We start from the raw sequence: 57,671 nt of genomic DNA, 5'->3' as shown, positions 1-57,671 counted from the left end.
TTTCTTTCCTTCTTCTGAATCAGGGCTGGCTGTTGAATGGACAAGAGAAAAGGATTTCAGCTTCTCCTCATAGGATTCAGCAAATGCAAGTGTTACATAGCCGCCCAATGAGTGTCCGAAAAGAGATACTTTCCCCAGCCCCAGCTCATCTATAGCCCCTTTGATTACTTCAGCCATCTTCTCAATTGACGGATCACCGGCTGGCAAACTTGACCCCCCATGTCCTGGAAGGTCCACCGCAATGACGCGAAAGTCCTCCGCCAAAATTGGAATCACCCTTGCCCAGTAATCTTTGCTGCCGCAAAAACCATGCAGCAATACCAGCGGCTCACCTGTGCCTTCATCATAATAAGAGATGGCAGTTCCATTTACATTTTTTATTTTTGCGTCCATTTAAAAATACCTCCTTTATTTCGCGAGTAAATCCTGATATTCCCTCTTTCGGTCAAAAACAGCTTTTGCATATGAGCAGGCAGGAACAATCTTATAGCCTTTGCTGCGCGCATCCTGAACAACACTTTCCAGCAGTTTTCCTGCAACTCCCTGTCCGCGCAGGGAGTCACTTACATATGTATGGTCTATGGTTATGACGGAATCGCCGCTTGGAATATAGGTAATCTCAGCAATCATGTTCCCTTTATCATCATTGATAAAAAAACGATTTTCTTCTTTTTCTATATCTCTATTCATAACATATCCTCCTTCAAATAAGATTAACTCTAATATGTCCTTCTTCATAATGTTATCATACTGTCTTCAAAGTTATCAGAATACCCTATCCTACATCTTCCCTGCTAAATGAAACCTTTAAACTTTAATTTTTCCTGCGGTCACTAAAATTGTTTTTACATAGGCCGCTTTATGGGTATGGCCAGAATCAAGAATTGGATAAACACTTTATAATCAAAGGAAATCCCCTTCTGCAATCCAGCAGAAAGGGATTTTTTTCTTTTATCCATTAATCTTATTTTGACTTGTATTATAAGATACTGCAAACCCTTCTGTGGTATTACTCTATATGAGCCATTAATAAAATATCAGCTATTTCTTTGTATCCTTTTCTTCTGGCAAGCTCAACCGGCTTCACACCATATTGGTCTGTAAGGCTTGTATCGGCCCCGTGTTCAAGCAATAGCCTTATGATGGCCTGCTGGGTTTCTCCTCCATCATTCAAAACAATGGCTTCAATCAAAGGTGTCCATCCGCAATAATTGGTATGGTTCACGTTTATATCTGTAAATGTTAAAAGCTCCCGAACTACCTCTATATGTCCCTTTTCGCAGGCTGGAGTAATACCCACTCCGCCAAATCTCGTTAAGAGATTAATATCAGCCCCAGCGCTAATCATCATTTTTACTAACTTCAAATCTCCCTGAATGCATCCATATAAAAATGGGTTTAAGCTGGTTTGATCCTGAAGATTAATGTCAGCCCCTGACTCCGCCAGATAATGAACCAAATCATAATGCTTATTTATCGAAGCAATCAAAATGGCCGTTCGTTTTTTCTTATCCTGCAGATTAATATTAATGCCGCTCTCTATACAGGCTTTCAAACATTCAAGGTCACCATTTTCTGCTGCTTCGAATAACACAAGGCTATCATCAATTTTTAACATATTACCCTCCATAAAATATGGTATTTATATCAGGAAACGCTTTTATGTCAGCTGTCCTGCGACAACTTTTCCTCTAAAAATTACCGCTTCTCTTTCAGGTGTTCTCGCAACTGCTTCTGCAGAACACGAAGCATTGACAAGTACCATGTTTGCTTCTTCTCCCTCAAGCGGCCAACTCATCTCTCCACCCTTGTTTAATGGGACAGGACCCCCAGTGGCCCATTTTAATGATTGTGCCAGGGAAATTTCATCGCTCTTACGATAAAGCTCACCATATCTCGTTACTTTTTCCAGCAGATCTCCATTCCCGAAAGGCCCCCATGAATCATAGAAACCATCGCATCCCAGATATACCTTTACACCTTTCCTGTCCAAGAGTTCAATTGGCGGAAGAGATTTTGTTATAGGAATAGTGGACATGATCGCCATTCCAAGCTCATTCAATCTTTCCGCCATTTCTTCTGCTTGCGGCACTGGTACTTCCCCTAAACAAAATGCATGGCTTACAGCAGCACGATTGTGCCACTTTGCTTCTTCTATCATTTCAGCAAATTTATCGATAGTATATAATCCAGCATGTCCGCCATCATGTAAATGGATATCTATATCTGCATCAAATTCTGTACTCAGATTCATGACTTCATAAAGTGACTTTTCAATGTTGCGGTCAATTCCAGCAGGATCAAGACCGCCTACAATGCTGGCACCAGATCTCATCGCTTCTTTCATGAGAGGAATTACATGTTCCCTTAACAGGCCGTGTTGAGGGAAAGCTGCAATTTCGTATGTCAGTTTGTCGGAATAGTCTTCTAAAGCTTCTCTTACGCCCTCCAGGTTCTTCAAGCCTATATAGGGATCAATATTTACATGGGTACGAATATGAGTTGATCCCTTAGAAAGGAGAAGCTCAATCATTTTGCTTGCCCGCTGTTTGGCTGTAGGCGCTAATTCCTCAAGCTCCATAGCTTCATACCTTAAACGTTCCTCTAAATTTTTGACCGGCCTGCAAGCCTTCCAATCAAGAGAAAGATAGGTCTTATCAAGATGGTTGTGCATCTCTTTAAAAGATGGCAGTGCCAAAAACCCTCTTCCATCCACTGTAATTTCGTTTTTCGAAATTTCATATCCGCTGCCCTGTTTTTCTATCACTTTTCCATCTTCAATTTTTAAATGAAATAGTTCAGTTTTTGTAGTATAAACTCCCTTTTCATCCTGGAGATATCCAGTTTCAAGCTTAATGTTTGTTAACCAATGGGACGCAGGCATTACTTAATCCTCCTTTTTACTCTTAAACTATGAATTTATTATGTTTAGTTCAGTTCGTTTGCTTTCAACCTTATTGCCTTTGAAAAATAATGACTCAACCGGTGCTCTTCTTGCAATTGCCTCTGCTGAACATGCCGCATCAACAAGCATCATCGTTGCATCGTCGCCGACTTTTGGCCAAACCCGTTCACCAGCTTTATTCAGGGGAGTAATACCGCCAGTTGCAAATTTCAAGACTGATGATAAAGAATATTCATCAATCATTCGGAACCTTTCCGCAAGGGTCCCCAGTTTCTGTATGGTGTTTCCTGTTCCGAACGGGGACCAATGATCGGTGATGCTGTCATGCCCTACTGAAACGGGAATACCGTAACGATCCAGGGCAGGAACTGGAATAGTTGTACGATTAATTGGAATGGTAGTGGTCACGTCAATTTCCTGCTCTTTTAATATTGCCGCCATTTCAGCCAATGCTTCTCCGGACAGGTCGGCTAAAGCAATTCCATGGCTAATTGTTGCTCTTCCTGCCATGCCTGCTTCTTTTGTATAATCTGCCATTCTCTCAAAGGTAAAAGCTCCCAATGAGTTAGGATCATGAAGATGGATATCGACTCCCTTATTATGCTCTGCTGCAATTTCAAAAATAGTATGCAGGGACTTTTCAATGTTTCTGTCCACGGTAGCTGGATCCACACCGCCAACTAAGGTGGCACCATTTTTCATAGCATCCCGAATTAACTGAACAGAACCGCTTCTCAGCAGTCCATGCTGCGGAAACGCAACAATGTCATATGTAAGGACATCTTCATATTTTTTTAGTGCATTGACAGTAGCTTCCAAGTTTTTCAGGCCAATTACAGGGTCAACATTACAATGTGTGCGAATGTGGGTATGGCCATTTTTCAAATACAGCTCTATCATTTTTTCAGCACGTTCTTGTGCGGTTGGGAGAAGCTTTGGCAAAAGCTCCTTTTCCTCTTCTAATCTAGTGAAAATGCCATTTGTGATTGGTGTACAGGCTTTCCATGGCCCCCCGTAATAGGTTTTGTCAATATGAATATGCATATCTCTTAAAGAAGGAAGTACAAGCTTCTGTTTTGCATCAAGTTGGTTTTCATTAGAATCCGGAGCAACCTGTGAAATTTCTGCAATTTTTCCATCTTCGATTTTCAAGTGGCAAATTTCTGTGCTTGTCCCTGTAATTTGTTCATTTTCGCAGATGAATCCTTTTTCTAGCCGAACATTTGTAATCCATAGAGCTGTCATTCTGATTCCCCCTTAATATTGAAAATGAAGGAAAAGCACTTTTTTCTTCAAAAGTACTTTTCCGTTTCACTTTTTAATTTTTTTATTTACTTAATGACTGCATCATCAATCATTAAATAATTGGCAGCATTCAGCCAAAAGCCGCTTACGTTTTTACTGTGCGCAGCCATATGTTCATAGTTCCGGATTGGAATATAGACCGCATCCTCTAATTCCATTTGCATCACTTTTTCATAAAGATCCTTCCGCTTTGCTTCGTCAGTCTCTCTTCGTGCTTCTTCAATGATTTTGTCTACCTCTGGGTTGCTGTAATAGAAATGGTTTCCAGGAGGTCCCTGTGAAGCAGTATGGAAAAGATTATACTGATTATAATCACCATCTCCAGTGGCATTTCCCCATCCTCCGATAAATAAATCATGCTCAGATTTATCAATTGTATCGATATATGCTCCATATTCCATTACTTGAATATCTACCTCAACGCCAATTCCCTTTAATTGCGATTGAATAACTTCAGCCATATTGATGCGTTCTTTTCTATCACTTGTCAGTAATTTAAGCTTAAGTCCGTTTTCATATCCTGCTTCTTTTAACAATTTCTTCGCTTCATTTAAATCATAATCATAAGGCTTAACTTTTTCACTGTGGCCAAACACCTTTGGACTCATCGCTGCATTGGCAAGTGTGCCCACATTGTTATAAACCCCTTTAATGATCGCTTCTCTCTCAACGGCATGGCTGATTGCTTTGCGGACTTTAACATCATCCAATGGTTTTTTCTTCGTGTTAAATCCAATATATTCAACTGCAAGCCCCTCAGCCCGGAGAAGTCCCATCGAATCAGAAGCCTCTATACGCTCAATTTCTGTAACAGGCACCTGATCATTAATATGCGCTTCCCCAGTTTCAATCATAGCCAGCCGAGTTGCGTCTTCTGGTACAACCTTAAAAACAACCTCATCAATACTTGGCTGTTTTCCCCAATAGTTTTCATTTTTCTTCAAGGAAATTTCCTGTCCAGTTTTCCAATCTTTAAAAACAAACGGGCCTGTACCAACAGGTTTCTCTGCAAGCGTCTCCTGGTTTTCGGCCAGCGCCTTTGGACTCATGATGCTTCCCTCGCTGCTTGCAAGAATAGAAAGCAGTGGAGCATATGGATAATCAAGCAATAATTGTACTGTGTATTCATCAATTACTTTTACTTCATTAATCATCGCGAATTTCTCGCGCTGAGGCGATCCAGTGTTTGGATCCAGCAACCGGTCAAAGGTGGCCTTTACAGCTTCAGCGTTAAACGGTGTACCGTCATGAAAGGTTACGCCTTCTTTTAATTTAAACTCCCAGGTCGTATCATCAATGACATTCCATTCTGTTGCCAGCAGCGGCTGAATATTCATATCTTTATCTGGTTCCACTAACGTTTCATATACTTTTTGATAAATAATATTTGCTGAAGGAATGTCTGTTATAAAGTGAGGATCTAATTTTGTTGCATCTGATAAACGGACAACTGTCAAGGTGCCCCCATCCTTTTTACCTTCGGATTCATTGCCGGCTTCCTGCTCTGTTTTTGTTTGTGTAGAACATGCTGTAGACAGCAGCATCATTAAGCTTAGGAAAATCATTAGCATTCCCTTTCGAAAGTGCATTCTATCTTTCTCCATTTTTCTCTCCCCTTTTTCGGTAAATAATTCCAGTAATTATTCAATGTTCACCGTCCCTCCGTAAATGCTTATCTGCATTATAGAAGATGATGCATTTAGATATTTACAGAATATTTACCTTATTTTTAAATATTTTGACAACTGTTTTAAAAAATATTTACTTTACAGGTAATTTTGATAATTTTAACTAAACGTTTGCAATCCACTCTTTCTTTTGAAAGGAGGAAAACTGATTTTCATTTTAGTGCTAGTAAAAAAATCTTTTAGGGGGGAAATAAGATGACAGTTCAAGTAAAAACGGAGCAGCCAGATATAGCTGTAAAGACATTGATTGGCGGCACAAAAGAATCTAGAATAAAAGATTTTATTTCTACATTGATCCAAAATAAAGCTGCACTGGCTGGAGCCATTATTATTATTGTTTATCTATTAATGGCGGCATTTGCACCGCTGCTGGCTCCATATAGCCCATACGAAATTGATTTGGAAAATAAGCTGACTCCTCCATCTGCAGACCATTGGATGGGAACGGATGATAAAGGAAGAGATATCTTAAGCAGGATTCTTTATGGTTCCAGGCTATCAATGGGGGTTGGATTTGCTGCTGTGTTATTCGGAGCATTTTTCGGAATTATTTTCGGTCTTGTAGCTGGGTTTTATGGCAAATGGGTTGACACCATTATCATGAGGATGATGGATGTTATGCTTGCATTCCCAGGGATTCTCCTTGCGCTAGCCATTATTGCGGCATTGGGGCCAAGCCTGATTAATGTGACTATAGCAGTAGGAGCTTTTTCTGTACCCTTATTTGCCAGAATCGTCCGCGGATCTACTTTAGAAGTAAAGCGCCTTGAGTATATTGATGCAATCCGATCGCTTGGCGCCTCTGATTTTGTCATTATTTTCAAGCACATTTTCCCGAATATCCTTTCACCCATTATTGTTCAAGGGACTCTGCGATTAGCTACTGCCATTCTGTCAGCAGCTGGATTATCGTTCCTCGGCCTGGGTGCACAGCCGCCTTCACCTGAATGGGGAACCATGCTCAGCAGCGGGAGGGATTTCTTATTCTCCGCACCTTATATCGCCTTATTTCCGGGTCTCGCCATCTCTATTCTAGTTCTTGGGTTTAATATTTTTGGTGATGGCTTACGTGATGCGTTTGACCCCAGGATGAAAAAATAAAAGCTTTGAGGAGGTTACATCTATGCTGATGTTTATATTACGCCGGATTTTACAAACCATCCCGGTTATTATTGGAGTTACTTTTGTTGTCTTCTTCATTATGCAGCTCGTTCCAGGGGATCCTGCAGTACTTCTTGCTGGTGAAGGCGCTTCAAAAGAAACAATTGAAGCTATTCGTGAACAGCTTGGATTAAACCAGCCTTTATATATCCAATACTTCGAATACTTAACAAATGTGTTTAAGGGGGATTTAGGTGTCTCCTTAAAAAATAGCCAGCCTGTTCTTGATGAAATATTGGTAAGACTGCCAATTACTATTGAACTCGCCTTCTTTAGCATCATTATCACAATCGTGCTGGGAATGGCAGCAGGTATTATATCAGCTGTTAAGCCTTATTCATTGACCGATGTCAGCGTCATGCTTGTTGCGCTCTTAGGCATATCACTTCCAAGCTTCTGGTTTGGCCTCATGCTTATGTATTTCTTCTCTGTTAAGCTTCAAATTTTGCCTGTTGCAGGATGGGACAGTCTGCTCCATGTCATCTTGCCGGCTATAACCCTTGGAGCAGGAGGAGCAGCAATTGTCGCAAGGATGACCAGGTCGAGCATGCTTGAAGTTATTCGGCAGGATTATATTCGTACAGCACGTGCAAAAGGGCTTCGCGAGCGAATCATTATTTATAAACATGCACTAAGAAATGCACTGATACCAGTGATTACGGTTGTGGGCCTGCAGTTTGGCGCACTCCTTGGAGGTACCGTATTGGTGGAATCGATCTTTGCTATTAATGGCCTCGGAAGAATGATTGTCGATGCAATTAGAATGCGAGATCTGCCAATGGTCCAGGGAGGAGTATTGTTTGCCTCACTTATTTTCGTAGTTGTGAATTTATTCGTAGATGTCTTTTATCGGTTCTTCAATAAACGCATTGAACTAAATTAAGTTAAGGGTGGTAACAGGATATGAAAGAAAGAAACAAGCCAATACTTGAAGTAAAAGGGTTAAAAACCCATTTCACAACAAAGCGGGGAGTCAGCAAAGCGGTTGATGGCATCGATTTTACACTGCATAAAGGGGAAACGCTGGGAATAGTAGGGGAATCCGGGTGCGGGAAAAGTATGACTTCCCTCTCCATTCTCCGCCTTATTCCTTCTCCTCCGGGAAAAATTGCCGGTGGTTCCGTTCTTTTTAAAGGAAGAGATTTAGTTACAATGCCAGAGGATGAAATGAGAAAAATTCGCGGGAATGAAATATCTATGATTTTTCAGGAGCCTATGACTTCCTTAAATCCTGTAATCCCGGTTGGGGAACAAATTGCAGAAGCTTTGAGGCTGCACCAAAAGATGGGGAAAAAAGCTGCATGGGATAAGTCAGTTGAAATGCTGAAGATGGTTGGAATCCCCTCTCCTGAAAAACGGGCGAAACAAGAGCCATTCCAATTGAGCGGAGGGATGCGCCAGCGTGTCATGATTGCTATGGCTCTTGCATGTACACCTGAGGTATTAATAGCAGATGAGCCAACGACTGCATTGGATGTTACGATTCAAGCACAAATACTGGAGCTGATAAAAGAGCTGCAAACAAAGATAGGAATGGGTGTTATCATGATTACCCACGATTTGGGAGTTGTGGCAGAAACTTGTGATAAGGTAGCCGTAATGTATGCCGGCAATATAGTTGAGCATGCATCTACAGAGCAAATATTTGCTGATCCAAAGCATCCTTATACCCAAGGTTTATTGAACTCATTGCCTAAAATCCATGAAGATCAGGAAGAATTAATTACGATAGATGGCAGTGTCCCCAGCCCTTACAATATGCCTGCCGGATGCCGGTTCGCCTCTAGATGCCCTTATGCGGAGGATATATGTGCTGCACACCAGCCTGATCTTGTTTCCTATTCTGAAGATATTAAAGTAAGATGCTGGAAATACACCGACAAGTGGACTGGCAAAAGAGATAAAGAAGGGGTTGTCTAATATGAACACGACCGCAGAAAAAAATATCATCCTGCAAGTAGATCGATTAAAACAATATTTCCCGGTTAAAAAAGACTCTATATTCAAGCCAAAGGCATATGTAAAGGCTGTAGACGATATTTCATTTGAGCTTTTTGAAGGTGAAACATTAAGTATAGTCGGGGAGTCCGGATGCGGGAAATCAACAACCGGACGTGCAATTTTAAGGCTTGATGAACCTACTGACGGAAAGGTTCTTTATATGGGGAAAAATATTCTAACGTTAAATAAAAAGGATATGAGAAAACTTAGAGGTGATTTACAGGTTATATTTCAAGATCCTTTTGCTTCTCTTAATCCCCGTCAAATGGTGAAGCAAATTTTAAATGAAGCCATGGCCATTCAGAATGTGGTTGAAAAATCAAAGCGAAAGGAAAGAATGCTGGAACTGCTTGGATATGTCGGACTTCCTCCAGAATCACTTGACAGATATCCGCATGAATTTAGCGGCGGCCAGCGCCAGCGTATTGGAATCGCCAGAGCATTGGCCGTTAATCCGAAATTAATCATTTGTGATGAAGCTGTATCTGCCCTGGATGTATCTATCCAGGCACAAATTCTCAATTTATTAAAGAAGCTGCAAAAGCAGTTTAAATTGACCTTTCTTTTTATCTCTCATGACCTAAGTGTCGTCAGGCATATTTCAGACCGGGTAATGGTGATGTATCTGGGAAAAGTGGTCGAGATTGCAGAGAAAAAAGAAATGTTCGACTCTCCTCTTCACCCATATACAAAAGCGCTGCTCTCGTCTATTCCAGTTCCGGATCCAACTTTAAAAAGGGACCGTGTCATATTAAAAGGAGATGTACCATCACCTATTGATCCTCCTGGAGGCTGCAGATTCCATACACGCTGTCCTTTTGCTATAGAAAAATGCAAACAGGAGGAACCTCCCCTTAGGGAGCTGGTTAATAATCACTTTGTAAGCTGTCATATCGCTGAAACTCTTCCAGTTTAATACAAATACCTCTATTTTGTATAAAATGTTATATTAAAAAAGGGATAGGTTATGATACCTCCCTTTTTTAATACTTAAGGAGAAACGAACCGCATGCTGCCTATTGAATCATTCTCCATATACATTATGTTTTGTGTTCTGGTTCCGCTGGCAGGAGCCTTTACCCTGCTATTTTTATTTGTTTTTGAAAAAAGAATTGATTTACTTGAGAAGCAAAAAAGAGAAATAGCGTTAGAAAGTGAATTGCAGACAGCTTTATACAATCAGTTAAACCAGGAAATCCAGCCGCATTTCTTTTTTAATACCCTAAACTCCATCCTGGCTCTAGCCAGGCTGGACCGCAAAGAAGAATTGATACGGTCCATTGAAACCCTTTCAAAACTGCTGAAATTTAAATATCGGACTTTAAATAACTTTATCTCTATTGAAGATGAACTTACTTATGTTAATTACTATCTGGAGATACAAAAAACAAGATTTAGAGATCGGCTTCATTATGAAATTCAATTGGACAGCCACGTGAATAAAGCCATTATCATTCCCTTTTTAATACAAACTATTGTTGAAAATGCTTTTAAGCATGCCTTTGAACGACATATTGGCGAGGCTTTATTAAAAATACAAATAATAAAGATCGAATCAGCGATTCATGTTTCAGTGTGGAACAATTCTTTAGAGCGCTATGAAACAAGCCCCCTGGATGGCGGGGTGGGGCTTGAGAATATAAAAAGAAGACTTGAACTATTATTTCCCAATGATGAAACTTCTGTTCAATTAACAGACCAGGCGGATGGAACAACTGTTTTGGCTATATTCCCCCACGTTATTATGTCAGAAAAATTGGAAGGAGATTGGATGCAATGAATATTTTGCTTGTAGATGATGAACTTATAGAATTGGAACAGCTGGAATATCTCATCAAAAAGAAATTTCCCAATTGGATTCTTTATAAGGCTCAGGATGCCTCTCAAGCTCTTCAAATTATTAAGAAGCATGACATCTTTCTTGCTTTCCTCGATATTCAGCTCCCAGGCAAATCAGGCTTAGATTTGGCTATGGAGCTTTCCGCAGCTGGCGATATTGACTTAATCATGGTTACAGCCTATCAAAACTTTGATTATATTCAAAAATCACTCAGGCTTGGGGTAGTTGATTATATAACAAAGCCCGTCATTGAAGAGGAATTAATGAGCGTTTTGCGAAGGTATGAACGAATTGGCAGTTACTCTGAGCAAATTGTTAAAGCTTTGCACATCATTCAAAAGGAATACAATGAAAAACTTACTTTAAATTATTTAGCATCTAAAATTCATATCAATTCAGCTTATTTGAGCAGAAAATTTCATGAGGAAGTCGGAATGGGGTTTTCCGAATATTTAAATGACTTTCGATTAAAACAGGCACAGAAAATGCTGATTGAAAGCCCTGAATTAAGCATTAGCAGTATTTCAGAAAAGTGCGGCTTTAACAGCCAGCACTACTTTAGCCAAATCTTTCGGAAAATGACTGGCCAATCACCAAGGGATTACCGCCTGAAGGAGACTTCACAATGAAGAAAACCGATTTTCAATACTATATTGGAGGGGCATTCCAGCTGGGAATCGGTTTTGGTGTTGTGAGTCTTTTGTCCAGATGGGTAACAGGCAATACCATTCTTTCATCGCCTGAAACATTAATAAAGTATGGGCTAACCGGAGGAATCGGCTATTCCCTTATGGGGGCTCTCTCACTCATTTTATTTGGAATATTAGCAAAAAAGATTCGAGATCGGTTTCATGACCATCAAACGATAGGTGATGTATTGCGCGAAAGATTGACCCCACGCGGCTACTGGTTCATGATCTCTATTCTTCTCGTGATTAGTATCCATTCTATATTTGTTCAAGCTATGGGGGCAGGAATTCTAATGCACATGATTTTTCCCCTGCCTGTTTTTTCTGGTATGGTTTTCTTCTTATTGTTTTGTTTTTTTATTGGGGGAGCAGGAGGCATGCAAAGAATCCATCAGCTTGCAGGCATTAATGTCGTGCTCATATTCAGCGCTGTCATCATCATCCCTGTTTACTTTTATATCCAGGAAGGTGTATATCCTGTTTATGAAGGCATTAAATTATATCATCCATACATCCTTTACGTTAAAAACACGGAAGCTATTTTGTTTATATTCACAGCTATTTTAATTGGCTTTGGACAAGTGATTATTGATCGTGCCTCATGGCAAAGAGTTTTTATTATAAAAAAAGAAAAGCTGAGAATTACGTTTACATTAGCGGGCTTAATATGGGCAACTATTCCTCTTGCATTATCATCATTGATCATGATTATTATTTTTGGAAGAAGCTATGATTCCATATATTCTTTGTTATTTGAGTTAATTGGAAAAATCAATTCAACTTTGCTTATTGTTTTATTTGTCCTGTTTTGCTTCAGTGCCATTTCATCAGCAATTAGTGCAGAATTACATGCTGTTGTCACATTAATCATTAAAAATATCGTCGGGATGCTTCGCCCACTCACCAATAAAGAGAAATGGGGATTCACCTATCTGTTTTCCGGAGCCATGTGTTTATTATTACTTGTTATCGTTAGTATCCTGCCTCCATCCCCTATCGAACTGCTGTTTTTTTTCGGTAATACTTATGCTTCCATGATCGCTCCAATGCTGTATATTATACTTGGCAGTAAAACCTTGCCTGCCCTTATTCCCCTTGCATCTATTATTGGGACTGCCGGGGGGTTTGCAGCTTTGCCTATTATGGAAAATCTTCTTGCGATTTGGATCAGCTTTACCCTGTCCTGCTTAATTTGCTTAGGTTATTTCATTTACAATATATTAAGAACGAAGCTGAGTGCCAAAGTTTAGCCGGGGTGCTTATTTTGATGAATAAATTGTGTTCAATAAAGCATATCGCCCTCTTCCATAAAATCCGGCTGAGAGCGATATGCTTTTTATAAAACTAAAGCCCGCAAGTTAATATCTTGTTATATCCATTGGCAAAGAACCTGCTGCAAATCCAACAAATAAAAACCTGCCCTGCCCGGTATTGCGCATTCCATGAATCTGATTAGGCTTAGCAAGGATCACCATGCCTTTACTTATTTGAATTTCATTCTCCAAGTCAGGAAAGTAGATTCCTGTTCCCTCCATACAAACCCACATATCATCTACATTTGAGTGAGAATGCAAGTATACCTCCTGTCCTGGTTCCAGACACCAAACAGCTCCTACTGTTTTATCAGTTTCATAAAAATAGTTCTTTTGCGGTTTCTCAGGATCAAACTTTGCTATTTTATCGATTTCAAAGACTCTTTCTTCCATAATCTTCTGTATGTTTGGCACCGCTATCTCTCCTCTCCTGTAATTTTTTATAGTTCTGCGTCCCGATTGCAATCTTTTGAGTAGACATATGTTAAATTTTCTCGCCCTACAGCATACGCAGCCTGGTGAACATAAGGGCCCATGAAAATATAATCGCCTTTTTTGACTGGGATCCACTTATTATCAAGATTATACATCCCTTCCCCGGAAAGGATATATGCTCCGTGTTCCTGAACATGTGTTTCAATAAACGGGTGGCTCGCAGCAGGATCGAATGAAAGGATATGGAAATTCATATCAAAATCTAAATCCGCAGGCAATAGATCTTTAATGTTTACATTATGCATATCATCGTAGTTCCTGAATTCTATACTATTTGCATGTCCTGATATAACCCAGGGCTTCCGCCCTTCAAGAGGGCGATATTTCTGCTTGTATAAAAAGAGCTTAGAATCCCCATCATTCATATTTTCCAAATACATTTTCACTCCCGGCGGACAATAAAGGTATCCGCTTTCCTCTAAGATAAATTCTTTTTCATCTGCAGAAGCTTTTATTTTCCCCTCTAGTATGTAAACAAATGTCTGCACATCCTCCTGTCCGCCAAAGCCTTCTTTATTTCCTCCTTCTTTTTTCATTGTCACATAATAGTCGACAAAGCTTGCCCCAAGCTTAGGAGAACCTAAAATCGAAATAAGGCAATGATGAAATCCAGGAATAACATTGTTCACTAATCCCTCAGGTGCAAGTAAAGCATATTTTCCATGTTCTATTACAGATCTGCTTGATAATAAATCTTTTGGATAGCCCATTTATAACTCTCCTTTTCATTGATCTTATTTATAAGCCAGTTCATATAAAGTGCTGATCAGCGCTTTAACTCCCTCAGCTAAATCAGCAGGCGCAGTATATTCACCAGGGTTATGGCTAATGCCCTTTTCGCTCGGCACAAATAGCATAGCCGCCGGAATGGACGGTGCAAAAATTTGTGCATCATGGCCTGCACCACTATGCATTACTTTATAGCTCAAATTTTTTTCCTTGCATTTCTTTTCAATCAATTCCGTAATTTCAGGATCCATTGGGACCGGATCCGTATCAAGCCATTTTTTAATGACCGTTTCAACCCCATGCTCTCGTGATATATCATTTATGTTTTCTATAAATCTTTCAGTAAAATGGAACATCGTATTTTTATCAATATGGCGCAGGTCTAAAGTAAACGCAGCTTTTCCCGGCACCACATTTGCAATGTTGGGTGAAATATCAATCCTCCCAACGGTTGCTACCAGCGGGTCACCATATTGCTCTGCCATATTAAGTGTTTCATGTATCATTTGGCTGGCAGCATATACAGCATCCTTGCGATATCCCATGGGTGTTGTTCCAGCATGATTGGCTTGACCTTTTACTTCAATTGTAAAACGTCTTTGCCCAACGATGCATTTCACAATACCAACAGACTTTTTCTCCGTTTCAAGGACATTTCCCTGTTCGACGTGGATTTCCACGAATACCTTCAAATCCTGCCGCGGAGATTTGGTTTCATCCTTAAAGGTGAATCCCGCCTCACTGATGGCGTCAGAAAAAATTACTCCATTTGAATCTGCAAGATTTTCAACATCCTTTTTATAAGCGCCTCCTGCAATATTCTTTGAACCCCAAAAGCAATAAGGAAATCTGCTTCCTTCTTCTTCTGCCAGTGAAACAATCTCGAGATTGCGTTTTGGAGTCCCATATTGATCTTTTAAATAAATTAAAGCCAGTATCCCAGCTACAATGCCAAATTGCCCGTCAAACAGCCCGCCATTTTTCACGGTATCTACATGGGACCCAGTTAAAACGGTCTCTGTCTGATTAACTCCCTTTACTATTCCACTCAGATTTCCCACTTCATCAAACTTTACTTCCAAACCTTCAGCTTCCATCCAACTCTTCAAAGCTTGCTGAGTATCCGTCCATTGCTTAGAGTATAAAAGACGGGTAATTCCTCCTTCCGGATCTTTTGCAAATGAACCCAGCCATTCAAGCCTGTTCACAATATGTTTTGCTAAATTTTCATATTCAAGTTTCCCCTGCAAATTGATTAAGTCTGTCATCCCGATTTCCCCTATCTATAATCTTTCTGCGGACTTTTTGATTTCAGATCATATTCATAGTTGACCTGCCATTTTTTAACTTAAGGGCTTTTCCGAGAGGTTTCCCAACAATCCCCTGATCCAAATCATATACAATCTTGCCGCGGACAAGGGTTTTGGTTATCCGGCAATTAATCATCCTTCCAATGTATGGGCTATGCTTATGCCGATAATATAGGCCTTCCTCCTCAACAACATAGGAACGATTAGCATCAATTAAGATGATATCAGCATCCATTGATACTGCTATTTCTCCTTTATTGGGAATGTTAAAACGTTCAGCGGGATTAGAAGAAATCATCCTTGCAAAATGAGTGATTGGCAGCTTTCTTTTCAAAACCGCTTCATCAAACATTAAATCAACGCTATTTTGACACCCTGTGATTCCTCCCCACACTTCGAAAAAATTATTTGAAGAACTATACTTCATTTCAGGGGGACATGGTGAGTGATCAGATGTTAACATATCAATCTTGCCTTCTATTAACTTTTCCCAAAGCTTTTCTTGATCCTCTATACTTCGCAGCGGAGGAGAGCATTTGGCAGCCGGGCCAATTTTTTCGAGCTGTTCAGATGATATCGTAAAATAATGAGGACAGGATTCAAGGGAAACATCCTGACCCGAGCTTCTGGCCTTCATAATTTCTTCTACTGCTTCTGCGGTGCTAATGTGTACAAAATGAATAGGGCACTTCGTTTCTTTTCCAAAATAAAGAGCGCGTTTCACTGCTTCAACCTCTGTTAAAACAGGCCGTGAAAAGACATAATCTGCGGCAGCTGTCCTGCCCTGTGCTTTTAACTCTTCCCCTAACCGATCGGTAATTTGGGCATTTTCCGCATGAATCGATAAAATTTGGCCCAGTTCAGCAATTTTTTTCATCCCCGCAAAAAGGGTATAATCATCCACATTAGAAAAATCATCGGGATTATCTGTTCCACAAGTGGACATAAAGCATTTATAGGCGATAACTCCATCATCTGAAAGCTCTTCAAGTCTTTCAAGATTGCCTGGAACAAGTCCGCCATAAAATGCATAATCAATATAATTTTTCCCCTTGGCTGCTTCTGCTTTTAATTGCAGTGTATTCCTGTCAATCGTAGCCGGAAGGGCATTCAAGGGCATATCCGCATAGCATGTAGTTCCTCCTGCTGCCAGTGCTTTAGTTCCAGTTATAAACCCTTCCCACTCTGTTCGGCCAGGCTCACAAATATGCACATGAGTATCGATCATTCCAGGCATGACATATTGATCAGAGGCATCGATAATCTGCTCAGCTTCATGATCAATGGTTTCCGCAATCGCTGCAATTTTTCCATTTATAATGGCAATATCATTCTTAACTACCTCGTTTTTAAGAACCACTTTGCCGCCTTTTATTAACAAATCATATATCATCGCATTTCCCCCGTTACTTTTAATCTTATTCTGTATTTCGAGGAACCTCATTAACTGATTTATTAAATTGTATAAAAAAATCCAACTATTTTTTTCGGATTCCTTTACTAATTTTTTAGCTTTCTTTACTTCTTCAATTTTTTTGAATTTAAATGAAGACAATAACCAGAGACTGATCTAATCACTCTCTTTTCATCCCTTCTTTATCGCAAACTAAATTCCCCTTGTAGAACACTGCATGGCGTTCCGCTCTTCTAGCCATTGCCTCTGCTGAACAGCTTGCATCGACAAGGACCATGCTGGCTTCATCACCAGGTGCTGGCCAGATCCGGTTTCCCTTCTGATCAAGCGGCGTTTTCCCCCCTGTAATATATCTAAATGCTTGAGAGAGAGACTTTTCATCCGTCCATCTATACCGTTCAATTAAACGGCCTGCTCTTTCCAGGATATCTCCATTACCTATTGGCCACCATGAATCAAAAATATTATCGTTTCCAACAGCCACCTCTACTCCACACTCACTTAACAGATCAACAGGCGGGATTGCCCGGCCAGTCGGGAGGCTAGTAACGATCGAAATACGTGCGTCTTTTAAAATCTCTGCCATTTCAGAGGCTTCTGCCCTTGAAACATCACCCATGCCAAATGCATGGCTAATCGCAACTCTTCCTTCCCAGCCAGCTTCCTTAGTCAGAAAGGCCAGCCTTTTCATAGTAAAAGTACCAAGGTGACCAGGATCATGTAAATGCAAATCAATATCTGCATTGCCTTCTACAGCTAAATCCATCAATTGAACTAGCGAAGCTTCAATATTGTTGTCAACGGTAGCTGGGTCGACCGCTCCTACAATTCCAGCACCATTTCTAATAGCTTCTCTAATAAGCTGAGGTGTCCCTGAGCGCAGCAAGCCATGCTGGGCAAAGGCAACAATCTCAGAGCTGGCATAGCTCGAAAATTCCTCCAAAGTCTGCTGAACTTCATCTAAATTCCGTAATTGGACTTCAGGGTATATATCCACATGGGTTCTAATATGAGTTGATCCATAGGATATTAGCTGCTTAAGCAATGCTTTTGATCGCTGATAGGTACTTGCAGACATAGATAACAATGCATTCTTTTCAATTTCACACCGTTCTATGACACCCGATGCAGGGATGCAGGCCCTCCACTCATCCCCCATATACGTTTTATCAAGATGGACATGCTTTTCAACAAAGGATGGCAATAACAGCAGTCCCTTTGCATCTTTTATAGGCAGTTTATCAGAGGAAGCCTCTAAGTCCTTCGTAATCTTAGCAATGCAGCCGTCCTCTATTAATAAATGAAATCGATCCGTTATAGTACCTGACACTCTATTATTCTCATTTTTGTATCCGCATTCTAATCGCACATTCTTTAACCAATAGCTATTATTCATTTTCATTCACCTTTCCGGCCCCGGACAAGATAAAAGGGTACCCAGAACGGATATCCCTCTTATCTTAGAGCTTATTTAATTGAAATGTCATTGATCTCCAAGTATCCAGATGGACTTATAGAGAAGCCTTTTACATCTTTTGAAATAGCCGCCATATTCTCAATTACACGAACCGGAATATATACGGATTCTTCCATTTCGATTTCCTGGGCTTTTGCATAGAACTCCATCCGCTTATCCGAATCTTTTTCAGCCCGTGCAGCTTCTATTAAGCTGTCCACTTCTTTATTACTGTAGAAGAAGGTATTTCCTGCAGGGCCGTGTGAACTGCTATGGAAAAGGTTATATTGATTATAATCAGCATCTCCCGTCGCATTTCTCCAGCTTAAAATAAACATCTCGGAATCACCGCGGTTTACTTGTTCGACAAATGTCCCATATTCATATACCTGAATGTCCAGTTTGATTCCTATCCCTTTCAGCTGAGATTGAAGAACCTCCGCCATATTAATCCATTCTTTCTTATCCATTGTTTTCAACGTTGTTTCAAAGCCATTTGGGTAGCCTGCTTCTGTGAGAAGCCTTTTTGCCTCATTGAGGTTGTATTCGTATGCTTCGAGGCTTTCATGATATCCAAATACCTTTGGCCCCAGCAGTGAATTGGACTTATTCCCAACATTCTCAAATACCCCCTCCAGAATTGAATCCATTTCAACAGCATGTCCAATAGCTTTGCGGACTCGGGCATCATTGAATGGCTCCTTTTCAACGTTAAACCCAATATATTCTGTGCCAAATCCTTCACTGCGGTAAATTTCTGCATTTTTGGAGTTTTCCACCGTTTCCATCATTGTGACCGAGAGCGGTTCGGCTATATGGGCTTCACCTGTTTCAAGCATGGATATCCTTGTTGTTTCTTCAGGGACGATCTTAAATATTACTTTATCCAGCTTAGATTGAGTCCCCCAATAGGTTTCATTTTTGTTAAAAACAATTTCTTTGCCCGGTGTCCAGGACTCAAATACAAATGGACCTGTCCCAACAGGTTCTTGAATCACTTTCTTTCCATATTTCTCGATAGTTTTTGGTGAGATAATGCCGCCTTCATGATTGGCCAATATGGATAGCAGGGGTGAAAACGGTTCTGATAACTTAAATTGGACAGTAAATTCATCGACTGCCTTTACTTCTTCTACCATTTTGAATACAACAGCTCTTGGAGAGGCAACATCCGGATCTAATAACCGGTCAAATGTTGCTTTCACTGCATCGGCATTAAATGCTGTCCCGTCATGGAATGTTACATCCTCTCTAAGCTTGAACTCCCAAGTTGTTTCATCTAACTGTTCCCACTTTTCAGCCAGCACCGGCTTGATTTCGGTATTTTTATCCCGGCCAACAAGCCCCTCATAAATTTTATTATGTGTAACGCTGGCGGCATTGATTGTCGACATAAAATGATGATCTAAATTTTCTGCGTCAGATAAACGGGCTATAACTAAAGTTCCTCCGTTTTCGGATGCTATTCCCTTGGAGTCCTGACTGCTGTTAACCTGTTTTTTAGTCGAACACCCTGAAATAAGGATTGCGATCAGCAGAGCTGAGATGATTAACCCCATTCTTTTTTTCACTTTCAAATTCAATCCCCCTTTTTTAAGCCCTTAAGCCTTTATCTAATTATATAAAATATTCTGATTAATCTTTTTCTACTTTCTTTACATGTTTTTAAACTTTTTCTACTACTTATACAAAATAACAAACATTATTGCTGATCAATAGAATCAACAAGTCTGAAAGAAGGCGGCAGCAATTCATTCTCAGTAAGCTCCTGATAATCTCTTTTTAAATAACCCTTTTTCATTTTCATGAAATATTCTTGCGCTTTTCCTTTTAGTGCCTCTAAATCATGGTTGGGTAATTTTCGGTCTTTCATGACTACTTTCCCATTGATAATGGATAACTTGACATCTCTTCCAGTTCCGCTTACAATCACTGTTCTTAAGGGATCATCTAATACTCCCATATGGAATCCGGCTAAATCAATTGCAATAATATCTGCTTTTGCGCCAGCACAAAGGCGGCCCAAATCTTCTCTTCCCAGAAACTTTGCAGCACCTAAAGTTGCAGCACGGTAAAGATCTGAGTATGCTGAGTCTTTAACTTCTTTATTTACGATCCGGGAAAGCATGCTCCCTGTTCTGATATTCTGGAACATGTCCGGAGGAAACGTATCTGTACCTAACGCTAAATTAATTCCTAACTGTTTATATTTTGCAAAGGATTCCATTGCCTGTCCGTGCCTTCCAATTATTAATGGGCAATGAATGACCGTCGTGCCCGTTTCCCTCAGCAGTGACAAATCATCTCCACCACCCATTTTTGCCCCACTGTAGCCAGCAATAAAATGGGCATGAGGAATCGCCGATCTGGATCCTAAAAATCCAAGGTTATATAAATGCCTAATTGGAGTTACGCCATATTTCTCAATCATGGTATGGTATTCAAAATCACCTTGGGCTGCATGCAATTTTATCGGAACTTTATAGTGATCACTATATTGCTTTGTAAGGAGAAGACTTTCTTCCGTTTGACTTTCAATCCGCTCAGGGGCAAGCATTCCCCTGACCAAACCATTAAATGAACCATCAAACTCTTCCAAAAAGCGCACAGCTCTTTTTAATCCTTGCCTTCCAGCTTCTTCATCCCAATGAATCTTAATATTGCCATCTGCCTGGACGACCCTTATCCCCGATTGATAGCTTGGACCCAGGTATATACGCAATCCCAAGTCAGCAGCATGCCTCGCTGCTGATGCAAGCTCTTCATATGTTTCTGCCCATTTTTTATAATGCACAGAAGTGATTGGCATAGCAGTTGTAATTCCATGAAGGATCAGCTGTGAATAGGCATATAAAGATTTAAAGGCCTCGTCTTCAGCCGTCATAATTTCATGGTGTCCTTGCTTCACATATCTCTCTGACCAAAGCAGATTTTTCTGTCTTGCTGAACTGGCCTCCAAATGCAAGATATCATGATCAATATCGCCTAATGCATTCAAGTCAATGAATCCCGGACTGATTAAAGCGCGGCCGGCATCTATAACTTTATCAGCTTGGCCTGAATACCTTTTTCCAACATAAATGATGGTATCATTTTCAAATACAACCTCAGCATTTTCTATCAGGACATGATCTTTTCCATCATATCCAATTACATATTTCCCCTTTAGCCTGGTCTTCATTGATTTTCCCCTTTCTCCCCAATTGTAGATTCTTTATCATGATCCATTCCATCCCCATAGGTTCGTGTGTGCCCCCAAAAATATTTCGTCTGCTTCATGTATCTTTCAAGACCAGCACGCTTAATTGTTGCGTTAGCTTCTTCATTTGATTCTTCCAAAACTGACCTTTCATCAACGGAGCAGACTGCTCTGTCCTTCATAAGAATCCTGCCATCTACGATAACATGCCCCACATCAGCTGCATAAGCTTGATGGACAAGCCGATGAATATGCATAAATTCAGGTGTTAAGTGCGGCTGATGCATATTGACAGTTATAACATCCGCCTTTTTCCCCGCTTCAAGAGAGCCCAATTCATCATCCCATCCAATACATTTTGCAGCTTCAATCGTAACCATCTCCAGAAGTTTACCAGGAGGTAAGCAATATTCATCTCTATGAGCGGCCTGATGTATAAATTGTGTTTTTCTCATGGCTTGAAACATGTCAAAGCTAGTGGATGGTGAAGTGCCATCTGTTGATATAGCAACTGTTGTTCCCAACTCGATCAATTCTATCATCGGTGTGCGGGCGTGAATTTGAGAGAATCCAGGAGAGGCACTGACATTTGTTCCGGTTTCAGCTAATATTTTCGCTTCATCAAAGGATATCCCCCGGCAATGCTGAAGATGAACATCAGGACCTAAAAGAGCATTCTCCCAATCCTTTACTGCCAAGTGAATCATGCCTCCAAAAGCATCAGAGTGGATTCTTGTATTATATTTTCTGGCAATTTCTCTGACTTTCTTTGCTTGGTATAAATCATGCTCTGTTAAATGATGAAGTTTCGCAGGTGAAGTTGGACCAGATGGTTCAACTGATGTAACAATTACGAAAGGGGTAATAAATGCTCTTGTCCGATCTTGATTAGCATGGTTTAAAGCTTCAATCACTGCTTCAGCACCATTTAACACTTGCTCGTAGGTGACTTCTTTAGTCATTCTTTGACCGTCTATCCACCTGCTGAATGAATGAGGCCATGGAGGATTGCAGGGACCGGTGCAAACAACCTCCCTGACACCAGTTTCTGCATAGGCTTTTGCATGATTGATGGCAAAAACTGGATCATCTGACCTTGGCATTGAACCAAGAACAGATACACCAGTTGTTATGCCCGCCTTCAGCCGCTCAAGTGCAGAAAGCTTCCCTTCAAAATACCAGAATTCGTCTGTAACAAAATGCTTATACGTATTCGTCATAATAGGCATCCAAAAATCCAAGCTTTCCATTGCAATGGTCTTAAACATCGAATGGCCGCCATGTCCATGTACATCTATTAATCCAGGCAGGACACAATGATGGCTGCAATCTATCACTTCTTTCGCCTCATATTTTTCCAATAGTTTCTCACTCATATCCACATCCAGGATCCTGCTTCCATTTATAGCGACAGCTCCATCGGTGATGATTCGCCTGTTTTGATCCATAGTAATGACAGTTCCATGAATCAGGAGTAAATCAATCATTTCCTTCTCCCTCACTTCTTTTAACATTAAGTATAGGAAAAAAGAAAACACTAAACTTTCAGAATCTTTACATAAAATTAAAATATTTCTACCTATTTTTAATTTTTTTCCTTCCTATAAAATTCAGCTTCTATTTCTCCTTCCTTAATAATTCTTCCAATAATATAATTGCATGGTTATTTACTGTATCTTTTGCAGCATATAGTAGTGTAAGTTTTTGCTTCTTAGATATCTCGTACAGTTCTTCCATCTTGTGAATCTTGTCTGTCTGTGTGCGCAGCTCAATGAGATACTTTTCTCGAAAAATACCGAAAAGTTCAGGTTTATGATTAAAAGATTTTCTAAGCTCGCTGCTTGGTGCAACTTCTTTTTCCCAGGCTGATAAATGTGCATCTTCTTTTTTAATTCCCCTCGGCCACAGCCGATCCACTAATACTCGGTATCCATCAGCCTCTTCATAGGGGTCGTATACTCTTTTTATAGTAATTCCAGCCATTTCTTCACCACCAGATTATTTTCACGTTTCTATCTTACTTGTCATTTGCTATAATTTATACAAATATAAATTATACAAAATTTTCTAATTCAATTAAATGTGAGGTGCAAGGAATTTGACAGGAACAATTGCTGTAGTGATGACTTTCTCTATTCCCATCATCGCCATCCTGACTTTTCATACACAAAGACTGGCAAAAATTAAACACAATATGATAAAAGATGAAATTACCCTGGAAAAGCTGAAACAGGAAAACTATTTGCTTGAAACAGAAAAAATGAAGCTCGAACTGGAGCAAATGAGGATTGAAAGTCCTAAGGACCATACAAAAATCATATAAGCAAAAAAATCCCCATCTTTTAACAGAAGGGGATTTTAGTTATATACGATCAATTATTTTCCTGGCAGTTTCTGCCCCATTTTCAATACAATCTGGTATTCCTACACCATAATAGGAGCAGCCTGCAAGCCATATTCCAGGGTATTCCTGGTCCAGTCTGTTTTCAATTGCTGCTACTGTCTGCGGATGGGATAGCAGATAGTTTGGCATTTTTTCAGTCCACTTCGTCACTTCACTTGCAGTGGGAACAGATGTGATGCCAAGGCTTTTTTCAATATCAGCCAAAGCCGTCTGCAGCAAATCTTCTTCGTTCATTTCCTTTAGAGATGCAAAGGCCGGATGGCTGCTTTTATAAAATAATCGAACAAGCAGATTGCCGCTTTCTGAGGTATGCCTCCATTTGCGGCTTGTCCATGTACAGGCATTGCAGGTTAATTCATCCGTATTTGCAGTTATGAAGCCTGTCCCGTCTTCAGGCAGCTCACTGTCTGGAATATCATAAGCAAGATAGATAGAGATTAAGGAACTGTTCTTCAAAAGTTCGAATTCCGCTACCAGCTCCTCATGATCGAACAGCGCCGCAGCGGCATTATGCGGAATGCTTAGCACCAGATGATCGGCCTCCAGGCTTTCGCCATTCGAGAAATCGACTATATATTTGCGATCACTTCTCTCTATTTTAACTGCCTTCGTGTTTTTAAATATTTCGGTTTCATCCAATTTTTCTTCATAAGCATCTATTAAGGCATCAAGACCTTTTTTAAAGGAAAGGAATTTTTTTCCCCCTCCGCCCTGGAACACCTTTTTATTTTCTTCAAAGCCTTTAATAATGCTGCCGTATTTTTCTTTATAATCAAACACCTGCGGAAGAGTCGAAGCAATGGTCAAGTCACTGAGTTTCCCGGAATATACCCCCGAAAGAACTGGCGCAATTTGTTTTTCCACTAGTTCTTTTCCGAAGAAATGCTCCAGGAAATCGCCGATGGAATCGTTTTTTGTAAAGCTATCATTTTTCATATAAAAATCTTTTAGGGCTTCAACCTTTCCTTCTGCTGAAACAAGAGCAGATTTGGCAAGTGATTCAACACTGGCCGGTATCCCAAACACAGAATCTGCTGGTATCAGCTTCAGCTCTCCATCACTGTATATATAAGATCGCCCCGCAGCATTGTAGACAACGTCTTCTTCCAGCCCCAGCTCCTGGATAAAATTCATCGCATTCGCTTTGCGGGCAACAATCGAATCAGCTCCCGCCTCGATTACAAATCCGCCATCTCTGACTGTGCGGATTTTTCCGCCGAGCTGTTCTGCTGATTCTGCCAGCACAAGCCTTATATCCTGATCATATTCTTTTTTCCACTTATTCAGTTCATACATTGCGGACAATCCTGTTACACCGCCGCCTATGACCAATACTGTTTTCACTCGTATGCACCTCAGTTTACTTCCAATTCATATATAAAGTGTACCATAACATGAAGCGATGAAAGTATGTGATGGTTTGTCCAAATGATGACTATATTTTTTCAAATAAGGAAAAAACGGAGAACGCACCTCTCCGTTTCACCCTTTCTTGAACCAATTCGCCTGTTCATCCATATGCAAAAAAGGAATGTCTGTATCAACTTCACCAGTGATTCTATTCATTTCAATATCCTGGCCATCGAGCCAATGCCCAAAATCAAAAATCACTGGCTCTCTGTCGCCGCCGAGCGCAAACCAGGCTTTCATCTCCCCCGGCAGATAGGCTGATGTATGAATCGTCCCTGCCCAGCTTCCATAAAGATCCGAGAAAACGCCTTTATCGCTATCATTCAAGAGGCGGAAAGCATCATGTGCATCTAATTGCTCACCCTGACGGCTTTTCATGACATCCAGCCTGCGCATGCTGTCAGCTAGATGATTGCGATTTTCATCCTTCATGATTTCAAAATGGTTTGTACAGGCAGTTGTCTGACGGACCTGTACACCTCTCGGTGATGTTTCCACTGCATAAGTCCCTCCGCTATTGTCATACACCACATATGTAAAAGAATGGCGGTGCGGTATTTCCTTCAGCATCCCAACCGCTTCTTCCACATTTGCACATGCCTCCAAAATCAGGCGGCCGATCATACAGCAAATAAAGCCATCAGCAGGCTTTTTCCGGTTCATAAAATTATATCCAATCACAAGTCCTTTTTCGTTCATGCCATCCATCCGGCCGGTCACCCTCTGGCTTGGGCCAATCATCGCATATCCCTGATCTGTTGGCTGATAAAGGGTATAGCGCCCTTCATAAGTTTTCGGATGGTAATCATAATTGCGGACCAGGAAATCAGCCCCTGTAAGGATGGAACAGCCCGAGCGGACATAATCAAGGCGATAGCCGCCAAACTCCTTCAAAACCCGCTCCATCGGCCATTGCAATGCTTCCCGTATCCCAAGCAGTTCATCCCAAATACCAGGGGCAAACCTCGTAATCGCTTTTTTCACTTCTGCTTCATTAATTAAAAATCGCGGCTTTCTTACCTTCCATTGATCCTCCCGATTTTTCACAGAAAGAGAATCTTTTATAAGTTCTCCCTGCATGAAACCAAAATCAAAGTGGGTTCCGCGGAATTGAATAATATCACTGTAAATCTTTTTCAAGATAAATCCCTCTTCTATTCGTTTCTTTTATTAAGAATAATTGATGCCTGCATGAAATTCCAGCAGTTGGCCCTCAACTACTGCACTGTTGCAGTGTCCACATAGGATGGGACAGGCTCCACTTTTGTCTGGAATTATTGATTTCAGGGAAAAATCAGATTCGTCTATAATTCTTTCAGCTTAATACTATAATGCCTCATACTTTTCGGGATTCCTTTTATGGCAAATATTCCGTTATAAATTAAGGATCTTACTCTATACTCAATAAAGCCATCACCAATAGGCTCATCAAGGTGTCCAATCACTTCACCAATTAATTTGGCTGATTTTATAAAACCTTTATTACTTTTATGGAGCCTTTTAGCTGACTCGATGATATATTCATCAAAATAACTCTCTGGTACACTATGTATTTCATTATCTTCCCATATACGCAATACTTCCCTCGTTTTGGAGAGTGCCTGCCAATCAGATACAAAACAATTTCTTTCTTCTGCAAATAAAGGGCTACCTATGTGTTTTTCCAGTATCACCTTCAGCTTCTCCGGAGTTGCCTCACCTGAGTGCCTTAAAATGCATTGATGCTCTTTCGCTGGGAAAAGCTTCTTATATGACCGAGCAGTATTAATAACACGCACAATATTTTCTTTGTTTCTTAATAAGTGAAGGAAATACCGCAAACCAGTTTGTTCATCTGCATTGTCAGCTGTCCAGATAACGACCGGTTTTCCCGCTGGAATAGAATCTATCTCTTCAAGTGCTTTAGCTATTTTTCTTTCATATCTCATTTCCAGGTAATCTTCATGCATATTAATGTGATCCATCAGCCATTCTAATCTCTTTTTTCTGCCCTCTTCTTCATGCAGCTTCCAGAGAGGTCCGTTACTAAAAAAATCAGGATAGCCAATGACCTTATTTTCTTTACTGAGTCCAACCTTTAAAGCGCCTGCCGGTGATTCTCCGCACACAATGTGGTAAGTTTCATATTCCCGCTCCAATTTTCTTTCTTGAGAATAAAAGAGGATCCTTTTTTGAATATCATTAAGCAGTTCAATGATTTCTTCCTGAGAATCAGCGCTGTTTTTCAATAAGTGGGCCCGAAGCAATATGTGGAATAAATAGCTCTTCGCTCCCCTCTCCGGGAGTTTCTCAATCGCTTCCCGCAATTCGTCCATCATCATGATCACCCTTTATAAATGAATTGGAAACCTATCTTTTCTACGTATAAACTTAATGGTAGTTTCATAAAAAGCTGATTTGTTTGCAAAAGGATTTTAGATCGTTTAAGATTAAATCGTACACGATTAAAAGTAGGAGGTATCCTTAATGACAACGGTTTATGATTTTGAAGTCAAAAAAACAAATGGTGAATTGAAATCTTTGAAAGATTATGAAGGCAAACCTCTGATTATTGTAAACACAGCCAGCAAATGCGGATTAACGCCCCAATTCAAAGGACTGCAGGAGCTTTATGAAAAGTATAAAGACAGCGGCGTTGAAATTCTTGGTTTTCCTTGTGATCAGTTCAATAACCAGGAATTCGATAATATTGAGGAAACAACTGAGTTCTGCCAGCTTAATTACGGTGTATCCTTTCCGATCTTCGCTAAAATTGATGTAAATGGTGACAATACTGATCCATTATTTACTTACCTAAAAGAACAGAAAAAGGGAATTCTGTCTAAAAACATTAAGTGGAACTTTACTAAATTCCTTGTGGACCGGAATGGCCAGGTTGTAGAACGGTATGCACCTACAACTGAACCAGGAAAAATCGAGGATGATTTGACGAAATTATTGTAATGCTAGATTAGAATCAGGTGATTATGTGAAAGACTTTTTTACACTGGATAAACAGCTATGCTTTGCCGTTTATGAAACAGCAGGAGAATTTACAAAACTGTATACAAGTGCCCTTCAGCCATTTGGCTTAACCTATCCGCAATATCTGGTACTTCTGGCACTTTGGGAAAAGGATGGCGTGACAGCAAAGGAGCTTGGAGAAAGACTAAATCTTGGCACGGGGACACTTACCCCTATGATTTCCAGAATGATTTCTAATGGATGGCTTCGAAAAGAGCGTTCCAAAGCTGATGAACGCAAGGTGTATATTTTCCTTGAGGAAAAAGCACGCAGGGAAAAGGAGGTTATCACCCAAAATGTCGGAGAAGCCATTCAGGCTTGCAGCATTGAGCTGGAAGAATATGAAGAACTTATGGAGCTTCTCGGAAAAGTTAGATTTAAGTTAAAGAGCAGAGTACCTCGCTAATGGGGGTACTCTTTTCACAGTTCCATGTTTAATCCCTCCAAAAAAAGCCATATTAAGGGATAGATAATTGGAAGGGAGCAATCGTCATGGAGTTTTTACCAAGAGAGCAAGTTATAAGTGCATTGCAGGAGCCATTCCATTCCTATTTAGACAAATATGGAATCGACGATATTGGTATTTTCGAGGAAGAAGGCCAGGACCATCAATGCTATATAGGATACACGGTGAAAAAAGCAGGGAAAACGTATCACGTACATAGTCCATTCATTAAAGATGATAGTGGAGGATTATCTCCTGCAAAAAATGAGTGGACAATTGAATCAGATGAACCTGATAGCAATGACCGAAGAGGCTTCAATAATATAGATCAAGCACTTCAGGAATTATAAAAATTGTTCTGATTTTCACTTTTTGACTTTTGAACTATATTAAATTTAGAATATTTTGTCTATAATGGAATTGTATTAGGAAGGAGTGAAAGGGATGGCTGTTAATGCCTATCTTAATTTCGAGGGAAATACACGCGAAGCAATTGAATTTTATGTAAAAGCCTTTGAACTGGAAATGCCTGAGATTACAACTTTTGGTGATGCTCCGCAAAGTCCTGAATATCCTCTTCCGGAGGAAGCAAAAAATTTGGTCATGCATTCAAGCCTTAACATTTGCGGCAGTAATGTTATGTTTTCAGATACTTTTCCCGGTATGCCATTTACAGTAGGAAATAACATTAATCTCGCAGTTGTCATTAATAACCTGGATAACCTGAGAAAGTATTTTAACAATCTGCAGGATGGCGGCACAGTAACCATGGAGCTGCAGGAGACATTCTGGAGCAAGAGCTTTGGCCAGTTAACCGATAAATTCGGTATTAACTGGATGTTCAGCCACGAAAGTGAATAAGATACATAGATAAAAATGGAGGCATGCGGCCTCCATTTTTCTTATTCATCCAGCAAATGGTGAAGCATTCTTTTTTTATCGTCAAAGAATTGTTTCATGATGCGGTAATGATTCGTTTCCTCAAGCTTCTTTTCTGAAATGCCTTCCTCGCTGAATTCATATATTGCTGCATCCGGATAGGCCATAATGATCGGAGAGTGTGTGGCGATAATAAATTGTGAGTGTTCCCTGACCAAATCATGAATTCTTGTCAGCATTGACATTTGCCGCAAAGGAGAAAGTGCCGCCTCCGGCTCGTCCAGGATGTAGATCCCATTACCGCGAAACCGGTGAAGAAACGTGGAGAAAAACGCTTCTCCATGAGATTGCTCATGTAAAGAACGGCCTCCAAAGGAGTCGATTACTTTTGGTGCGCCACCTTCCCGATCCATTTCTTCAATATTGGAAGCGACATTATAGAAACTCTCTGCCCTTAGGAAAAAGCCATCAGACGGCCTGTCTATGCCTTTTATCACCTTGAGATAATCTCCCAGCACAGAATGCGAATCGAATGTTGAAAAGTTAAAATTGAAAGATCCGCCTTCTGCATTAAATCCTAGTGCAACCGCTACTGCCTCCAGCAGTGTCGACTTTCCCATTCCATTCTCTCCAATCAGAAAGGTTACTTTCGGGTGGAAAGGCACCTCATCCATGGTTTTCAAGCTGGGAAGGCTGAAGGGATACTGATTGAAGGAAGGAATTTCTTCTCTTTTAAGGCTAATACCTCTTACATATTGTGAACGTAACAGATTCATTAAAAATACCTCATATATTTTATAGTCAGCTATTTGCCATAAGGGCTGAAACCAGCCTTGGATACACCTAATTGAATGGGTGCATCTTGAAACTCCCGGTCCAGCATTTTAAGAACCACTTTATATGCAGATGGATTATACCATTTCCCCAAACCAAGCTCATCAAAAATCTTTCGGATTCCAAGTCTTTCGGTCCTTCGTCCACCGCTTCCATCTCCCATCCAAAAATCGTCAATTGTAACTCGGTTTGCAATAGACTTAAGCTTTGCAGGAAATTCTCTTGAACATGGCAGTAATGGGGCTAATGTTGCTTGAGTTACAATTCCTGCATCTTTTATGTCTTTTAGTGCAGCCATTCTTGCCGGGATGGGAGGAGCCGCTGGTGCAAATGCCTTTCTGACTTCTTCTTTGTCTGTCTCGATTGTCATGGAAATTCTGATACTATCTCCGAATTGCTGAAATAAATCGATATCCCGCTTCACCAATGGCGAACGGGTTTGTACATGTAAAAAGTCAGGCTGATTTTCAAGCATAACTTCCAATAAACTTCTTGTCAGTTTTGAGGTATATTCAATCGGCTGGTAAGGGTCAGTGGAAGAGGACATAAATATAGCAACTTTTCCCCTTTTTTTAGCTTTAGCCAATTCTTTCTCCAAAAGCTCGGCCGCATTTGATTTTATATCAATCCACGCACCCCATTCCTCTTCACGAAAAATGGAAACAGGCAGCTCCCTTACGTAGCAATATTTGCAGCCAAAGGCACAGCCCGCATAGGGGTTCAATGAATGAGTAAAGTTGTCTATCGCACCTTTTGCAGGTGTTAAGATGCTTTTTGAAATAATTTCTTTAATTTGTGTATTCAAGGCAATCACCAAATCGAATGTATGTTCTTGTTCAAAAGTAACACTGTGATTTCCTGATGTCAACAATAAGCACTAACCTCTCCTGCCCATTATGACTCTTCCTTAAAAATCAGGGAACTCAACAATCTGATTTCCAGGAAGGATCCTCAATAATGGAGGACAGGGCTGAGGATTTTCAAAAAGCATTTTCACACCAGCTTCTCTTATTCTGCTAAAATCACTTTCGATATCCTTTGAAAGTATCCCAGGCAATACATTCGAGCCCATTTTTTCATCTGCGCTCCAGAACAACCTGTACATCATTATGTACGAGACTGACAATTTTATCTCCATAATGTTTTGATACTTTGAAGTCTAAAACCTCAGTGTGAAAATTCACCGCACTTTTCAAATCCCTTATTTTGATCGTGATCACTCATATTTGGTCCAACATGGAAATTCCCCCCTTTTTAATCATAGAAAAGAATTCTTTTCTAAAAGGAAAATTCCTGCTAAAAAAAATGCCTGACCCGATACTGGGGCCAGGCTTTGCCTATTTATTGGTCATTTCTTCCTATTATGTTCCGCAAAACGTTCGATAAGGCATGCCGGATGGCCCTGGCAGCTTGCAGTATTCTTCCTGTTCTATTGTATAGGCATAAGGATCCTTCAGTGCTGCAAGAAGCTTTTTCATCACGCTGTAATCCCCTTTGTTAACAGCTGCACTCAGAGCTTCCTCAACTCTGTGATTTCTGGGGATGACGGAAGGGTTACTCTTCCTCATTAATTCATTCACAGCTTCTTTCGATTCCTTCTGCCTGCCCAGCCTTTCCTGCCATTGTCCATGCCAGTTTGCAAATTCTTGATCATCAAATATTGAAGTTTCCTCAAGCTTGCCTAAAGTTAATGAACGGAAGGTGTTTGTATAATCTGCTCCTGACTTCTGCATCATCTTTAGAAGGCTGGTAAATAGGGCTTCATCTTGTTCTTCTTCATTAAAAAATCCGAGCTTTGCCCTCATTCCTTCAAGCCAATGATTTTGATATATTTTATTGTATTCGGAAATTGCATCCTGGGCTATATTTACAGCCTCTTCCTCATTTTCATGCAGCAGGGGCAAGAGGGTTTCAGCAAACCTTGCCAGATTCCATCCGCCTATATAAGACTGATTTCCATAAGCATAGCGGCCTTCTCTGTCAATGGAACTGAATACGGTTGCCAAGTCATACTTATCCATAAAGGCGCACGGACCATAATCAATAGTTTCTCCGCTAATGGCCATGTTGTCGGTGTTCATGACTCCATGGATAAAACCTGTCAGCTGCCATTTTGCAATGAGTGCAGCCTGGCGCTGGATCACGTTCTGCAAGAGTCCCAGGTAAGGATTTTCAGCATCTCTAATTTCTGGATAGTGGCGCTGAATCGTGTAATCTGCCAGGGATTTAAGCTCTTCAACTGGCCTCCAGTTTGCCGCAAATTGAAAAGTGCCCACCCGTATATGGCTATCAGCCACTCTTGTCAGGATAGCACCTGGAAGCTCGGTTTCGCGGATAATCGCTTCACCTGTTGTTACAACTGCCAGACTGCGGGTAGTGGGAATTCCCAGAGCATACATGGCTTCACTGATAATGAATTCCCGGAGCATCGGGCCTAGAGCCGCCCGCCCATCTCCACCGCGTGAAAACGGAGTTCTGCCGGAGCCCTTCAGCTGAATGTCAACCCGTTTATCCTCAGGGGTTATCTGCTCGCCGATCAGCATCGCCCGGCCATCTCCAAGCATATTAAAGTGTCCAAACTGATGCCCTGCATAAGCCTGAGCAAGTGGTTCAGCTTCTTTTGGAACTTTACAGCCTGAAAGTACCTCAATGCCTGCTTCACTTGTCAATGCATCAATATTTAATCCTAAAGATTTCGCCAGTGGCTCGTTAAGGATCACCATTTCAGGGGATGGTACAGGGTTTGGCTTTACTTTTGAAAAGAATGTCTGCGAAAGCCGTGCATAGCTATTATCAAAATTCCATCCGGTTTCATTACTAGTCGTCATTCTATCTCCTTCCTGTCTGCATGGATTTATTGTCATTTTCATTTATTATACCCTTTCCTGAGAAACTTAGCGGGCTTAATAATCTTCTCTTTTGTATGTAAAAAAAACCTGACGCCGGGTTCTTTAAATACGCCAGCAGTCAGGCCCTCTCACTCTTATTCACTATGCTCAAACGTTTTACAGGCTGTTTCCTCAACACCATCAGCTTCCCGGCCATTCTGGCCAATCACATAAATAGAGTCGGCTACACATTTATCACCTTCAGCCCAATACTTGCAATTCTCTACATTACATAAAACTTCTACTTCCATTCTTGGCCACCTCCTTTTGGGTTACTGATCCATACCCCTTTTCCAAGTGAATTAACCATACGGAATTTAATTCCATAGGCAAATGAAATGGCCAATCGCTGCAGTTATTGGGAGAGAATTAGGCTTCTTAGTTTTATCGTCACTTCTGGGGAGGTCAGGTAAACCGATTCATCTGTAATATACATGAAGGCGCTTTTTTTATTCTCCTCTCCAAGCCATAAATGAATCCCGTGTGAAGGAAGATCTCCTTTGTATTCAACCGCGATATCATATTCAGGTTTACTAATATCTGCATTCCCTGGCTGTTTTACAGCTGTAGTTATTGCTTCTTCAAATGCAGCGATGGATTTTCTGTCATTGAAGGAAAGAAACTTATCTTCGTTAATTTCCCCAAACCCCTCTGATTTTGAAACTTTAATTTCATTGATTTTTTCATCTAAAAGAACCATTTTTTCAGCAGGAGCTGATTGACAGCCTGCTATCATTGCAAAAGAAAATACCATGAATGTGCATAATAATAAAGCTTTCATCCTCATCCCTCAAGTTTAAAATTTAGGCTCTTTTCGTATAAATTGTTGTTTTTCGCTTATCATTGTTGTCCGTTGATTTCCGCTCCAGGCTGGTCAGCGAACCGCAGGACATTGAATAAGCTCCCTTGAGTAAACACCGCACGAAGAAAATGCGTATGCATTTTCGAGGATCTCGCACCTTCCGCTACAATCAACTCAGTAAATATAATACAAAAAAGCAACAAACCTTGTGAAAAAAGCCAAAATTTATTTAAAAAAAGGAGGACGGACCGCTTGCCCATCCCCCTTTAGAAATCAATTATTTTATTCAAGATTCTTTGACGCAAAGGCATCAAGCAATTCACGCACTTCATCCGTTGACCTAGTGTTCATCAATTGATTTCTTAGTGCACTTGCCCCTGGAAATCCTTTGACATAGATCTTGAAAAAGCGATGAAGAGCCGTGAACGGCCGCAGCTCTAAATGCGAATATTGATCATGGAGATCCATATGCAACCTTAAGAGGTCAAGCAATTCCTCACTGCTATGATCTTTCTTCTCCTTTTCAAAGGCAAATGGATTATGGAATATGCCGCGCCCAATCATAACTCCATCAATACCGTATTTCTGGGCCAGCTCCATGCCCGTCTGACGGTCAGGAATATCTCCATTGATTGTCAAAAGGGTATCCGGTGCCACCTGGTCGCGAAGTTTCTTAATCTCCGGGATCAGCTCCCAATGCGCAGGCACTTTGCTCATTTCGTCCCTTGTACGCAGATGGATGGAAAGATTAGCAATGTCTTGTTCCAAAATGTGTTTCAGCCAGACCTTCCATTCGTCTACTTCCGTAAAGCCAAGCCTTGTCTTTACACTTACCGGCAAACCTCCTGCTTTGGCTGCCTGGATCAAGTCAGCTGCAACTTCCGGGCGACGGATCAGGCCGCTTCCCTTCCCATGCTGTGCCACATTGGGTACAGGACAGCCCATATTGATATCCAATCCCTTAAAGCCCAGTTCCGCCATCCCAATACTCATTTGCCGGAAGTATTCAGGTTTATCCCCCCATATATGGGCTACAATTGGCTGTTCATCCTCTGTAAAAGTCAAACGCCCACGCACACTATTGATCCCCTCAGGGTGACAATAGCTATCTGAGTTTGTAAACTCAGTAAAAAACACATCAGGTCTGGCTGCTTCACTCACCACATGGCGAAAAACAACATCCGTCACCTCTTCCATTGGTGCCAGTATAAAAAATGGCCGTGGTAACTCACGCCAAAAATTTTCTTTCATCTTTTCGTTCCAATCCTCTCATTAAGGGATACCATTCTAACTCCATATCCCAAAATTAAAAAGCAGCGTAACCCTGCTTCTTTTACACTTATACCATGCATAAGCACTTTTTATCAAACTGATTGGAAATGTAATTTTTAACTGTACAATTTTTGTACAGCCAAAATATCTCCAGCTGACATCCATCATATTAAACAGTATTCCACTTGCTGAGCAAAAAATAAAGCTTTGCAAAACATCCTAAAAAACTGCAGGGGTTAACAGAAAAAAGACCCCAAAACCGCAAAAATATTTTTTACGAAATCAGGGTGTATTTAGCAAAGCTTATGTTGGGGTTATCTTAAAACTAGTTGTGTCACACTCTCCACATGCGCGGTCTGCGGGAACATATCCACAGGCTGTATGCCATTTACTTTATATTTGGGGCTCAGGACCGAAATATCCTTTGCCAATGTTGATGGGTTACATGAGACATAAACCACTTTCTTCGGCTGGACTTTTAAAATCGTCTTTAACAGCTGTTGATCAAGTCCTGTTCTTGGCGGATCGACGATAATAACATCCGGACGCCATCCATCTTTTGTCCATTTAGGAAGCCATTCCTCTGCTTTGCCGACAACGTATTGGGCATGTTTAATTCCATGGCGGGCAGCATTTTTCTTTGCATCCTCAATCGATTCCCTGATGATATCCATGCCGCGGATTTCCGCTGCCTGATCTGCTACCCATAATCCGATCGTTCCGACGCCGCAGTATGCGTCAGCTACTTTTTCTTTGCCGGTTAAAGCCGCTGCTCTTTTGACTTCATTATAAAGCTTAACGGTTTGTTCAGGGTTCAGCTGGAAAAATGTCCGTGCAGATAGTTCAAACTGCAAATCTCCGAGTGTTTCCTGGATAAAGTCGCTTCCGTCCAGATTCAGGGTTTCCTGTCCAAAAATAAGGGAGGTTTTTTCACCATTCACATTTTGGATGATTGATTTTACTTCAGGAAGCTCAGTTTTGATTTTTTCTATAATGATCTCTTTTTTTGGAAGCTCTTTTTGAGTTGTGATCAGTACAATCTGAAGCTCTCCTGTCCGGATTCCCACCCTGGCAACTATTGTTCTTACGATGCCTTTTCGGCTTCTTTCATTATAGATTGGGATTCTCAAATCCTGGAGAATACGTTTCACTGTTTCAGTCGCCTTTGTTGTTTGCGGGTGCTGTACTGCACAGTGCTCAATATTTATCAGGCGGTGCGAATTCATGCCATATAATCCGGCAAGCACCTTTCCGTCTTTTTGGCCAACCTGGAACTGGCTTTTGTTTCTGTAGCTCCAAGGATCATCCATTCCAATGGTTTCTTTAATATCAAGCTTCTCAGGATTCAGCTTAGTATGACGTTCTAAAGCTTGGATGATGATATCCCGTTTCTCCTTCAGCTGCTGATCATAGCGGAGATGCTGCAGCTGGCAGCCTCCGCACTCATGATATACCGGGCATGGCGGCTGGACACGGAACTCCGATTTCTTACGGATTTTCTTTATTTTGGCCTCAGCAAACTTTGGATTCACCTTTGTTGCTTCTGCTGTGATTTCCTCGCCAGGCAGTGCTCCTGGAACAAATACGACCTGCCTTTTAAAATAACCGACACCTTCCCCGTTGATGCCAAGCCTTTTGATTGTCAGCGGGAACGTTTGCTTTAGTTTTAATTTAGCTGTTTGTTCTTGTTTCATGGTACTTCATCACTCCAAAATTACTCGATACTCCTCCACAAATAAAGAGAAGCATAGCTCAAATAGGGACTCCAGCTCTTCGAGAATGTCTCCATTTCCTCAAGAGTCGGTTTCGCTTCCAATTTATATAGTTTTTTTAAGGCATTCTGGATGCCAATGTCTGCAGCTGGAAAAAGATTTGGCCGGCCAAGTCCGAACATTAGGAAATTCTGAACAGTCCAGGGACCAACACCACGCAATTTGATAAGTTTATCATATATTTCTTCATCTGAAAGGCTTTTAAGCTCGTCAAAGTTTAATTTTCCCGAGGCCGTTTCTTTTGCGATGCCAATTACATATTCAGCCTTCCGACCGCTGAACTGCAGCTCCCTTAGGTCTTCCACCTTAAGTTCTGCCACTTTTTCAGGAAGCGGATAAAACCACACTCCATCCCTTTCGAACCCAAATGCTTTTACAAACCGTTCTGTTAATGTGTGTGCAAAAGCAAGATTAAGCTGCTGGTGAATAATGCATTTTAATATACAGCTATACGGATCAAAGTCCAGAACAATTGGAGTTCCATAATGAGCATCGAATATTGGCTGTAATTCCGTGTTTTGAAAATGTTTATGAATCCTCTCAAGAGGCAGATGCCATTGAAAAATTTCCGATAAGCGCTCTGCTGCTTTTTCTTTAAGAGGGCCATCCGTTCCGGTTATAAAAAATTCCGGCTTATCAGTCGTTCCGATTGCTTTTACTTCTGCCACAACCGGCTGATGGCTGAGCATCATCGGCACCTTCACAGACCGGCTCCCAATATCAACAGAATTAAGAGGGTCATTAGAAAGCCTGTTCAGTACCAGATCAAAATTATAAGGTCCTTCTACCTGAATCTTTTCCAAGAAGAATCCGTCCTTTATCATTTTCCCCGATTATAGCATTTTTTAAGGAAGTTTTACTAAATAGGCTGTAAAAATAGCAAGAAACCCGAAGAATGGGTATCCCCGGGTCTTTGCTGAAAAAAAATTTTCCTTAGATAACGGTCAGAATTCCATTTTTATCGGTCAGTTTGTTCTGTTTATCGGTCTGTTTTCAAATATATCGGTCACTTTTGGAAGTTTATCGGTTAAATATCCGATTTATCGGTCACATGTTGATATACCGGGCTTTGAAAAAATTCAGTACAGCATCCTCTCCCCAATTGCCTGTTCCCATGTCAGGTCATCAAGGCTTTTAAAGGTGTACCCGCGTTTTTTCAGATCCTGTATGGCTTTTTGGAGAGCATCAGCATTGTCTTTTGAAACAGTGTGCAATAGAAGGATACAGCCTGGATGGATCTGGCGCACAATATTGTCGTAAGAATACTGCCAGCCCTTCTGCCGGTCTGTGTTCCAGTCGACAAATGCCAATGACCAGAAAACATGGGTGTAGCCTTCTTTTTTCGCTAAAGCCAAAGTGCGTTCACTGAAAATGCCGCGAGGCGGCCGCAAATAAGCCATCTGCTTAACACCTGTAAGCTTTTCGTTTTCAGCGCGGACCATTTCAAGCTCTTTAAGAAATTTCTCATCGCTCACTCTTGTCATATCAGGATGATGCCATGAGTGATTGCCTATGATATGCCCTTCATCCGCCATCCTCTTTACAAGATCGGGTGCGCTTTTTAAATAATGTCCCGTTACAAAAAAGGCAGCAGGAACGTTTTCCTTTTTCAGAACATCTAGAATTTGCCCTGTATAGCCATTTTCATATCCATTATCAAATGTTAAATAAATGTCTTTTTTGCTTGTATCGCCTTTATAATAGGAACCATGTCTTTCAAGCAGTGAGTCGAGCGGCTTTCCTGCTTCGGCAGGCACCTCATTTTTTGCTTTTTTGAATCCCCAATGAACCGGAGAGTTGCCATAATTCGCATAAGCTGTTCCGGAAAAAAACAAAATAAAAACACTCAGGAAGATACTTAATTTTTTCATCTGAGCTCCTCCAATATTTTTTTCTTAGTGTTTGTGAATGAAATAAAAACATTCGCAGGGTTTTTTGGCAATAAATGCACAAAAAAGAGAGAGACTGTAACAGCCTCTCTCTCGTTCGTATTAAAATACACGCTCTTCGAATTGAGCCAATTTCTCAAGTGAAGATTTATCTACATCCCTATGAAGACTGTTTCCGTGGGAATCCATCGTCACAACTGCAGTAAAGCCTTCAACCTTCAGGTGCCACATAGCTTCCGGAATACCGAATTCCATGAGGTCCACGCCTTCAACCGACTTGATGCAGTCAGCATAATATTGTGCCGCTCCGCCGATTGCGTTTAAGTAAACGCCGCCATGTTCCTGGAGTGCTGCCAGTGTTTTCGGACCCATTCCGCCTTTACCGATAACAGCACGGATGCCAAACTTTTTCATGATATCGCCCTGATATGGCTCCTCACGAATACTTGTAGTCGGTCCAGCAGCTTTTACATGCCACTTGCCGTCTTCATCCTTCATCATGACCGGGCCGCAGTGGTAAATAACCTGCCCGTTAAGATCAACTGGTGCATCATGGTCCATCAAGTGGTGGTGGATGGCGTCACGGCCCGTGTACATCATGCCGTTGATTTGAACCACATCACCGACTTTAAGATTGCGTATCTGTTCTTCAGTGATCGGCGCCTGCAAGGTCACGATGTTTGTTTGCTCTGCTGTTTCTGCTGCTGCCGCTGTCTCAAGTTCAGCTTCAGAAGCACCAAAGTCGATGTGCTCGCCTTCCTGGTACATCCATTCATTAATTTCGCCTGTTTCCATGCTGATTGCTGCTCCTAGGCGGCGGAACGCCCAGCAATTATAGGCAACAGATACGAAGAAGCTTGCAGGAATACGATTCATAACACCGACTTTACAGCCTAAAAGGGTGGTTTCCCCGCCGAAGCCCATTGTTCCGATTCCTAACTCATTTGCATTCTCCATCACGTAATCCTCGAGTTTGCGGAGGTCTTCATTAGGATTCACATCATCTACAGAACGGAACAGCTGCTCTTTCGCCAGGTCATAGCCTGAAGAGCGGTCTCCCCCGATGCCGACACCAATAAAGCCGGCGCTGCATCCCTGTCCCTGCGCCTGGTATACAGAATGCATGATGCATTTGCGGATTCCATCAAGGTCTCTTCCAGCACGGCCAAGGCCTTCAAGTTCGCAGGGAAGGCTATATTGGATATTTTTATTTTCACAGCCGCCGCCTTTAAGAATCAGCCTGGCATCAATATAATCTTTTTCCCATTGTTCAAATTTAATAACAGGCGTCCCAAAGCCAAGGTTGTCCCCGCTGTTGGCGCCAGTTAAGGAATCAACAGAGTTCGGGCGAAGCTTTCCGTCCTTAGTTGCCAGGGTGATTGCGTTTTTGATCGCTTCCTTCATGACAAGCTGATTAGCACCGACTGGCGTCTTGATTTTGAACGTTGGCAATCCGGTATCCTGGCAAATTGGCGACACATTATCATCAGCCATTTTAATATTATTCGTAATGGTATCTAAGCTCATCGCTGCTCTAGTGCCAGCATTTTCTCTTTCTTTCGCTGATTTGATTGCACGGCGCACATCACGCGGAAGATTAGTGGATGTCTCAACAATCAGCTGATACATGCTTTCCTGAAATTTATCGATATTCATTGCTTTAGTCCCCTTCCCTTTGCTCCCTATATAACTTATATCTTTTATGAAAATTACGATTATTAATCGTCTACCATTATACTCCTATCTGATGCGTATTTAAAGACAAAGGTTGCAATCGTTTACAGGATGAAAGAGGAAATTTCCAAAGCTATTCCCATAAAAAAAAGAGCCCTCAGGCTCCTGTATTAATCGCGGTTATTAAATTCACGGCATTTGGATTCGAGGTCATCGATCATAGCAATTAAACGGTCGATGTCTTCGATTTCAGTGTCTTCCGGCTCAATAGCTTCCAGTACATCCAGGAACATATTTAAGCGCTGTTTTAGAAAAGTAACCTGTGAATTCTTATCTTGAATCGGACTGCCCAAAACGTTCTCTCCTTTCGTCTCGATTACATCCTACATGAAATTAGTTATTTCAGCAAATAAGTATTTTTAATTAATATACCCTTCTATTGGCTTCCAGCAACATAAAAGAATCATTATTCGTCCGTTTACTGCCTTCCTATAAAAGGAATAAGAACCATAAAGAAGGGAGGCACTCATGCTTTTTTCCAGTTGGCAAGATTTATGGAGAGTTCTTTCTATTGGAGCTGTGAGCTATATTTTTCTGATTTTGTTCCTGAGAATATCAGGAAAACGGACCTTAACAAAAATGAATGCATTTGATTTAGTGGTAACAGTTGCCCTTGGGTCTACTCTGGCAACTATTTTCCTTAACAAACAGGTTTCACTTGCAGAGGGGCTGACTGCATATGTTCTATTAATTGGCATGCAGTATACAGTAGCCTGGCTTTCTCTTCATTCATCTAAATTCAATGAATTCATTAAATCCTGTCCTGACCTGCTATATTATCAAGGACAATTCATAGAGTCAGCCTTAAATAAAAACAGGGTTTTGAAATCAGAAATTATACAGGCTATTCGTTCCAGTGGGTATTCCTCAATGGAAGATGTTGAGGCAGTTGTATTCGAGACTGACGGCAGTATGTCAGTCATTAAAAGGAGCAGCTCAAACAGCACTGCGAGTACATTATCAGATATTGACCCAAAGAAAAGCTGATGCCAAGCAGCATCAGCTTTTTATTTGCTCCTCTGTAATTCCGGCTGCCTTTCCTTCACGGCTGGAATCAGCAGCACCATATAGACGGCCTTTCTCTCTGTCAATCTGAATGGCCTGAACATTCCCGATTCTGCTTGGATTATCTCCAAACTCAAACCCTCTTGATTCCAATTCTCCTTTGGACTCCATGCTAATCCCTGGCTCCCATTCAATGAGTGGGCCTGTGGTGGCAAAAATCCTTGGTTCTTCAATAGCTTCTTTTAAATTCATTTTATGATCAATGATGTTCACAATCGTCTGAAAAACCGAGCCAATAATGGTCGGTCCGCCTGGCGAACCTAGAGTTAGAACCGGCTGGTCATCCTTAAATAAAATCGTCGGGCTTTTGCAGCTGACTGGCCTTTTGTCCGGTTTGGGCTCATTGATTCCGCCAGGGTTGGCATCAAAGTCTGTGAGCTCATTGTTTAATAAAAATCCGTAGCCTTTTACCATAATTCCTGACCCAAATGGATGCTCAACAGTTGATGTACATGCGGCAATATTTCCCCATTGATCGACAACTGTGAAATGGGTAGTTTCACTTTTCTCTAAATCATCCGGCTGCCTGATAATCTGATTGGGCTCACCGTCTTGATATTTCCATGGGTTACCAAAGTCTATTGCATCATTTCTTCTTTTAAAATTAATAGCTTTGACCCTTTCAGCAATATAATCATCATGAAGCAGGCCTTCAATAGGCAGATCAGATAATTCAGGATCACCTGAATAGGCAACTTTGTCCGCAAATGCCAATCGCATGGCTTCAGTGATCAGATAGTACTTTTCCCAGGACTTTGCCTCATATTTGCTCAAATCAAACTTCTCCAGCATTTTAAGAATTTGGATAACAGTTACCCCGCCTGCACTTGGAGGAGCTGACGAAGCAATCTTATAGCCTTTATACTGGCCCCATATCGGCTCATCAATGGTAAGCCGGTAATTCTTTAGGTCCTCAACCGTCATAAAGCCGCCCTCTTCATTTAAAGATTCTACGATGGCTTCAGCTATCTCTCCTTCATAAAAGGAGGATATTCCTTCTTTTTGCAGGATCCGGAATGTCTTCGCTAAATGATCTTTGACTATACTGTCACCTTCCTTTAGAGATTTGCCTTCCGGAAAATAAAAGGCTTTCGCTTCCTCACCCAGTCTGTAATGAAAGTTCTGAAGTGCCTCTTCCATCACCCAGTTCACTTTTACACCGCTCTCTGCTGCATCTATTGCCGGCTGAATCAAATCGGCCAATGGCTTGGAACCATGCTCCTTTAGAGCTGTATCTATTGCTTTTAATATTCCCGGAATCCCTACAGCTGTTCCATGTGTGGAGCGTTTGCGAAAGTCGATTACTTCCCCATTGTCATCGAGGAACATTTCCGGATGAACGCCCTTTGGCGCCCTTGTGTGGCCATCATATATTTTTACATCTTTCTTTTTATTGTCGTAAACCATTAAAAATCCGCTTCCGCCAATGCCTGTCATCATTGGTTCCACTACATTTAAAGCAAATTGGATGGCAGCTGCAGCATCTACTGCATTGCCGCCCTCCCGCAGTATTTTTTCACCTATATCTGTGGCAGCTGAATGAGGACTGACTACCATCCCCGCAGTTCCAACAGCTGTTTCTCTTTCGTAAGACTGTTTTTCCATATCCTTTGATAATGATTTCCCTCGTCTATAACCCATAAATGTAACCTCCAAAAAATGTCCTATACCCTATAGTTAAGGGTTACCCCCTCAGTGTATATATAAAACAACCATCATTAGGAAACAAAACCAATAAAAAATCCCCCACTCATATAAGAGCAGAGGAAATTTTATATTATTATTAAAGGTTATTGCTGTTCTTTTGAGTCTCAGGACTATAGGTGACTGCACTTTCGCCACGCTCTACCGGAAAAGCGGTGTCTGAACTGCTCACTGAACTTGCTGCCTGATAGTTTGAGCCTGTGGAATTTCCACCGTTTTCAACAGGGCTTTCCATTAATTCTGAACCTGCTTCCTTTACTTTTGACCCGATATCAGCCAGTTCGCTTTTCGCTTCCTTTGCTGTTGACATGGCTTCGTTAGACACTTCTTTTACCATATCCATGTTGCCGAAAACATCTTCGTTGACACGCTGGTACAAACTCTGGGCATCTTTAATGGCCTCTTTAAGAGTATTGGAAGCACTCTTAAACTGGTTAATCATATTTTCCTTTATATCACCAGGGTTTTCTTTCACTTCTGAAATAAGATTTGCAGAAGAATCCTTTAGATCCATTGCTTTCGTTTTTACTTTTGTTCTTGTTGTACTATCCAGCATTGCTAAAGCCCCGCCAATAATACCGCCAATGACAATCCCTTTCATCAGCTTGCTGTTTGGTCCGTTATCATGGTCATAATTCATATCCTGTCCATAATCTGATCTCAAAGCATTTGTTGTGTTTGTTGTATTATAAGTGTTATTCTGTTCCATGTTAAATCCTCCTCTTATGTTAAAAAGTGTTTCGCGCTTGTTATTGAGTTAATTCCCGCAGGAGGAGAAATTAAACGTTTTTATATCATTTTTAGTCCAAACTATCGATTGACAAGGGATTTGAAAGATTAAATAATGACAAAGGACTTAGATTTAAAAGGAGATACATATGAAAACACAACTTTCACCTATCACACAGGAAAATGATCCATGGGAAGCTTATTCCGATATCGATCAGCACGGAAAATTGGTGCTTTCAAATATTGAATTCACAACCACTGTATTATGCAATATGCGCTGTGAACACTGCGCTGTCGGCTATACACTTCAGCCGAGGGACCCAGATGCCCTTCCCATTGATTTGATGCTTAAGAGGCTGGATGAAATTCCTCATTTAAGCTCACTGAGCATTACCGGCGGGGAGCCGATGCTTTCAAAAAAATCGGTTAAAAATTATGTTGCGCCGCTGCTTCGCTATGCGCACGATAGAGGGGTTAGAACACAGATTAATTCTAATCTGACACTGGAGTTAGCCCGTTATGAAGAAATCATTCCATACTTGGATGTCCTTCATATTTCTCATAACTGGGGAACTGAGGAGGACTTTATTGAGGGCGGCTTTGCGATGATGGAGAGAAAACCGACGATAGAGCAGCGTAAGCGGCTCTTTTTCAGGATGATTGAAAACAGCAGGGAGCTCGTAAAAGCAGGAGTAATGGTTTCTGCTGAAACAATGCTCAACAAACGGACATTGCCTTACCTTGAAAAAATTCATAAACAGATTATAGAAGAAATGAACTGTCAGCGCCATGAGGTCCATCCAATGTATCCATCAGACTTCGCCTCTTCATTAGAAACTTTAACTCTTGAAGAAATGAGATCGGCCATCCATCATCTGCTGGATATACGTGATGAGAATACATGGATGCTGTTTGGCACCCTGCCCTTTTATGCCTGCAGCAGCAATAACGAAGACCTGGAACTTTTAAGAAGACTGCATTCATCAAATAATATAACAGTCCGGAATGACCCTGATGGAAGATCAAGGCTGAATATAAATATTTTCACCGGCGATGTCATTGTCACTGATTTTGGCGATACACCGCCGCTGGGAAATATCCAAACCGATCAGCTTGAGGACATTTATCAAAAGTGGAGCAGAACAGAACTGGCTGATTCACTTAACTGTCATTGTGCGGAGGTTAGATGTCTTGGCCCAAACGTTCTTGTAAAGAACAGCTACTATAAAGAAACAGATTTTAAAACAAGACGCTCCAATATCTAAAAGATTAAGCCAGCCTAGATGTAAGGCTGGCTTTTCTTACAAAAAAGCATAAAATTTTGCACCGTCGATAACTGTCTAGCTCCTGCGCCTACCCCCTCGAGGTCACAAGCCATTCCTCCCAAAAAGGCAAAGGACACCTTTCCGTGAGTTTCGTCTTATGCTTGAGGCCCACAGGACAAGGAAGGCTTCATCAGCATAAACATCGCACGACCGAAAACGTTAGTTTTTGGAAGGACGTGGCGTTCTTAGTCTCGTTCCTTTGTGGGCAGGCGCTTGCGCTTTTCTTATTATCTAGGCCTTTCGGAAACAACAAACCCAAACGTCACATGATCCTGAATCGGAATCCAGGCACCTATTCCCTGTGAAGTGACATTTTTAATGACAATCATTTTCTTGCTGCCTTTTAGCATTAAATACACTTCTCCATACGTTACTTTCCCCTTTTCGTTGATTGCAGGGGCATAGCCGTATAGATACCCTAATCTTTTGGGCGGAATGTTATAGATATGATCTTTTTTGGTGCCTGCGCCAACTATCGTTTCAAAAGCAAGAGGCAGACCGGATTTCTCCATGGCCTTGAGAAGCATCATCTTTTTTACATCCTCTGCATTGGGAACCTTGGCAGTCAGACCTCCGCGGACAACCTTTTGGGCTTCCTGCACATAATGAATCTGGTAAGGGGCCTTGCCGCCGCGGTTGTCGAAATAATTCGTATTAATCCTCTGATATTCCCAATTAGGGGAGGTTTCAGCAGACTCATAATTTAGCGGCCACTGACCGAGATATACGATGGCTCTGTATCCAAGTGCGAACGGAGTGCTGCTCACAGAGGTTTCATTCAGCATTCGAATGAGATCCGGATTTTCGATTTTAACCTTGGATGAATCAATGAGCTGCTGGGTTAATTCACTAGGCTGGAGTGTCGGCATATCCTGAGCCGGATTCGGATACGTATTTTCCTTTGTAATATTCAGCACCGAATTAGGGACAGCAATGGCTTTCGGCGGCTGTTTTGCCGATTTCTCAGTCCCTTTCTGCGCTTCTGCGGCCGGATGGAATGACAGCATTAATATAAGACCTAAAAAAAGAATGCTAACGTATTTTTTCATGATGTCTTTCTCCTTTCAAGTCACAATCTTTTTAGGTTGATATTAGTTTTTTCGGAGAAAGTGGATATTATCCGTCCCGTGAAAAATAAGGGAGGGATTTGAGGAGGAAACAACTGCAAAATTATTTCATTTGTAATGGTTTTGTAAAAATCTGAATATTTACAAATATCTAATAATGTATTATAATAGGCTTACTAAACAAAAGGAGGGCAGTTGAAATCAACCCCACTACTATGTAAAAGGAGGAGAATAGTTTTTTTGTTAAGTCATCTGCAAGTAAGGTTAATGGTCAAAAATCAGCGTAAAGGTTGGTGATCAATGACTGAAAGCGAACAGAACCATTCTCTGAAAAACATAATCCTTTAAAAAAGTACTTAAATACCCATATAAATAACCGGCCCTGAGATTTTATTCAGAGCCGGTTTTCTGTTTGGTCATAACTATAAAAGATAAAATCCGATTCCCATTATAACGTAAGCTGCCAGCAGAGTGGCGCCTTCGAACCAGTTGGTTTCTCCATCATTGCCAATGACAATCATAAGCAGCACCGCTGTAACCATGGCAATTAACTCAGGCAATGTAAAGACAAGAGGCATTGCAGCCGGGAACAGCAATGAAAGCAGTACAAGGACAGGTGCTACAAACATCGCAACCTGCAGCGTGGAACCAACAGCGATTTCAACAGCTATATCCATTTTATTTTTATAAGCCATAATGATGGCAGAAGCATGCTCAGCGGCATTTCCCACGATCGCCACAATGACCACCCCAATAAACAGTTCTGTCCAGCCAAACGCTTCTCCAACTTCTTCGAAGGTGTGAACCAGATTCTCTGATACATAAGCAACAGCAATGGTCGAAATGGCAAGTACAGCAATGGCTTTCCCTTTGCTCCACTCCGGAGTTTCTTCCTCATGAGAACTTCTGTCATCCTCTTTAGACTGATAGACACCCCGGTGAGTGACCAGTTTGAAAAACAAAGCAGCTAAGTAAAGAGCGATTAAAATGACTGAGATGCCTATGCTGAAAGTAATCGTTTCAGCTTCATCCATGGTCATTGAAAAAACTTCAGGAATCACAAAAGCCACAATGACGGCAAACATCAGGAGTCCTGAGTTATGACGTGCATCATAGACATTAAAGGACTGGGTCTTATATTTAACTCCGCCAATGAAAAAAGAAAGGCCTGCCACTAACAGTAAATTCCCCAATACAGATCCTGTCAGTGATGCAAGAACAACACTAATCAGGCCGGCTTTTAAAGCAAAAATCGAAATGATCAGTTCAACCGCATTTCCAAAGGTGGCATTCAGTAACCCTCCAATTCGGGGTCCGGCTACTATGGCAAGGCTTTCTGTGGCCCTTCCCATATAGCTGGCTAATGCAATAATGGTAATGCAGTAGATCACAAACAGCAAAATATTGGACCAATGCATCAATGTACCGATGACAGACAGCGGCACACCTGCAAACGCCAATACCATGAAAACTTTATTTGTCATATCTTTTTCTCCTTACGTTTTAATATTTTTTAGTATTGCCTGCTCATTCCTTCATATGTGATTATATGCAGTCAGTTTATGTAAAACGTTCTTTCTCTTTAGCCGATTTCGAAATGATTCAAACTTGAAGCAGGATTTAGGCATTTTAAAAAGCAGGGAACCCCATTCCAGAAACTCTGGTTTAGTAAAATCATTAATTCCCTATAGATGTAGGTTATGATCGGGACTGAATGAACAGAAATTTAGCTTTTGCTGTTTGAATTCTGGGGACACAAACCACGGTTTTCCATCTTTTTCTGTCCGGACTCAGGGCGGCTTCAGACACAATTCACGGATTTTTCCTCTTCTCCTGTCCGAACTAGGGGCGGCTTTGGACCCAATCCACGGTTTTTTCTCTTCTCTTGTCCGAACTCGGGGAGACTTTATCACGACTTGTGCTGTCCGAAACTTAAAGCTAATTCAGACTTGAAGACAACAAAATACCCCAATCACCAGGCGATTGGGGCTACAATGATATAAGTTTTACCCAATAACTAAGGCTGCTAAGACAGCAGCCTTCCAGGTTACTTTATAGCTTTTTTTGCTAAGGCCAAAATCGTCATATCATCCATTGGCGGATTATGCAGACCGGCACGCACATCCCTGTAATAGCGCTGCAGAGGATTTTTTGCTGATAAACTGCGGGCACCTGCTACCCGCATGGCTAAATCGACTACTGTAATGGCCGCATTTGTTACAGCCAGCTTGACGGCTCCCAATTCAGGCTGCATCCTGTTTCTGGTTTCATCGTTTGCTTCATCCCATTTTCTTGCAACCGAATAGAGGAAATGGCGTGCTCTCATGAGTTCAAGTTCCATCTCGCCAATTTTTTGCTGAACGTTGGCCAAATCAATGATGGCACCGCTAATGCTGTTCGGGGAATAATTTTTGGCGAAGGTAATGGCATAATCTTGAGCCGCCTGTCCAATGCCTAGATAACAGGCCGGTATATGGAGAAGCCAGCCAGCCGCTCCCTTTTTGCCGGGCTGAAACAGCTCGACTAGCACGTCCTGCTTCACTCTTACATTTTTTAAAAGAAGGTCATGGCTCCCCGTTCCTCTCATGGCAATGCTGTCCCATGTTTCCTCTATCTCCAAGCCTTTGGAACTTCTCGGAATTAAGAAGTTTCCTATTTCTCCGCTCTCTTCAATCGTGGCGCTCACATTGAAGTAATCAAGTACAGGGGCCATGGTCGTAAAGCTTTTCCGGCCATTAATGATCCAGAAAGCTTCTTCTTTTCTGGCTGAGGTAACTGGCTTTCCTCCCCTTGTAGGGCTGCCTGTCTGCGGTTCTGTTGCACAGTTATTCATTAAAGCCCCCTTTTTTACTTCTTCACATAAAGCCTTAAATACGGATTCATCCCAGTTGTTTTTCTCGCCAAGGCTTTTGATAATGCCCATATGCCAGCCAATGGATAAGGCTGTGGAGCCATCTCCTTCAGCAATCTTTTCCTGGAGCCGCAGAAATTCAGAAAGGGAGATTTCCTTTCCTCCATATCTTCTGGGGACTGTTAATGATGTATATCCTGATTCTTTGAGTTCTTTTATATTTTCATAAGGGAAAAGACCCTCTTCATCATTTTTGCCAGCTCTTGATAAAAACGTTTCGGAGAGTTTTTCCATGAGCTGGATTCTTTCTTCGGCTGTATGCAAGTCTTGGAATTTCATTGCGGGGCACCTCACTTCTATTATTTAATTCTTATTATTTTTATAGGAATTATTATACTATTTTTCATTCCCCCATCACAAAGATACTGATGAAAAGCTTGGACTATAAAAAAAAGAAAGAGGCATCCTCTTCCTTGTTTGCGTTTTAAATAAGTTCAAATGTCTCTTCTATTTCAATGCTATCTTCCACTGAGCGCACCATGGAACAATTCTTTCTAGTCAATTCCAATGCTTTGTGAAGCTTCGCCTCATTTAAGTCAGTTCCTTTTATGATGAAATGAATATGTACCTTCTCTACACGGTCGGCAACTTCAGGATTTCTTTCCACATTGGTTTTTATTTCGATGTCTTCAAATTCCATGCGCATTTTTTTCATGATCTTTCTCAAAACACCCCCGCTGCACACAGCCAGCGACGCGACAAGCAGCTGGTACGGTCTGAAGCCATACTCTTCATCCCCGGCAACATCCAGGCGTCCAAATGGCAAATCGGTATAGAAGCCTGCTTCTTCCTTCATTTTAAATTCCATGGTATTCGCCCCTTTTTATCTTATTAATATTAGAGATTACACTATTTTATCTATAAACAAAAATATTATGACCAGCAACTTTCTCTTGCCAAGATTCCCTATTCCCGATACCATCATTTAGGAGACATTTATATTTCACGTCAGAAAATGAGGTTTTAATATGAATAAAGAAATAATGCGTTTTTGGATTCTCATCAGCATTGTTGCCATTTCAGGTTTCAGCCAGGGAATGCTGCTTCCTTTAATTGCGATTATTTTTGAAAATGACGGCATTTCCTCCAGCTTGAATGGTTTGAATGCAACAGGTTTATACATTGGGATTCTGCTCATCTCTCCTTTTATGGAATATCCATTGCGCAAATACGGCTACAAGCCTGTTATTGTCCTTGGAGGTTTATTAGTGGTGGTTTCTCTCATCCTGTTTCCTCTCTGGAAATCCTTTTGGTTTTGGTTCATTCTTCGGCTGTTAATTGGAATTGGAGACCATGCACTGCACTTCGGAACACAAACATGGATCACGTCCTTTTCACCTGAAAACAAACGCGGCCGGAATATATCATTATATGGACTTTTCTTCGGGGCAGGATTTGCTGTAGGGCCATTAATGGCCCCGCTTGTCAAAATTAATGAAACCATGCCGTTTGTCCTTTCTTCCATGCTATGTCTGATTGCCTGGCTTTTCTTATTTACATTGAAAAATGACTTCCCTGAACAGTCCATTGAAATCAACTCATTCAGGGAAACAATGAAACGTTTTTCAAAAGCCACAAAATATGGCTGGGTTGCCTTCTTGCCTGCGTTGGGCTATGGGTTTCTTGAAGCCTCCTTGAATGGCAGCTTTCCTATCTACGGCCTGCGCATCGGGCTGGAAGTTTCAAGTGTTTCCCTGCTGCTGACTTCATTTGCAATCGGCGGAATCATATTCCAGCTTCCTTTAGGAATCATGAGTGATAAATTTGGAAGACGCAATGTGTTAATGAGTGTTCTTTTTATCGGGTTTATCAGCTTCGTCGCTGCAAGCATGCTCGAAGAATTGGTTTTTGCTCTGACAGTTTGCTTATTCATTGCCGGCATGGCGGTCGGATCAACCTTTTCACTTGGCATCACCTATATGGCAGACTTAATACCAAAAAACCTGCTTCCAACCGGCAACCTGCTATGCGGAGTAGCTTTTAGCCTCGGCAGCCTGATTGGCCCCTATTTCGGCGGCCTGTTCATTGAATTATTCAATTCCATAAGCTTCTTCAATATTATCAGTGTCATGCTTTTGATTATCTTTGGCGCAGTCACATTGTTTGGAAATAAACAGCAGGTATTGGAAAAGAGCCAGTCATTCTAAGCATTGTAAAGTAGTTTAATATTAGTGCGGGGTTTTTAAATGCAAATTAAATTACTCTGAGTTGATTGGAGTGGAAATCAAGTTCCCGCAGCGGAAATAGACGTGCAAAATTCATAAGCTAAAATTAATTTATTTAATTTTTATAGAGACCGTTTAACTTTTCTTTTCATAGGCTATATAGTAAAATAAGTGTAATAGAATACAATATTTGCATAATGCTAGCTGCATTACCTGATATGACTGGATTTTAACGCTGTCACCTAATTGGTGGCAGCTTTCGTCGTTTTTTAGGGGTATTGAATGTGATTATTCTTCTCAATAAGACAACTGAAAAAACATTAAAATCATTTTAGGAGGACACATGATGAGTATGGAGGCAAAGGCATTGCTTAAAAGCAGCACTGCATCTGAAGAAAACCTTTTAGAAAAAATCAAACCACATGCTGAACTGATTGCCGCTCTTTTAAGCGGTGTGTTGATTCTGGCAGGCTGGTTATTAGACCGAAGCAATATGGAGGCTGCATCGATTGCCGCTTACCTGCTGGCTTTCATTATCGGCGGCTTTGCGAAAGCAAAAGAAGGCATCGAAGAGACCATTGAGAATAAAGAGCTGAATGTTGAAATGCTGATGATCTTTGCTGCGATCGGATCAGCCATTATCGGGTATTGGACAGAAGGTGCAATCCTGATATTTATCTTTGCGGTCAGCGGTGCTTTAGAAACATACACCATGAACAAGAGCCATAAAGAAATTTCTTCCCTCATGGAGCTTCAGCCGGAAGAAGCCTTGAGGATCATAGACGGGTCCGAGGAACGTGTGCATGTTTCTGAGCTGGAAATTGGGGATTTAATTCTGGTGAAACCAGGTGAACGTGTTCCATCGGATGGAACGATTGTAAAAGGCCATTCATCATTGGACGAGGCAGCCATCACGGGTGAATCACTGCCAGTTTCCAAAGGAGCAGATGACCAGGTATTTGCCGGTACTGTGAATTTGAACGGATCGATTACAGTTGAAATAACAAAACCAAATAACGAAACCCTTTTTCAAAAAATCATTGAGCTGGTCCAATCAGCCCAAAGTGAGAAATCCCCTTCACAGCTTTTCATTGAAAAGTTTGAAGGAACCTATGTCAAAGTGGTTTTGGCTGTTGTTGTTTTAATGATGTTTGCTCCTCACTTTCTTTTAGGATGGAGCTGGACAGAAACCTTTTATCGGGCAATGATTCTGCTTGTCGTCGCTTCACCCTGTGCCCTGGTTGCATCAATCATGCCGGCGACTTTATCAGCCATTTCGAATGGTGCGAAGCACGGAATTCTATTTAAAGGAGGCGTGCACCTCGAAAACTTAAGCCACCTTAAGGCAATCGCCTTTGATAAAACCGGCACACTGACAAAAGGAAAACCGGAAGTAACCGATGTAATAGTCAAGGATGGTCTTTCCAGGGAAGAGCTGCTTCTAAAGGTAGCTTCCATTGAGAGTCATTCAAACCACCCGCTTGCAAATGCCATAGTCAAATATGCCAAAGAAACACTATCAGAATCCCTTATTCGTCCGGAAAGCATTGAAGATGTTACTGGATTTGGAGTCAAAGCCAAAGTTGATCAGGATGAATGGAAAATCGGCAAAGCCTCTTTTGTAGGAAAAGCAGAGGCCAAGGCGTTTGCAGAAGCTGCTGCCGATCGCATGGCAAGTGAAGGGAAAACTGTTGTGTTTGTACAGAAAAATGAAGAAGTAATCGGCCTTGTTTCCCTAAAGGATGTTGTCCGTGAAGAAACCAAACAGGCTATTGACCTATTGAAGCAGCAAGGAATTTACACCATTATGCTTACTGGAGACAGCCAGACCACGGCCGCAGCGATTGCCAGCGAAAGCCATGTTAATGAACATATTGCCGAATGCCTGCCTGAAAACAAAGTGGAGCATTTAAAAAAGCTGAAGGAAAAATACAGCAATGTCGCCATGGTCGGTGACGGAATTAACGATGCCCCTGCCCTTGCAACGGCAAATGTCGGAATTGCCATGGGCGAAGGAACGGATGTAGCGCTCGAAACAGCTGATGTTGTCTTAATGAAAAATGACCTGCCAAAAATTGCAGAAGCCATTGAACTTTCAAGCCGAATGAATCGCATCATCAAACAAAATGTCATCTTTTCTATAACGGTCATTATGTTTTTAATTGCATCCAACTTCCTGCAAATACTTGACCTTCCTTATGGAGTAATCGGCCATGAAGGATCTACCATTTTAGTTATTTTAAATAGCCTAAGGTTATTGAGATCATAAGGAAAGCCTGGGAACTCAGTTTCCCAGGCTTTTATTCTGTCTGGCGCAAGCAGCCTACCCCCTCGAGGTCACAAACCAATCCTCCCAAAAAGGCAAAATACGCCTTTCCGAGAGGCTCGTCTTGTGCTTGGGGCCCCCAGGATGGGGGTCATGCAGACGTTGCCACAGGACGTGGCGTCATTAGTCTGCGGTCCTACGTGGGCAAGGCACTTCCGCTTTTCTTTTTAATGGTAGCCGTTCTGCCCGTTAGCAGATCCGGATGTTTTTTGTTTAGGTTTATTTTTGCCTTTTTGCTTTGTGCCGCCATCTTTTTTCGTGTGTTTTGTCATATCGATGCCCTCCTGAAAATTCATTTTCCCCCATTACTATTGTGCTACGGAGAGAATGTTTTTAAGAAGGTAACTTTTTCATCAGCAATCCTCTTTATTGATCCTGGAATTGATGGCATTGATTTCCCCGCCAATAATGATGATAATGCCGGATATGTAAAACCAGATCATAAGTACAATAATAGCCCCAATGCTTCCATATGTAGCGGAAAAGTTGCCGAAGCTGCTGACATAATATGAAAAGGAAAGTGATGACAGCACCCAGCCGACTGTTGCAAAAATGGCTCCTGGCACAACACTAATACACTTTAATTTTTTATTGGGGGCAATCCAATATAACCCTGTAAACACCACAAATAGGATGAATGGACTCACTAACCAGCGGATCATATTCCATATCGCCAGAAATTGGCCTGATAAACCAAATTCCGAAGATAAAAACAAACCAATCTGTCTTCCGAAAACAGGAAGGAGCAACGCCAGCACAAACACAAAAATCATCGCAAACGTCAGTAATATCGCCATCCCGCGTGCAATAATAAAATGACGGGTTTCCTTTACGTCATACGCCTTATTAAAAGCCTTCACCACGGCATTGATTCCATTTGAAGCTGACCAGAGCGTAGCGATGATCCCAAAGGAAAGCAGCTTTCCATTTCTTTGCGTAATTTCATAGATATTGGTTTCGATGAGCTTCATGGTCTCTCCTGGTGCAAAGTCGCGAACAACATTTAAGATATCCTGCTGTGTGATCGGCAAATAAGGAACGAGTGTGACCAGGAAAATTAACAGTGGAAAAAGAGAGAGAAGAAAGAAATACGCCAATTGGGCAGCAAGTCCAAACACGTCATCTTCTTCTGATCTCCTCCATAAGTTTGGAATCAGAGCCGAAAAAGTTCGTCCCATTCCAACACCTCACTTGTTTTTAATGCGGAATCTGAACTGAATCGTCAGCAGATTTTTCCGGCAGTTCGCTTGATCCCTTCAGCTTAATATCTGAAAAGGCCTGTTTTGTATTCTGGACAATCTGTGTTACTTCCGGTGCCATTTCTTTTATTTCTTCTACTGTCCCAGTAATAAAAGCGACGTCTTCACTAACCTGGTCAATAGCTGTTTTGACTTTGTTGGAAACATCCTTTACCTGATTCACTGCTTCACTTGGGTGTTTTAAGTAATAGCCGACATTGGTGGACGTATTCCGGCAATTATTCAGAACGGTTTCCCTTGTGGATTTGTCAAGAAGGCTTAGCGCACCGCCTGCAAGTGCTCCAAATAGTACACCTTTCCAAAACAATGATTTCCCCATATTTTATTCTCCTTTAGCAAAATTATTATATGAAAATTTGATTCAATTTTTCCCTATTTTCCGGCTGACGAAACCTGACTCGTCCTTTTCTTGTATTATCTTATGTGATTTGTACAAACTTCTCCTTTATTTTCTACTAATTTCCATGGTACATGCAAGCCTAATTTATATTGACAATTTGTTGATATCGTGGAAAGATGATAAGAAAAGTGTGTGCGTCCAAATACATAGCTAAGAGAGGGTGTCCGAAATGAATAATTTGTCGGAAAAATCGGTTGAGAATGTGGAGTTTATGATTGAGGCTATTAAGGAAAAGCTGAAGGTTTTAAACTTAGGTGCTATAAAGCCTTCCCACTTTGATGAGGAAATGTATGAGGAATTGAAGGATATTTATGATCTTGTTATGAAGAAGAATTCGTTTAGTCCGAATGAAATGCAGGCGCTGGTTGAAGAGCTGGGGAATTTGAGGAAGAATAAGTAATTATGAAGCAGCCTTTTTGAGGGCTGTTTTTTTGATGGTTTTACTATGCCTATGACATAATTTACAGCTGGTGACCTAGGGTGCTGATTTCCGCTGCAGGGACTCGTTTTCCGCTGCTCCCGCAGGACATTGAATAAGCTTCCCTGAATGAACACCGCACGAAGAAAATGCGTCAGCATTTTCGAGGATCGAGTCCCTTCTGCTCCAATCAGCACGGTATTTATAAGAATTTTAGGAAATCAAAACGCGAATGGATAATCCCCTTAAAAAATCCATTAATCAAATATTAAAAACCCCCTGCCAATCAGGCAGAGGGCTGTCAATTTTATTAACCTAACAACTTAAGCGATTCACGTGTAAATGCCGGAATATCATCTGGCTGGCGGCTTGTTACTAACTGGTTTTGGCAGACGACGACTTCTGAGTCCTGGAATTTGGCACCTGCGTATTCCATGTCGACTTGGATGGATTTGTAGCCGGTTGCGTCGCGGCCTTCCAGTGTTTTAGCTGTCAGCAATAGCTGCGGTCCGTGGCAGATGGCGAATACTGGTTTCTTTTCGTCCATGAAGGATTTTGTAAATTGAACAAAACGGTCATCGGCACGAAGCTGATCCGGTGAAAATCCGCCTGGCAGGAACAGGGCATCAAAGTCCTTCGGATTTACGTTATCAATGCTTTGATCTATTTGAACAGTGGCTTCACCCTGTTTTCCTTTAACGGATTTGCCTTGTTCCTTTTCAATTGTCACGACTTCATGGCCGGCTTCTTTAAATGCTTGGGCAGGTTCCGTGTATTCACTATCTTCGAACATCTCTGTAATTAAGCATGCGATTTTTTTACTCATTTATAACATCTCCTTTGAAAAAATCTTCACATAAGGAGATTTCCCTGAATGGACAATCTTAAACGTAAAAATACATGTTCACCTTTAAAACACCCCGCTGTCCATTCTTCTTGCAAAGTCAACAAACCTGAATTTGTCCGGTCTGTGTCTGGACTCTGTGTATTGGAAAAGGGTAGCATCGTCGAAGTAGATATAATTTTTCACCACAACAATAGCATGGAATCCTTCCATATCAAGGAGCCTGCGATCTTCGGCAGTTGGTTCTTCCACTGTAAATTCCTTTTTGGCAAAGCTGATTTTTTTTCCGAGTTCGCCCTCAATATAGGCAAAAATAGAGCTCTGGCAGATTTCTTTGGTCAAGCCAGGGACATATTTCTCAACTAAAAAGTCTTTGTCCAAAATAATCCGCTCATCTTCAATTTTCCGGACACGAAAGACTTTCCATACCTTTTCACTTTTATCAATATGGAGGTGTTTTATCTTTTCTGCGTCAGGCTGGATGAGTGAAAATTCGTCCACAACCGTTTCGGCACGCTGACCCATCTTCCCGGCCAGCTCTTTAAAGCTGACCAGACCCGATATGGGGAACTGAAGCTTTTTCAAATCAAGGACCATCGAGCCTTTCCCGCGGATTTTCTG

At 41.3% G+C, this 57,671-nt stretch carries 57 protein-coding genes (2 of these 57 only partly in view); 17 read left to right on the top strand and 40 right to left on the bottom strand.

Features of this window, described 5'->3' with window-relative positions; all coding sequences use genetic code 11:
• The 6 genes from DFO72_RS17200 to DFO72_RS17175 all read right to left on the bottom strand — a co-directional run.
• Window positions 1-393, bottom strand: the 5' portion of a protein-coding gene (locus DFO72_RS17200; RefSeq protein WP_113883176.1) for an alpha/beta fold hydrolase. The gene continues 390 nt to the left of window position 1, outside the view; the window shows 393 of its 783 coding nt (coding positions 1-393); the start codon lies at window positions 391-393; its stop codon lies beyond the left edge, outside the window.
• A gap of 15 nt (window positions 394-408) precedes the next feature.
• Window positions 409-690: a GNAT family N-acetyltransferase gene (locus DFO72_RS17195; RefSeq protein ID WP_113883175.1), complete on the bottom strand. Its 282-nt coding sequence runs from the start codon at window positions 688-690 to the stop codon at window positions 409-411.
• Window positions 691-1,009: 319 nt separating this feature from the next.
• Window positions 1,010-1,618: an ankyrin repeat domain-containing protein gene (locus tag DFO72_RS17190; RefSeq protein ID WP_113883174.1), complete on the bottom strand. Its 609-nt coding sequence runs from the start codon at window positions 1,616-1,618 to the stop codon at window positions 1,010-1,012.
• Window positions 1,619-1,660: 42 nt separating this feature from the next.
• Window positions 1,661-2,884 carry an amidohydrolase gene (locus DFO72_RS17185; protein WP_113883173.1) on the bottom strand — a complete coding sequence of 408 codons (1,224 nt, stop codon included), beginning with the start codon at window positions 2,882-2,884 and terminating at the stop codon, window positions 1,661-1,663.
• 27 nt (window positions 2,885-2,911) lie between these two features.
• Window positions 2,912-4,150, bottom strand: a complete 1,239-nt coding sequence (locus DFO72_RS17180) for an amidohydrolase family protein (RefSeq protein WP_113883172.1) — start codon at window positions 4,148-4,150, stop codon at window positions 2,912-2,914.
• Window positions 4,151-4,236: 86 nt separating this feature from the next.
• Entirely contained in the window at window positions 4,237-5,799 is a 1,563-nt protein-coding gene (locus tag DFO72_RS17175) for a glutathione ABC transporter substrate-binding protein (protein ID WP_181782330.1), read from the bottom strand.
• Window positions 5,800-6,093: 294 nt separating this feature from the next.
• Between DFO72_RS17175 and DFO72_RS17170 the strand changes: the two genes are divergently transcribed.
• From DFO72_RS17170 to DFO72_RS17140, 7 genes are all read left to right on the top strand, one after another.
• The gene (locus DFO72_RS17170; RefSeq protein WP_113883170.1) at window positions 6,094-6,999 is read left to right on the top strand and encodes an ABC transporter permease; all 906 of its coding nucleotides are present in this window, start codon (window positions 6,094-6,096) and stop codon (window positions 6,997-6,999) included.
• Window positions 7,000-7,021: 22 nt separating this feature from the next.
• Window positions 7,022-7,942 (top strand): nickel ABC transporter permease, encoded by a 921-nt coding sequence (nikB, locus tag DFO72_RS17165; RefSeq protein WP_048010379.1) that lies wholly within the window; start codon window positions 7,022-7,024, stop codon window positions 7,940-7,942.
• A 20-nt stretch (window positions 7,943-7,962) separates the two neighbouring features.
• Window positions 7,963-8,979 carry an ABC transporter ATP-binding protein gene (locus DFO72_RS17160; RefSeq protein WP_113883169.1) on the top strand — a complete coding sequence of 339 codons (1,017 nt, stop codon included), beginning with the start codon at window positions 7,963-7,965 and terminating at the stop codon, window positions 8,977-8,979.
• Between the two features lies 1 nt (window position 8,980).
• The gene (locus DFO72_RS17155) at window positions 8,981-9,976 is read left to right on the top strand and encodes an ABC transporter ATP-binding protein (RefSeq protein WP_113883168.1); all 996 of its coding nucleotides are present in this window, start codon (window positions 8,981-8,983) and stop codon (window positions 9,974-9,976) included.
• Window positions 9,977-10,069: 93 nt separating this feature from the next.
• Entirely contained in the window at window positions 10,070-10,840 is a 771-nt protein-coding gene (locus tag DFO72_RS17150; protein ID WP_113883167.1) for a sensor histidine kinase, read from the top strand.
• Window positions 10,837-11,529: a response regulator transcription factor gene (locus tag DFO72_RS17145; RefSeq protein ID WP_113883166.1), complete on the top strand. Its 693-nt coding sequence runs from the start codon at window positions 10,837-10,839 to the stop codon at window positions 11,527-11,529. The genes DFO72_RS17150 and DFO72_RS17145 overlap by 4 nt, the downstream gene beginning before the upstream one ends.
• Window positions 11,526-12,839: a hypothetical protein gene (locus tag DFO72_RS17140; RefSeq protein WP_113883165.1), complete on the top strand. Its 1,314-nt coding sequence runs from the start codon at window positions 11,526-11,528 to the stop codon at window positions 12,837-12,839. Before DFO72_RS17145 ends, DFO72_RS17140 begins: the two co-directional genes overlap by 4 nt.
• Window positions 12,840-12,947: 108 nt before the next feature.
• Here the strand turns inward: DFO72_RS17140 and DFO72_RS17135 are convergent, their stop codons facing one another.
• The 9 genes from DFO72_RS17135 to DFO72_RS17095 form a co-directional block, all read right to left on the bottom strand.
• Window positions 12,948-13,316 (bottom strand): cupin domain-containing protein, encoded by a 369-nt coding sequence (locus tag DFO72_RS17135; RefSeq protein ID WP_243856194.1) that lies wholly within the window; start codon window positions 13,314-13,316, stop codon window positions 12,948-12,950.
• Between the two features lie 26 nt (window positions 13,317-13,342).
• Complete coding sequence (gene allE / locus DFO72_RS17130) at window positions 13,343-14,107, bottom strand: (S)-ureidoglycine aminohydrolase (protein WP_113883164.1); 765 nt, start codon at window positions 14,105-14,107, stop codon at window positions 13,343-13,345.
• Between the two features lie 24 nt (window positions 14,108-14,131).
• Window positions 14,132-15,394, bottom strand: a complete 1,263-nt coding sequence (gene allC, locus DFO72_RS17125; protein ID WP_113883163.1) for an allantoate deiminase — start codon at window positions 15,392-15,394, stop codon at window positions 14,132-14,134.
• Between the two features lie 43 nt (window positions 15,395-15,437).
• On the bottom strand, window positions 15,438-16,829 hold the full coding sequence (gene allB / locus DFO72_RS17120) for an allantoinase AllB (protein WP_113883235.1): 1,392 nt from the start codon (window positions 16,827-16,829) through the stop codon (window positions 15,438-15,440).
• Window positions 16,830-17,010: 181 nt separating this feature from the next.
• Window positions 17,011-18,246, bottom strand: coding sequence for an amidohydrolase (locus tag DFO72_RS17115; protein ID WP_113883162.1), 1,236 nt, complete (start codon window positions 18,244-18,246; stop codon window positions 17,011-17,013).
• 71 nt (window positions 18,247-18,317) lie between these two features.
• Complete coding sequence (locus tag DFO72_RS17110; RefSeq protein ID WP_113883161.1) at window positions 18,318-19,883, bottom strand: glutathione ABC transporter substrate-binding protein; 1,566 nt, start codon at window positions 19,881-19,883, stop codon at window positions 18,318-18,320.
• A gap of 125 nt (window positions 19,884-20,008) precedes the next feature.
• The gene (locus DFO72_RS17105) at window positions 20,009-21,487 is read right to left on the bottom strand and encodes an amidohydrolase family protein (protein WP_113883160.1); all 1,479 of its coding nucleotides are present in this window, start codon (window positions 21,485-21,487) and stop codon (window positions 20,009-20,011) included.
• Window positions 21,484-22,992 (bottom strand): amidohydrolase family protein, encoded by a 1,509-nt coding sequence (locus tag DFO72_RS17100; RefSeq protein WP_113883159.1) that lies wholly within the window; start codon window positions 22,990-22,992, stop codon window positions 21,484-21,486. The genes DFO72_RS17105 and DFO72_RS17100 overlap by 4 nt, the downstream gene beginning before the upstream one ends.
• Window positions 22,993-23,122: 130 nt before the next feature.
• Window positions 23,123-23,488: a DUF488 domain-containing protein gene (locus DFO72_RS17095; protein ID WP_113883158.1), complete on the bottom strand. Its 366-nt coding sequence runs from the start codon at window positions 23,486-23,488 to the stop codon at window positions 23,123-23,125.
• Window positions 23,489-23,603: 115 nt separating this feature from the next.
• Between DFO72_RS17095 and DFO72_RS17090 the strand changes: the two genes are divergently transcribed.
• The gene (locus tag DFO72_RS17090; RefSeq protein ID WP_113883157.1) at window positions 23,604-23,828 is read left to right on the top strand and encodes a hypothetical protein; all 225 of its coding nucleotides are present in this window, start codon (window positions 23,604-23,606) and stop codon (window positions 23,826-23,828) included.
• Window positions 23,829-23,867: 39 nt separating this feature from the next.
• Here DFO72_RS17090 and hemG read toward each other — a convergent pair whose 3' ends face one another.
• The 3 genes from hemG to DFO72_RS17075 form a co-directional block, all read right to left on the bottom strand.
• Complete coding sequence (gene hemG / locus DFO72_RS17085) at window positions 23,868-25,253, bottom strand: protoporphyrinogen oxidase (RefSeq protein WP_113883156.1); 1,386 nt, start codon at window positions 25,251-25,253, stop codon at window positions 23,868-23,870.
• Between the two features lie 138 nt (window positions 25,254-25,391).
• Complete coding sequence (locus DFO72_RS17080) at window positions 25,392-26,459, bottom strand: C45 family autoproteolytic acyltransferase/hydolase (protein ID WP_113883155.1); 1,068 nt, start codon at window positions 26,457-26,459, stop codon at window positions 25,392-25,394.
• Between the two features lie 164 nt (window positions 26,460-26,623).
• Window positions 26,624-27,640 (bottom strand): DUF1835 domain-containing protein, encoded by a 1,017-nt coding sequence (locus DFO72_RS17075; RefSeq protein WP_243856193.1) that lies wholly within the window; start codon window positions 27,638-27,640, stop codon window positions 26,624-26,626.
• A gap of 145 nt (window positions 27,641-27,785) precedes the next feature.
• Here DFO72_RS17075 and DFO72_RS17070 point away from each other — a divergent pair, with 145 nt between their 5' ends.
• The 4 genes from DFO72_RS17070 (at window position 27,786) to DFO72_RS17055 (ending at window position 29,628) form a co-directional block, all read left to right on the top strand.
• Window positions 27,786-28,262, top strand: a complete 477-nt coding sequence (locus tag DFO72_RS17070) for a glutathione peroxidase (RefSeq protein WP_113883153.1) — start codon at window positions 27,786-27,788, stop codon at window positions 28,260-28,262.
• Between the two features lie 25 nt (window positions 28,263-28,287).
• Complete coding sequence (locus DFO72_RS17065) at window positions 28,288-28,728, top strand: MarR family winged helix-turn-helix transcriptional regulator (RefSeq protein WP_113883152.1); 441 nt, start codon at window positions 28,288-28,290, stop codon at window positions 28,726-28,728.
• A gap of 86 nt (window positions 28,729-28,814) precedes the next feature.
• Complete coding sequence (locus DFO72_RS17060) at window positions 28,815-29,117, top strand: DUF5634 family protein (RefSeq protein WP_113883151.1); 303 nt, start codon at window positions 28,815-28,817, stop codon at window positions 29,115-29,117.
• A 94-nt stretch (window positions 29,118-29,211) separates the two neighbouring features.
• Window positions 29,212-29,628: a VOC family protein gene (locus DFO72_RS17055; protein ID WP_113883150.1), complete on the top strand. Its 417-nt coding sequence runs from the start codon at window positions 29,212-29,214 to the stop codon at window positions 29,626-29,628.
• 41 nt (window positions 29,629-29,669) lie between these two features.
• Here the strand turns inward: DFO72_RS17055 and DFO72_RS17050 are convergent, their stop codons facing one another.
• From DFO72_RS17050 to DFO72_RS16995, 12 genes are all read right to left on the bottom strand, one after another.
• Window positions 29,670-30,422 (bottom strand): AAA family ATPase, encoded by a 753-nt coding sequence (locus DFO72_RS17050; RefSeq protein WP_113883149.1) that lies wholly within the window; start codon window positions 30,420-30,422, stop codon window positions 29,670-29,672.
• Window positions 30,423-30,451: 29 nt separating this feature from the next.
• On the bottom strand, window positions 30,452-31,285 hold the full coding sequence (locus DFO72_RS17045; protein ID WP_166672515.1) for an SPL family radical SAM protein: 834 nt from the start codon (window positions 31,283-31,285) through the stop codon (window positions 30,452-30,454).
• Between the two features lie 102 nt (window positions 31,286-31,387).
• Window positions 31,388-31,618, bottom strand: coding sequence for a hypothetical protein (locus DFO72_RS17040; RefSeq protein ID WP_134177267.1), 231 nt, complete (start codon window positions 31,616-31,618; stop codon window positions 31,388-31,390).
• 223 nt (window positions 31,619-31,841) lie between these two features.
• Window positions 31,842-33,308, bottom strand: coding sequence for a protein adenylyltransferase SelO (locus tag DFO72_RS17035; protein ID WP_113883147.1), 1,467 nt, complete (start codon window positions 33,306-33,308; stop codon window positions 31,842-31,844).
• A 155-nt stretch (window positions 33,309-33,463) separates the two neighbouring features.
• A complete protein-coding gene (locus tag DFO72_RS17030; RefSeq protein WP_113883146.1) occupies window positions 33,464-33,619 on the bottom strand; it encodes a DUF1540 domain-containing protein in 156 nt (51 codons plus the stop codon).
• A 104-nt stretch (window positions 33,620-33,723) separates the two neighbouring features.
• Window positions 33,724-34,149 (bottom strand): hypothetical protein, encoded by a 426-nt coding sequence (locus tag DFO72_RS17025; protein WP_113883145.1) that lies wholly within the window; start codon window positions 34,147-34,149, stop codon window positions 33,724-33,726.
• A 303-nt stretch (window positions 34,150-34,452) separates the two neighbouring features.
• Entirely contained in the window at window positions 34,453-35,421 is a 969-nt protein-coding gene (locus DFO72_RS17020) for a tRNA dihydrouridine synthase (protein ID WP_113883143.1), read from the bottom strand.
• 335 nt (window positions 35,422-35,756) lie between these two features.
• On the bottom strand, window positions 35,757-37,136 hold the full coding sequence (rlmD, locus tag DFO72_RS17015) for a 23S rRNA (uracil(1939)-C(5))-methyltransferase RlmD (protein WP_113883142.1): 1,380 nt from the start codon (window positions 37,134-37,136) through the stop codon (window positions 35,757-35,759).
• 20 nt (window positions 37,137-37,156) lie between these two features.
• Complete coding sequence (locus tag DFO72_RS17010) at window positions 37,157-38,038, bottom strand: DNA-3-methyladenine glycosylase family protein (RefSeq protein ID WP_181782320.1); 882 nt, start codon at window positions 38,036-38,038, stop codon at window positions 37,157-37,159.
• Between the two features lie 255 nt (window positions 38,039-38,293).
• Complete coding sequence (gene pdaA / locus DFO72_RS17005; protein ID WP_113883140.1) at window positions 38,294-39,085, bottom strand: delta-lactam-biosynthetic de-N-acetylase; 792 nt, start codon at window positions 39,083-39,085, stop codon at window positions 38,294-38,296.
• Window positions 39,086-39,205: 120 nt separating this feature from the next.
• Complete coding sequence (locus DFO72_RS17000; protein ID WP_113883139.1) at window positions 39,206-40,759, bottom strand: fumarate hydratase; 1,554 nt, start codon at window positions 40,757-40,759, stop codon at window positions 39,206-39,208.
• Between the two features lie 188 nt (window positions 40,760-40,947).
• The gene (locus DFO72_RS16995; protein WP_009335760.1) at window positions 40,948-41,130 is read right to left on the bottom strand and encodes an SE1561 family protein; all 183 of its coding nucleotides are present in this window, start codon (window positions 41,128-41,130) and stop codon (window positions 40,948-40,950) included.
• A gap of 175 nt (window positions 41,131-41,305) precedes the next feature.
• Here DFO72_RS16995 and DFO72_RS16990 point away from each other — a divergent pair, with 175 nt between their 5' ends.
• The gene (locus tag DFO72_RS16990; RefSeq protein WP_113883138.1) at window positions 41,306-41,824 is read left to right on the top strand and encodes a DUF421 domain-containing protein; all 519 of its coding nucleotides are present in this window, start codon (window positions 41,306-41,308) and stop codon (window positions 41,822-41,824) included.
• A 12-nt stretch (window positions 41,825-41,836) separates the two neighbouring features.
• On the opposite strand, the gene ggt is transcribed toward DFO72_RS16990, so the two are convergent.
• Both ggt and DFO72_RS16980 read right to left on the bottom strand, forming a co-directional pair.
• Window positions 41,837-43,543: a gamma-glutamyltransferase gene (gene ggt, locus DFO72_RS16985; protein WP_113883137.1), complete on the bottom strand. Its 1,707-nt coding sequence runs from the start codon at window positions 43,541-43,543 to the stop codon at window positions 41,837-41,839.
• Between the two features lie 142 nt (window positions 43,544-43,685).
• Window positions 43,686-44,315, bottom strand: a complete 630-nt coding sequence (locus DFO72_RS16980; RefSeq protein ID WP_113883136.1) for a hypothetical protein — start codon at window positions 44,313-44,315, stop codon at window positions 43,686-43,688.
• A 169-nt stretch (window positions 44,316-44,484) separates the two neighbouring features.
• Here DFO72_RS16980 and yfkAB point away from each other — a divergent pair, with 169 nt between their 5' ends.
• Window positions 44,485-45,600 (top strand): radical SAM/CxCxxxxC motif protein YfkAB, encoded by a 1,116-nt coding sequence (gene yfkAB / locus DFO72_RS16975; RefSeq protein ID WP_395858186.1) that lies wholly within the window; start codon window positions 44,485-44,487, stop codon window positions 45,598-45,600.
• A 287-nt stretch (window positions 45,601-45,887) separates the two neighbouring features.
• Here yfkAB and DFO72_RS16970 read toward each other — a convergent pair whose 3' ends face one another.
• The 4 genes from DFO72_RS16970 to DFO72_RS16955 all read right to left on the bottom strand — a co-directional run bounded on the left by DFO72_RS16970 (window position 45,888) and on the right by DFO72_RS16955 (window position 50,446).
• The gene (locus DFO72_RS16970; protein WP_113883134.1) at window positions 45,888-46,709 is read right to left on the bottom strand and encodes a YfkD famly protein; all 822 of its coding nucleotides are present in this window, start codon (window positions 46,707-46,709) and stop codon (window positions 45,888-45,890) included.
• A gap of 440 nt (window positions 46,710-47,149) precedes the next feature.
• Entirely contained in the window at window positions 47,150-48,211 is a 1,062-nt protein-coding gene (gene cax / locus DFO72_RS16965) for a calcium/proton exchanger (RefSeq protein WP_113883133.1), read from the bottom strand.
• 563 nt (window positions 48,212-48,774) lie between these two features.
• On the bottom strand, window positions 48,775-49,917 hold the full coding sequence (locus DFO72_RS16960; protein WP_113883132.1) for an acyl-CoA dehydrogenase family protein: 1,143 nt from the start codon (window positions 49,915-49,917) through the stop codon (window positions 48,775-48,777).
• A gap of 145 nt (window positions 49,918-50,062) precedes the next feature.
• Window positions 50,063-50,446, bottom strand: a complete 384-nt coding sequence (locus DFO72_RS16955; RefSeq protein ID WP_113883131.1) for an OsmC family protein — start codon at window positions 50,444-50,446, stop codon at window positions 50,063-50,065.
• A 160-nt stretch (window positions 50,447-50,606) separates the two neighbouring features.
• Between DFO72_RS16955 and DFO72_RS16950 the strand changes: the two genes are divergently transcribed.
• Together DFO72_RS16950 and DFO72_RS16945 are read left to right on the top strand one after the other, a co-directional pair.
• The gene (locus DFO72_RS16950) at window positions 50,607-51,785 is read left to right on the top strand and encodes an MFS transporter (RefSeq protein ID WP_113883130.1); all 1,179 of its coding nucleotides are present in this window, start codon (window positions 50,607-50,609) and stop codon (window positions 51,783-51,785) included.
• Between the two features lie 364 nt (window positions 51,786-52,149).
• Window positions 52,150-54,072 carry a heavy metal translocating P-type ATPase gene (locus DFO72_RS16945; RefSeq protein WP_113883129.1) on the top strand — a complete coding sequence of 641 codons (1,923 nt, stop codon included), beginning with the start codon at window positions 52,150-52,152 and terminating at the stop codon, window positions 54,070-54,072.
• Between the two features lie 410 nt (window positions 54,073-54,482).
• Here the strand turns inward: DFO72_RS16945 and DFO72_RS16940 are convergent, their stop codons facing one another.
• Both DFO72_RS16940 and DFO72_RS16935 read right to left on the bottom strand, forming a co-directional pair.
• Entirely contained in the window at window positions 54,483-55,307 is an 825-nt protein-coding gene (locus tag DFO72_RS16940; protein WP_113883128.1) for a YihY/virulence factor BrkB family protein, read from the bottom strand.
• 19 nt (window positions 55,308-55,326) lie between these two features.
• Window positions 55,327-55,707: a YtxH domain-containing protein gene (locus DFO72_RS16935; RefSeq protein WP_113883127.1), complete on the bottom strand. Its 381-nt coding sequence runs from the start codon at window positions 55,705-55,707 to the stop codon at window positions 55,327-55,329.
• 250 nt (window positions 55,708-55,957) lie between these two features.
• On the opposite strand from DFO72_RS16935, the gene DFO72_RS16930 reads away from it, so the two are divergent.
• The gene (locus DFO72_RS16930; RefSeq protein ID WP_113883126.1) at window positions 55,958-56,188 is read left to right on the top strand and encodes a DUF1128 domain-containing protein; all 231 of its coding nucleotides are present in this window, start codon (window positions 55,958-55,960) and stop codon (window positions 56,186-56,188) included.
• A gap of 328 nt (window positions 56,189-56,516) precedes the next feature.
• On the opposite strand, the gene DFO72_RS16920 is transcribed toward DFO72_RS16930, so the two are convergent.
• Both DFO72_RS16920 and treR read right to left on the bottom strand, forming a co-directional pair.
• Complete coding sequence (locus tag DFO72_RS16920) at window positions 56,517-57,032, bottom strand: type 1 glutamine amidotransferase domain-containing protein (protein WP_113883124.1); 516 nt, start codon at window positions 57,030-57,032, stop codon at window positions 56,517-56,519.
• Between the two features lie 84 nt (window positions 57,033-57,116).
• A protein-coding gene (gene treR, locus DFO72_RS16915; RefSeq protein WP_113883123.1) for a trehalose operon repressor crosses the window boundary here: on the bottom strand, window positions 57,117-57,671 show its 3' portion. 195 nt of this gene lie beyond the right edge of the window; the window shows 555 of its 750 coding nt (coding positions 196-750); the start codon falls outside the window, past its right edge — the gene reads right to left on this strand; its stop codon occupies window positions 57,117-57,119.

Origin of the sequence: Cytobacillus oceanisediminis (assembly GCF_004366035.1) — a bacterium.
Lineage (GTDB): Bacteria > Bacillota > Bacilli > Bacillales > Cytobacillaceae > Cytobacillus > Cytobacillus oceanisediminis_C.
Note: the sequence above shows the minus strand (reverse complement) of the source record. Positions and strands in the feature narration are given on the sequence as shown.

Coding starts and splice junctions, on each gene's coding strand:
- DFO72_RS17195 (WP_113883175.1), bottom strand. CDS start 690: ATGAATAGAGATATAGAAAAAGAAGAAAATCGTTTTTTTATCAATGAT.
- DFO72_RS17190 (WP_113883174.1), bottom strand. CDS start 1,618: ATGTTAAAAATTGATGATAGCCTTGTGTTATTCGAAGCAGCAGAAAAT.
- DFO72_RS17185 (WP_113883173.1), bottom strand. CDS start 2,884: ATGCCTGCGTCCCATTGGTTAACAAACATTAAGCTTGAAACTGGATAT.
- DFO72_RS17180 (WP_113883172.1), bottom strand. CDS start 4,150: ATGACAGCTCTATGGATTACAAATGTTCGGCTAGAAAAAGGATTCATC.
- DFO72_RS17175 (WP_181782330.1), bottom strand. CDS start 5,799: ATGCACTTTCGAAAGGGAATGCTAATGATTTTCCTAAGCTTAATGATG.
- DFO72_RS17170 (WP_113883170.1), top strand. CDS start 6,094: ATGACAGTTCAAGTAAAAACGGAGCAGCCAGATATAGCTGTAAAGACA.
- nikB (WP_048010379.1), top strand. CDS start 7,022: ATGCTGATGTTTATATTACGCCGGATTTTACAAACCATCCCGGTTATT.
- DFO72_RS17160 (WP_113883169.1), top strand. CDS start 7,963: ATGAAAGAAAGAAACAAGCCAATACTTGAAGTAAAAGGGTTAAAAACC.
- DFO72_RS17155 (WP_113883168.1), top strand. CDS start 8,981: ATGAACACGACCGCAGAAAAAAATATCATCCTGCAAGTAGATCGATTA.
- DFO72_RS17150 (WP_113883167.1), top strand. CDS start 10,070: ATGCTGCCTATTGAATCATTCTCCATATACATTATGTTTTGTGTTCTG.
- DFO72_RS17145 (WP_113883166.1), top strand. CDS start 10,837: ATGAATATTTTGCTTGTAGATGATGAACTTATAGAATTGGAACAGCTG.
- DFO72_RS17140 (WP_113883165.1), top strand. CDS start 11,526: ATGAAGAAAACCGATTTTCAATACTATATTGGAGGGGCATTCCAGCTG.
- allE (WP_113883164.1), bottom strand. CDS start 14,107: ATGGGCTATCCAAAAGATTTATTATCAAGCAGATCTGTAATAGAACAT.
- allC (WP_113883163.1), bottom strand. CDS start 15,394: ATGACAGACTTAATCAATTTGCAGGGGAAACTTGAATATGAAAATTTA.
- allB (WP_113883235.1), bottom strand. CDS start 16,829: ATGATATATGATTTGTTAATAAAAGGCGGCAAAGTGGTTCTTAAAAAC.
- DFO72_RS17115 (WP_113883162.1), bottom strand. CDS start 18,246: ATGAATAATAGCTATTGGTTAAAGAATGTGCGATTAGAATGCGGATAC.
- DFO72_RS17105 (WP_113883160.1), bottom strand. CDS start 21,487: ATGAAGACCAGGCTAAAGGGGAAATATGTAATTGGATATGATGGAAAA.
- DFO72_RS17100 (WP_113883159.1), bottom strand. CDS start 22,992: ATGATTGATTTACTCCTGATTCATGGAACTGTCATTACTATGGATCAA.
- DFO72_RS17095 (WP_113883158.1), bottom strand. CDS start 23,488: ATGGCTGGAATTACTATAAAAAGAGTATACGACCCCTATGAAGAGGCT.
- DFO72_RS17075 (WP_243856193.1), bottom strand. CDS start 27,640: ATGATGATGGACGAATTGCGGGAAGCGATTGAGAAACTCCCGGAGAGG.
- DFO72_RS17070 (WP_113883153.1), top strand. CDS start 27,786: ATGACAACGGTTTATGATTTTGAAGTCAAAAAAACAAATGGTGAATTG.
- DFO72_RS17060 (WP_113883151.1), top strand. CDS start 28,815: ATGGAGTTTTTACCAAGAGAGCAAGTTATAAGTGCATTGCAGGAGCCA.
- DFO72_RS17055 (WP_113883150.1), top strand. CDS start 29,212: ATGGCTGTTAATGCCTATCTTAATTTCGAGGGAAATACACGCGAAGCA.
- DFO72_RS17050 (WP_113883149.1), bottom strand. CDS start 30,422: ATGAATCTGTTACGTTCACAATATGTAAGAGGTATTAGCCTTAAAAGA.
- DFO72_RS17040 (WP_134177267.1), bottom strand. CDS start 31,618: ATGGAGATAAAATTGTCAGTCTCGTACATAATGATGTACAGGTTGTTC.
- DFO72_RS17035 (WP_113883147.1), bottom strand. CDS start 33,308: ATGACGACTAGTAATGAAACCGGATGGAATTTTGATAATAGCTATGCA.
- DFO72_RS17030 (WP_113883146.1), bottom strand. CDS start 33,619: ATGGAAGTAGAAGTTTTATGTAATGTAGAGAATTGCAAGTATTGGGCT.
- DFO72_RS17025 (WP_113883145.1), bottom strand. CDS start 34,149: ATGAAAGCTTTATTATTATGCACATTCATGGTATTTTCTTTTGCAATG.
- DFO72_RS17020 (WP_113883143.1), bottom strand. CDS start 35,421: ATGAAAGAAAATTTTTGGCGTGAGTTACCACGGCCATTTTTTATACTG.
- rlmD (WP_113883142.1), bottom strand. CDS start 37,136: ATGAAACAAGAACAAACAGCTAAATTAAAACTAAAGCAAACGTTCCCG.
- DFO72_RS17010 (WP_181782320.1), bottom strand. CDS start 38,038: ATGATAAAGGACGGATTCTTCTTGGAAAAGATTCAGGTAGAAGGACCT.
- pdaA (WP_113883140.1), bottom strand. CDS start 39,085: ATGAAAAAATTAAGTATCTTCCTGAGTGTTTTTATTTTGTTTTTTTCC.
- DFO72_RS17000 (WP_113883139.1), bottom strand. CDS start 40,759: ATGAATATCGATAAATTTCAGGAAAGCATGTATCAGCTGATTGTTGAG.
- DFO72_RS16990 (WP_113883138.1), top strand. CDS start 41,306: ATGCTTTTTTCCAGTTGGCAAGATTTATGGAGAGTTCTTTCTATTGGA.
- ggt (WP_113883137.1), bottom strand. CDS start 43,543: ATGGGTTATAGACGAGGGAAATCATTATCAAAGGATATGGAAAAACAG.
- DFO72_RS16980 (WP_113883136.1), bottom strand. CDS start 44,315: ATGGAACAGAATAACACTTATAATACAACAAACACAACAAATGCTTTG.
- yfkAB (WP_395858186.1), top strand. CDS start 44,485: ATGAAAACACAACTTTCACCTATCACACAGGAAAATGATCCATGGGAA.
- DFO72_RS16970 (WP_113883134.1), bottom strand. CDS start 46,709: ATGAAAAAATACGTTAGCATTCTTTTTTTAGGTCTTATATTAATGCTG.
- cax (WP_113883133.1), bottom strand. CDS start 48,211: ATGACAAATAAAGTTTTCATGGTATTGGCGTTTGCAGGTGTGCCGCTG.
- DFO72_RS16960 (WP_113883132.1), bottom strand. CDS start 49,917: ATGAAATTCCAAGACTTGCATACAGCCGAAGAAAGAATCCAGCTCATG.
- DFO72_RS16955 (WP_113883131.1), bottom strand. CDS start 50,446: ATGGAATTTAAAATGAAGGAAGAAGCAGGCTTCTATACCGATTTGCCA.
- DFO72_RS16950 (WP_113883130.1), top strand. CDS start 50,607: ATGAATAAAGAAATAATGCGTTTTTGGATTCTCATCAGCATTGTTGCC.
- DFO72_RS16945 (WP_113883129.1), top strand. CDS start 52,150: ATGAGTATGGAGGCAAAGGCATTGCTTAAAAGCAGCACTGCATCTGAA.
- DFO72_RS16940 (WP_113883128.1), bottom strand. CDS start 55,307: ATGGGACGAACTTTTTCGGCTCTGATTCCAAACTTATGGAGGAGATCA.
- DFO72_RS16935 (WP_113883127.1), bottom strand. CDS start 55,707: ATGGGGAAATCATTGTTTTGGAAAGGTGTACTATTTGGAGCACTTGCA.
- DFO72_RS16930 (WP_113883126.1), top strand. CDS start 55,958: ATGAATAATTTGTCGGAAAAATCGGTTGAGAATGTGGAGTTTATGATT.
- DFO72_RS16920 (WP_113883124.1), bottom strand. CDS start 57,032: ATGAGTAAAAAAATCGCATGCTTAATTACAGAGATGTTCGAAGATAGT.